53 protein-coding genes, 1 pseudogene and 2 riboswitches (1 of these 56 running past the window's edge) are annotated in these 57,671 nt (G+C 47.6%); of the genes and pseudogenes, 43 read left to right on the top strand and 11 right to left on the bottom strand.

Annotated features, from left to right (window positions below; all coding sequences use genetic code 11):
• Positions 1–116 precede the first annotated feature (116 nt).
• The 6 genes from scfB (at position 117) to rlmH (ending at position 7,036) form a co-directional block, all read left to right on the top strand.
• Positions 117–1,547, top strand: a complete 1,431-nt coding sequence (gene scfB / locus DHAF_RS24505; protein WP_011462310.1) for a thioether cross-link-forming SCIFF peptide maturase — start codon at positions 117–119, stop codon at positions 1,545–1,547.
• Positions 1,548–1,580: 33 nt separating this feature from the next.
• A complete protein-coding gene (locus tag DHAF_RS24500; RefSeq protein ID WP_015945534.1) occupies positions 1,581–3,587 on the top strand; it encodes a molybdopterin-containing oxidoreductase family protein in 2,007 nt (668 codons plus the stop codon).
• A gap of 112 nt (positions 3,588–3,699) precedes the next feature.
• Positions 3,700–4,344 carry a tetratricopeptide repeat protein gene (locus DHAF_RS24495; RefSeq protein ID WP_015945533.1) on the top strand — a complete coding sequence of 215 codons (645 nt, stop codon included), beginning with the start codon at positions 3,700–3,702 and terminating at the stop codon, positions 4,342–4,344.
• A 111-nt stretch (positions 4,345–4,455) separates the two neighbouring features.
• Positions 4,456–5,268: an MBL fold metallo-hydrolase gene (locus DHAF_RS24490; RefSeq protein WP_005815219.1), complete on the top strand. Its 813-nt coding sequence runs from the start codon at positions 4,456–4,458 to the stop codon at positions 5,266–5,268.
• 20 nt (positions 5,269–5,288) lie between these two features.
• On the top strand, positions 5,289–6,446 hold the full coding sequence (locus DHAF_RS24485) for a S1C family serine protease (protein ID WP_005815222.1): 1,158 nt from the start codon (positions 5,289–5,291) through the stop codon (positions 6,444–6,446).
• 107 nt (positions 6,447–6,553) lie between these two features.
• Positions 6,554–7,036, top strand: a complete 483-nt coding sequence (gene rlmH / locus DHAF_RS24480; RefSeq protein ID WP_015945532.1) for a 23S rRNA (pseudouridine(1915)-N(3))-methyltransferase RlmH — start codon at positions 6,554–6,556, stop codon at positions 7,034–7,036.
• 171 nt (positions 7,037–7,207) lie between these two features.
• Here the strand turns inward: rlmH and DHAF_RS24475 are convergent, their stop codons facing one another.
• Positions 7,208–8,398, bottom strand: a complete 1,191-nt coding sequence (locus DHAF_RS24475; RefSeq protein ID WP_015945531.1) for a coenzyme F420-0:L-glutamate ligase — start codon at positions 8,396–8,398, stop codon at positions 7,208–7,210.
• A gap of 131 nt (positions 8,399–8,529) precedes the next feature.
• Here DHAF_RS24475 and DHAF_RS24470 point away from each other — a divergent pair, with 131 nt between their 5' ends.
• Complete coding sequence (locus tag DHAF_RS24470; RefSeq protein ID WP_015945530.1) at positions 8,530–9,417, top strand: LysR family transcriptional regulator; 888 nt, start codon at positions 8,530–8,532, stop codon at positions 9,415–9,417.
• Positions 9,418–9,554: 137 nt separating this feature from the next.
• On the opposite strand, the gene DHAF_RS24465 is transcribed toward DHAF_RS24470, so the two are convergent.
• Positions 9,555–10,466 carry a LysR family transcriptional regulator gene (locus tag DHAF_RS24465; RefSeq protein WP_005815230.1) on the bottom strand — a complete coding sequence of 304 codons (912 nt, stop codon included), beginning with the start codon at positions 10,464–10,466 and terminating at the stop codon, positions 9,555–9,557.
• 492 nt (positions 10,467–10,958) lie between these two features.
• Between DHAF_RS24465 and DHAF_RS24460 the strand changes: the two genes are divergently transcribed.
• From DHAF_RS24460 to DHAF_RS24345, 24 genes are all read left to right on the top strand, one after another.
• Positions 10,959–13,007, top strand: coding sequence for an alkaline phosphatase family protein (locus tag DHAF_RS24460; RefSeq protein ID WP_015945529.1), 2,049 nt, complete (start codon positions 10,959–10,961; stop codon positions 13,005–13,007).
• 351 nt (positions 13,008–13,358) lie between these two features.
• On the top strand, positions 13,359–14,942 hold the full coding sequence (locus tag DHAF_RS24455; RefSeq protein ID WP_011462305.1) for a BCCT family transporter: 1,584 nt from the start codon (positions 13,359–13,361) through the stop codon (positions 14,940–14,942).
• A gap of 253 nt (positions 14,943–15,195) precedes the next feature.
• Positions 15,196–15,492, top strand: a complete 297-nt coding sequence (locus DHAF_RS24450) for a BMC domain-containing protein (protein WP_005815246.1) — start codon at positions 15,196–15,198, stop codon at positions 15,490–15,492.
• 26 nt (positions 15,493–15,518) lie between these two features.
• Complete coding sequence (locus DHAF_RS24445) at positions 15,519–15,809, top strand: BMC domain-containing protein (protein WP_011462304.1); 291 nt, start codon at positions 15,519–15,521, stop codon at positions 15,807–15,809.
• 54 nt (positions 15,810–15,863) lie between these two features.
• Positions 15,864–17,405, top strand: a complete 1,542-nt coding sequence (locus DHAF_RS24440; protein ID WP_011462303.1) for an acetaldehyde dehydrogenase (acetylating) — start codon at positions 15,864–15,866, stop codon at positions 17,403–17,405.
• A gap of 46 nt (positions 17,406–17,451) precedes the next feature.
• A complete protein-coding gene (gene cutC, locus DHAF_RS24435) occupies positions 17,452–19,998 on the top strand; it encodes a choline trimethylamine-lyase (RefSeq protein WP_015945528.1) in 2,547 nt (848 codons plus the stop codon).
• A gap of 76 nt (positions 19,999–20,074) precedes the next feature.
• Entirely contained in the window at positions 20,075–21,058 is a 984-nt protein-coding gene (gene cutD / locus DHAF_RS24430) for a choline TMA-lyase-activating enzyme (RefSeq protein WP_015945527.1), read from the top strand.
• Between the two features lie 572 nt (positions 21,059–21,630).
• Complete coding sequence (locus DHAF_RS26245; protein ID WP_015945526.1) at positions 21,631–21,801, top strand: hypothetical protein; 171 nt, start codon at positions 21,631–21,633, stop codon at positions 21,799–21,801.
• A gap of 72 nt (positions 21,802–21,873) precedes the next feature.
• The gene (gene eutS / locus DHAF_RS24420) at positions 21,874–22,227 is read left to right on the top strand and encodes an ethanolamine utilization microcompartment protein EutS (RefSeq protein ID WP_005815259.1); all 354 of its coding nucleotides are present in this window, start codon (positions 21,874–21,876) and stop codon (positions 22,225–22,227) included.
• Positions 22,224–22,682: a EutP/PduV family microcompartment system protein gene (locus DHAF_RS24415; RefSeq protein ID WP_005815261.1), complete on the top strand. Its 459-nt coding sequence runs from the start codon at positions 22,224–22,226 to the stop codon at positions 22,680–22,682. Before eutS ends, DHAF_RS24415 begins: the two co-directional genes overlap by 4 nt.
• A 40-nt stretch (positions 22,683–22,722) precedes the next feature.
• Positions 22,723–23,388, top strand: coding sequence for a hypothetical protein (locus tag DHAF_RS24410; protein ID WP_005815262.1), 666 nt, complete (start codon positions 22,723–22,725; stop codon positions 23,386–23,388).
• Positions 23,376–24,218, top strand: a complete 843-nt coding sequence (gene eutJ, locus DHAF_RS24405; RefSeq protein ID WP_005815263.1) for an ethanolamine utilization protein EutJ — start codon at positions 23,376–23,378, stop codon at positions 24,216–24,218. The genes DHAF_RS24410 and eutJ overlap by 13 nt, the downstream gene beginning before the upstream one ends.
• A gap of 15 nt (positions 24,219–24,233) precedes the next feature.
• The gene (locus DHAF_RS24400; RefSeq protein ID WP_005815265.1) at positions 24,234–24,545 is read left to right on the top strand and encodes a BMC domain-containing protein; all 312 of its coding nucleotides are present in this window, start codon (positions 24,234–24,236) and stop codon (positions 24,543–24,545) included.
• Positions 24,542–24,802, top strand: coding sequence for a EutN/CcmL family microcompartment protein (locus DHAF_RS24395; RefSeq protein WP_005815267.1), 261 nt, complete (start codon positions 24,542–24,544; stop codon positions 24,800–24,802). Before DHAF_RS24400 ends, DHAF_RS24395 begins: the two co-directional genes overlap by 4 nt.
• Before the next feature lie 20 nt (positions 24,803–24,822).
• Positions 24,823–26,151, top strand: a complete 1,329-nt coding sequence (locus DHAF_RS24390) for a 4Fe-4S dicluster domain-containing protein (protein ID WP_015945525.1) — start codon at positions 24,823–24,825, stop codon at positions 26,149–26,151.
• Position 26,152: 1 nt separating this feature from the next.
• Positions 26,153–26,701: a BMC domain-containing protein gene (locus DHAF_RS24385; protein WP_015945524.1), complete on the top strand. Its 549-nt coding sequence runs from the start codon at positions 26,153–26,155 to the stop codon at positions 26,699–26,701.
• A gap of 77 nt (positions 26,702–26,778) precedes the next feature.
• Positions 26,779–27,441 carry a cupin domain-containing protein gene (locus tag DHAF_RS24380; RefSeq protein ID WP_015945523.1) on the top strand — a complete coding sequence of 221 codons (663 nt, stop codon included), beginning with the start codon at positions 26,779–26,781 and terminating at the stop codon, positions 27,439–27,441.
• Positions 27,442–27,470: 29 nt separating this feature from the next.
• Positions 27,471–28,022, top strand: coding sequence for a BMC domain-containing protein (locus DHAF_RS24375; protein ID WP_015945522.1), 552 nt, complete (start codon positions 27,471–27,473; stop codon positions 28,020–28,022).
• A gap of 20 nt (positions 28,023–28,042) precedes the next feature.
• Positions 28,043–29,530, top strand: a complete 1,488-nt coding sequence (locus tag DHAF_RS24370; protein WP_015945521.1) for an acetaldehyde dehydrogenase (acetylating) — start codon at positions 28,043–28,045, stop codon at positions 29,528–29,530.
• 1 nt (position 29,531) lies between these two features.
• Entirely contained in the window at positions 29,532–30,173 is a 642-nt protein-coding gene (locus tag DHAF_RS24365) for a phosphate propanoyltransferase (protein ID WP_015945520.1), read from the top strand.
• Positions 30,174–30,193: 20 nt separating this feature from the next.
• A complete protein-coding gene (eutM, locus tag DHAF_RS24360; RefSeq protein ID WP_005815281.1) occupies positions 30,194–30,481 on the top strand; it encodes an ethanolamine utilization microcompartment protein EutM in 288 nt (95 codons plus the stop codon).
• 112 nt (positions 30,482–30,593) lie between these two features.
• Positions 30,594–30,920 (top strand): thioredoxin family protein, encoded by a 327-nt coding sequence (locus DHAF_RS24355; protein ID WP_005815283.1) that lies wholly within the window; start codon positions 30,594–30,596, stop codon positions 30,918–30,920.
• Positions 30,921–31,301: 381 nt separating this feature from the next.
• Positions 31,302–33,368 (top strand): methyl-accepting chemotaxis protein, encoded by a 2,067-nt coding sequence (locus tag DHAF_RS24350; RefSeq protein ID WP_015945519.1) that lies wholly within the window; start codon positions 31,302–31,304, stop codon positions 33,366–33,368.
• 136 nt (positions 33,369–33,504) lie between these two features.
• Positions 33,505–34,053: a 2'-5' RNA ligase family protein gene (locus DHAF_RS24345; protein WP_015945518.1), complete on the top strand. Its 549-nt coding sequence runs from the start codon at positions 33,505–33,507 to the stop codon at positions 34,051–34,053.
• On the opposite strand, the gene DHAF_RS24340 is transcribed toward DHAF_RS24345, so the two are convergent.
• On the bottom strand, positions 34,050–34,772 hold the full coding sequence (locus tag DHAF_RS24340; protein ID WP_005815292.1) for an MBL fold metallo-hydrolase: 723 nt from the start codon (positions 34,770–34,772) through the stop codon (positions 34,050–34,052). The two genes, DHAF_RS24345 and DHAF_RS24340, sit on opposite strands and share 4 nt — an antisense overlap.
• A gap of 143 nt (positions 34,773–34,915) precedes the next feature.
• Here DHAF_RS24340 and DHAF_RS24335 point away from each other — a divergent pair, with 143 nt between their 5' ends.
• On the top strand, positions 34,916–35,299 hold the full coding sequence (locus DHAF_RS24335; protein WP_011462292.1) for a VOC family protein: 384 nt from the start codon (positions 34,916–34,918) through the stop codon (positions 35,297–35,299).
• A gap of 100 nt (positions 35,300–35,399) precedes the next feature.
• Here the strand turns inward: DHAF_RS24335 and DHAF_RS24330 are convergent, their stop codons facing one another.
• On the bottom strand, positions 35,400–36,782 hold the full coding sequence (locus tag DHAF_RS24330) for an alanine/glycine:cation symporter family protein (protein WP_015945516.1): 1,383 nt from the start codon (positions 36,780–36,782) through the stop codon (positions 35,400–35,402).
• Positions 36,783–36,953: 171 nt separating this feature from the next.
• Positions 36,954–37,047: riboswitch (glycine riboswitch) on the bottom strand.
• Positions 37,048–37,397: 350 nt separating this feature from the next.
• Between DHAF_RS24330 and rnk the strand changes: the two genes are divergently transcribed.
• On the top strand, positions 37,398–37,814 hold the full coding sequence (rnk, locus tag DHAF_RS24325; RefSeq protein ID WP_005815299.1) for a nucleoside diphosphate kinase regulator: 417 nt from the start codon (positions 37,398–37,400) through the stop codon (positions 37,812–37,814).
• A 95-nt stretch (positions 37,815–37,909) separates the two neighbouring features.
• Positions 37,910–39,532, top strand: a complete 1,623-nt coding sequence (locus DHAF_RS24320) for a glutamine--tRNA ligase/YqeY domain fusion protein (RefSeq protein ID WP_015945515.1) — start codon at positions 37,910–37,912, stop codon at positions 39,530–39,532.
• A 37-nt stretch (positions 39,533–39,569) separates the two neighbouring features.
• On the opposite strand, the gene DHAF_RS26240 is transcribed toward DHAF_RS24320, so the two are convergent.
• The 3 genes from DHAF_RS26240 to ybaK all read right to left on the bottom strand — a co-directional run bounded on the left by DHAF_RS26240 (position 39,570) and on the right by ybaK (position 41,488).
• Positions 39,570–39,728 (bottom strand): hypothetical protein, encoded by a 159-nt coding sequence (locus DHAF_RS26240; RefSeq protein WP_015945514.1) that lies wholly within the window; start codon positions 39,726–39,728, stop codon positions 39,570–39,572.
• Between the two features lie 74 nt (positions 39,729–39,802).
• The gene (locus tag DHAF_RS24315) at positions 39,803–40,891 is read right to left on the bottom strand and encodes a putative NPN-dependent ornithine cyclodeaminase (RefSeq protein WP_011462288.1); all 1,089 of its coding nucleotides are present in this window, start codon (positions 40,889–40,891) and stop codon (positions 39,803–39,805) included.
• A 117-nt stretch (positions 40,892–41,008) separates the two neighbouring features.
• Positions 41,009–41,488 (bottom strand): Cys-tRNA(Pro) deacylase, encoded by a 480-nt coding sequence (ybaK, locus tag DHAF_RS24310; RefSeq protein WP_005815307.1) that lies wholly within the window; start codon positions 41,486–41,488, stop codon positions 41,009–41,011.
• A 132-nt stretch (positions 41,489–41,620) separates the two neighbouring features.
• Here ybaK and DHAF_RS24305 point away from each other — a divergent pair, with 132 nt between their 5' ends.
• The 3 genes from DHAF_RS24305 to lysA all read left to right on the top strand — a co-directional run bounded on the left by DHAF_RS24305 (position 41,621) and on the right by lysA (position 44,446).
• Positions 41,621–42,409: a sulfite exporter TauE/SafE family protein gene (locus DHAF_RS24305; RefSeq protein ID WP_015945512.1), complete on the top strand. Its 789-nt coding sequence runs from the start codon at positions 41,621–41,623 to the stop codon at positions 42,407–42,409.
• Between the two features lie 81 nt (positions 42,410–42,490).
• Positions 42,491–42,703 (top strand): hypothetical protein, encoded by a 213-nt coding sequence (locus tag DHAF_RS24300; RefSeq protein ID WP_015945511.1) that lies wholly within the window; start codon positions 42,491–42,493, stop codon positions 42,701–42,703.
• Positions 42,704–42,780: 77 nt separating this feature from the next.
• A riboswitch (Lysine riboswitch) is annotated at positions 42,781–42,955 on the top strand.
• 240 nt (positions 42,956–43,195) lie between these two features.
• Complete coding sequence (gene lysA / locus DHAF_RS24295) at positions 43,196–44,446, top strand: diaminopimelate decarboxylase (RefSeq protein WP_011462285.1); 1,251 nt, start codon at positions 43,196–43,198, stop codon at positions 44,444–44,446.
• Positions 44,447–44,584: 138 nt separating this feature from the next.
• Here lysA and DHAF_RS24290 read toward each other — a convergent pair whose 3' ends face one another.
• The 3 genes from DHAF_RS24290 to DHAF_RS24280 form a co-directional block, all read right to left on the bottom strand.
• Positions 44,585–45,253, bottom strand: coding sequence for a hypothetical protein (locus tag DHAF_RS24290; RefSeq protein ID WP_011462284.1), 669 nt, complete (start codon positions 45,251–45,253; stop codon positions 44,585–44,587).
• 267 nt (positions 45,254–45,520) lie between these two features.
• Entirely contained in the window at positions 45,521–46,720 is a 1,200-nt protein-coding gene (locus DHAF_RS24285) for an ATP-binding protein (protein WP_011462283.1), read from the bottom strand.
• Between the two features lie 255 nt (positions 46,721–46,975).
• Positions 46,976–48,427, bottom strand: coding sequence for a sigma-54 interaction domain-containing protein (locus DHAF_RS24280; RefSeq protein WP_011462282.1), 1,452 nt, complete (start codon positions 48,425–48,427; stop codon positions 46,976–46,978).
• Positions 48,428–48,685: 258 nt separating this feature from the next.
• On the opposite strand from DHAF_RS24280, the gene DHAF_RS24275 reads away from it, so the two are divergent.
• From DHAF_RS24275 to DHAF_RS24245, 6 genes and pseudogenes are all read left to right on the top strand, one after another.
• Positions 48,686–49,318 carry a corrinoid protein gene (locus DHAF_RS24275; protein WP_005815322.1) on the top strand — a complete coding sequence of 211 codons (633 nt, stop codon included), beginning with the start codon at positions 48,686–48,688 and terminating at the stop codon, positions 49,316–49,318.
• Positions 49,319–49,337: 19 nt separating this feature from the next.
• Positions 49,338–50,141 carry a methyltetrahydrofolate cobalamin methyltransferase gene (locus tag DHAF_RS24270; RefSeq protein WP_011462280.1) on the top strand — a complete coding sequence of 268 codons (804 nt, stop codon included), beginning with the start codon at positions 49,338–49,340 and terminating at the stop codon, positions 50,139–50,141.
• Between the two features lie 26 nt (positions 50,142–50,167).
• Positions 50,168–51,583: a trimethylamine methyltransferase family protein gene (locus DHAF_RS24265; protein ID WP_011462279.1), complete on the top strand. Its 1,416-nt coding sequence runs from the start codon at positions 50,168–50,170 to the stop codon at positions 51,581–51,583.
• A gap of 30 nt (positions 51,584–51,613) precedes the next feature.
• Positions 51,614–53,086 (top strand): annotated as a pseudogene (gene mttB, locus DHAF_RS26515) ([trimethylamine--corrinoid protein] Co-methyltransferase).
• A gap of 340 nt (positions 53,087–53,426) precedes the next feature.
• Entirely contained in the window at positions 53,427–54,779 is a 1,353-nt protein-coding gene (locus tag DHAF_RS24250; protein WP_005808317.1) for an IS4-like element ISDha5 family transposase, read from the top strand.
• Positions 54,780–54,935: 156 nt separating this feature from the next.
• Positions 54,936–56,918, top strand: a complete 1,983-nt coding sequence (locus DHAF_RS24245) for an alkaline phosphatase family protein (protein ID WP_015945510.1) — start codon at positions 54,936–54,938, stop codon at positions 56,916–56,918.
• Between the two features lie 72 nt (positions 56,919–56,990).
• Here the strand turns inward: DHAF_RS24245 and DHAF_RS24240 are convergent, their stop codons facing one another.
• Positions 56,991–57,671: the 3' portion of a LysR family transcriptional regulator gene (locus tag DHAF_RS24240; RefSeq protein WP_005815333.1), read on the bottom strand. It continues 234 nt past the right edge of the window; only the last 681 of its 915 coding nucleotides appear in the window; the start codon falls outside the window, past its right edge; it ends in the stop codon at positions 56,991–56,993.

The raw sequence follows: 57,671 nt of genomic DNA, 5'->3' as shown, positions 1-57,671 counted from the left end.
GACCAGAACATAGTGTGACGAAGTGAAAAGATTAAACATAGGTCGCGAGAACCCACCTGATTCAGGCGGGTTCTGTTTCTATGTTTATCTGTTTAAGAAAGAAGGGAAAACCGCCCATGTTCCTTGAAGGATATGATCTTAAAAAAAATGTCCATAGCTACCAACAGGGAGATCTGAAGATTGCCTATGATGTCAATTCCGGCTCCCTGCATATTTTAGATGACACGACCTTTTCAATCCTGAAAGTTCTGGAAAGACTACAGGAGGAGCATCAGCCTTTGGCCAGGGAAACGGTCACAGCCCTGTTACAGGCAGAGGGTATGCCTCTTCCTCAGGAAGTAGCCGAGGAAATCTTTGCCGAGATGGAAGAGCTGCAGCAGGAGGGTGTCCTGTTCTCAAAGGAAGCCGAAGAGAAAGGCCCTGCCTATCCGGCCAAGCCTATTGTCAAAGCCATCTGCCTTCACGTGGCCCACGACTGCAACCTGCGCTGCAATTACTGCTTTGCCGGAACCGGGGCCTTTGGCGGACAGCGGGGTCTTATGGACGTGGCAACCGGCAAGCAGGCTATCGACTTTGTCCTGGAGGCCTCCGCTCATCGTAAGCATTGTGAAGTGGACTTTTTCGGGGGTGAGCCCCTTTTGAACTATCAAATGGTCAAAGAGGTTGTCCGGTACGGGAAAGAGGCGGCCCAGGCTAAAGGCAAAACCATTAAGTTTACCATAACCACCAATGCGGTGCTGCTGAGCGAAGAAATACAAAACTTTCTGGAGCAGGAAGATATCAGTGTCGTCCTCAGCATTGACGGACGTCCGGAAGTCCATGATCGGATGCGCCCCTATGCCAATGGCCAGGGAAGCTATGCCCAAGTAGCTCCGCGCCTGCAGCAGTTTGCCGCGAAACGCCCCGAGAGCTCTCCCTATGCCGTAGGTACTTACTATTATGCCCGGGGAACTTATACCCATTACAACCTGGACTTTGATCAAGACGTCACCCATCTGCTGGATCTGGGGATGAAACAAATATCCCTGGAACCTGTGGTGGCTCAGCCCAGCGATCCCTATGCTTTCCAGGAAGGGGATCTTCCCGAAATTTTAAAGACCTATGATCGCCTGGGGGAAGAGCTGCTGGCTCGCCGGCGCAAAGGTGAAGATTTTAGTTTTTTCCATTTTAACGTAGCCCTGGACCAAGGTCCATGCCTGCCCAAGCGTCTCTCCGGCTGCGGAGCCGGCCATGAATATGTGGCGATTTCACCGGAAGGAGATCTCTATCCCTGCCATCAGTTTGTCGGCCAGGAGGAGTTCAAAATGGGTTCCCTGGGGCAAGAGGGTGTTCCTCTTAATCCGGAGATCATCGCAAAGTTCCGTTCCGCCCATGTCTATAGCAAAGCGGCCTGCCGTCAATGCTGGGCGCGTTTTTCCTGCAGCGGCGGCTGCCACTCGGCCAATCATGCTTTTAGCGGCCAACTTAACGAGGTCTATGCTTTAGGGTGTGAGTTTCAGAAGAAACGCCTTGAAGTAGCCCTCTATATGAAGATCAAAGAGGCATAAAAGATTCTATTATGGTTTGTGGAGGGGATAAACATGACCGTTCTGCGCTCGGCTTGTCCGTTGAACTGTCCAGACAGCTGCGGCTTTGTTGTGGAGTACAGCGAGGATAAAGGACTCCAGGTTCGTGGGGATAAGGAGCATCCTCTAACCAAGGGAATAGTATGTTCAAAAGCTCAGGCTCAGGCGCAACGGGTCTTCTCGGCCGAAAGGCTGCGTTTCCCCCTTCTCAGGGACCGGGGAGGATTGCGGCGGATTTCCTGGGCTGAAGCCAATACTCTCTTAACAGATAAAATCAAAGAGACCCTTGAAGAAGTGGGTTCCTGGGGGATTCTTCACCATTATGATTATGGTCACAATGGGAAGTTAAGAGAGCTGGACCGGCGCTTTTTCCAGGCCTTGGGCGGGGTCACGGAACCCAGAGGAAGTATGTGCTGGGGAGCAGGCTACCGGGCCCAGGAGATTGATTTCGGGGGAGTTCTGGCCGGGGATTGGACCCAGGTCAGCCAGGCGAGGGTCATTATCCTGTGGGGAAGGGATCCGGCCGTTACCAATCTGCATATGGTGCCCCTTTTGCTGGAGGCTAAGAAAGTCGGGGCCAAGATCGTCGTGATTAATCCGGTGCGGGTGAAAAGTGCTGATTTTGCTCAGGATTATGTTCAGGTTCATCCCGGCAGTGACGGCGTCCTGGCCATGGGAATCGCCCATATTATTTTACGGGAAGGCTGGCTGGACTGGGATTTTGTACGCAGGTCCGTCCATGGGCTGGAAGCCTTTGCCCTCAGGGCGAAGGAATACAACCCGGAACGAGTGGCCATGCTGACCGGGATACCGGTGGAAAAACAAGAAGAATTAGCCCAGACCATAAGCCGTACCCGGCCGGTCACGATCCTGGCCGGATACGGCTTACAGCGCTATAGCGGCGGCGGCAATACTCTCCGCGCTATCGATGCTCTTTTAGCCTTGACCGGCAATCTGGGCCAGCCCGGAGCAGGCATCCATTACGGCTATCAATACCATAGCCGTCATCTCAACAAAGTCACCATGGATCCTCAGGATTATCAGTCCCGGACTTTTCCTCATCCATTTCTGGCCGAAGAGATCAGCAAGGCGGATCCTCCGGTTCGTTTGGCTGTAGTGACCCGCTCCAATCCCTTGGTCCAACAGCCTAATTCCCTGCTTTGGCGGGAGGTCTGGCGGAAAATACCCTTTAAGGTGACCTTTGATATCACCCTGACGGAGACGGCCCGCCATTCCGATCTGGTTCTGCCTGTCACCACGGCTTTTGAAGATGAGGACCTGATCGCCACCTCCTGGAGTCCCATCCTTCAGCTTACCCGGAAGATCGTGGAGCCCCGGTATGAAGCGAGATCCGAAGCGGTGATTTTTACGGAGCTGGCCCAGCGTCTGGGTTTGGAAGAGGTTTTTCCTTATACCCCGGAGCAGTGGCTGGAATACGTCCTGGCACCCTTGGCCGAGTATGGAATAACTTTGGAGAGTTTAAGGAAAGGCCCTCTGCGGACCCCTTATATCCCTGAAGTGGCCTGGCAGGATTTGCAGTTTAAGACACCCAGCGGCAAGATTGAACTGGCTTCAGAGATCGCCCTGGCTGAATACGGGGATGCCGTGGCTGATCCCCTTCTCGAAGGTTCCCGGGATGCTCTGAACATGAATCTGGAATTTACCAAGACCCCAAGTCAAGGGGAGTATCCCTGGTATCTCATCACCCCTCATCCCCACCATGCCCTTCATTCCCAGTTTCAGGAGGCAGAAGGCTTTCGCCTTTATATCCACCCCCAACTGGCCGAGAAGTATTACCTCTCCACCGGGGATCGGGCCTTGGTAGAGACGGAGCATGGCCAGCTTTTGGCCTGGGTGTCTGTCTCCGAGGACATTCACCCGCAAACGGTGGTTCTGCCCGAGGGGGGCACCGAGGAGGGCTGGGGAGTGAACCAGCTGCTGGCGGGGAAAGCTTCCGATTTTGGCGAAAGCACACCCTACTACGAAGCACGGTGCCAGCTGCGCAAATGGCTGGTGGACTGAGCAGACAGGCCCCCTGTTCTCTTGTGCACAATCCTTTATAGACTAACTTTGGGCAAAATGTTAAAATAAGAGCATGTATAATTAAGATTGCTGGATAGGAAGGGGCGGTTCGGTGCAGAAAAGAACCCAAAAATTAACCGTGTATGTTATTGTGGGCTTATTGATTATCAGCTTGGTAGGAACTTCCTTTATGTTCCTGGGGGATATGCGCCCTACAGTTGGAAAAAACTATCAGGATCAAATTAATAGTTTAAAGCAAGCCCTGGAAGCAAATCCTCAGGATACCCAAACCCGCTTGGCTCTTGCTGACACCTATTATGATTGGGGTATGCAAACATTATCCCAGGATATGGCGGAAGAAAATCTGGCAACAACGACTTCGATACTTCAGCAGGCGGTGACGGAGTATCAGGAGGTTCTCAAGACCGAGAAGAATGTCAACATCCTGGTCGATATGGCTACTGCCGCTTTTTACACAAGCCAAAATGAGTTGGCTGATCAGACCTTCCAGGAAGCTTTGCAAGAGGATCCGAATTTTTATAACGGTCTTTACAATTACGGGGTTTTCCTGTATTCCCAGGGAGACTATGGCAAAGCTATTGAACAGTGGGAGAAGGCTCTCGCTTTGGAAAACATCTCCCCGGACAATAAAGAGAGACTGGAAAGAAATATTAAGCTGGCCCAGGATGGGATTGTCCAGCAATTTCAACAACCGGAAAACGGAGATTCGTCTGACGCAAACGCTGAGGCTAAATAAGCCTCAGTTTTTCATTTCTAAAGTATTTTGCCGCAAAATTATTTTGAAAATGTTTTTTATAGACAAAGGATTTGATATAATATCCTTGTTTAAACGGAAGAGGGGAATTATGTGCATTTAGCGACACTGGCCAGTGGGAGCTCCGGCAATTCCATTGTTGTGGGGCATGAAAAGAGGAACTTTCTTGTTGATTGCGGTATTAGCCTCAAGGCAACCCTACATAATCTAGCCATCCTCGATATAGCTCCTTCAGAAATCGAAGGAATTTTCATTACCCATGAACATAGTGACCATATTAAAGGGGTTGGGGCTGTCGCGCGCAAGCTTAAAATCCCCATTTATGCCTCGGCAAAGATCTGGGATGAGTTAAATCCCTCCATAGGAAAACTCAAGGATGAACAACGGGTGGTGGTCAGGGATGCTTTTACTTGCGCGGGCCTGCGGGTCCGTGTCTTTCCTACCTCCCACGACAGTCAGGAGAGCTTCGGTGTGCGGGTGGAGGTTGAGCAGCCGGTCAGGGGTCGAAGCAAGGCTATTGGGATTGCTACGGATACGGGAATCGTCACTGAAGAGATGCATCAAGCCTTAAAAGGTTGTGACGCTTTAGTGGTGGAGGCCAATCACGACCGGGAAATGCTTTGGCAAGGGGGATATCCCTGGTATCTCAAAAAGCGAATCAGCGGGAATTATGGCCATTTAGAGAACAGTCAGTTGGCCGAGGGCCTTCTGCAGTGGATCGAGGGAAACACCCAGCGCATTGTTTTAGCCCATTTAAGCGACGAAAACAATACACCGGAAACGGCCCTGTCCACCATTTTGCGTATACTCAAAGAATCCCGGGTGGCCAAGGAAAACCGGGATCTAAGATTGCGGGTGGCACCGCGCTATACACCGCATGAACTGATTGTTTTGGAAGAATACTAAGCCGACGAGGAGGTCATGGCATGGGTTATTATGATCAAAACGATTACTCAGACTATTCAGCAAAGAGGCGCAGACCCGGACTTTTCGCTACGATAGCCCTGGCTTTAATCAGTGCGCTCATCGGCGGCCTTATCTCCGTAGCCTTAGTGCCTTCTTTATATGGCAATCAGCCTGGGGGAGGAAAAGAGGTCATTCTCGGCCAAGGATCCTCTGCACCGCCGGTGACGATTACCCAGCCTACCGGATTTCCAACGGTAGAGGTTGCCAAAGCTGTGGGACCCGCTGTCGTAGGCATTGCCAACTTTCAATCCCGGGGCCGGATTTTTGGCGGCGCCGGTCTGACTGAAGCAGGCACAGGTTCCGGTTTTATCATCGACGCCCAATATGGTTATATTGTTACCAACTACCATGTCGTCGCCAATGCTTCAAAGTTGATGGTGAGTTTGGCCGACGGAAGAAATGCCGAGGCCACTTTAGTGGGTCAGGACCCTCGTACAGACCTGGCGGTGCTCAAAATCTCTGCGGACGGACTTACCGTGGCACAGCTGGGAAACTCGGAGCAAGTCCAAGTGGGGGAACCGGTAGTGGCTATTGGCAACCCCGGTGGGGAGGAATTTGCCCGTTCCGTGACTCAGGGTGTTGTGTCGGCCAAGAACCGGATTTTGTTAATCGAGGGAGAGTCCAGTTTTAACTTAATTCAGACCGATGCTGCCATCAACCCAGGCAATAGCGGTGGTCCTCTGGTCAACTACAACGGCCAGGTGGTGGGGATCAATTCAGCTAAGAATGCGGAAGCCGGTTTTGAGGGCATGGGCTTTGCCATCCCGATTACGGATGCCATACCCGTTATCGAACAGCTGATTGCCAAAGGTTACTTCAGTCATCCCGGATTTCTGGTCTCCATCGACACCCGCTACACACCCGAATGGGCGGCCCAAAGAGGTTGGCCTGCCGGTGCCTATATCTCCAATGTGGACCCCAGCGGCCCGGCGGCTCAAGCCGGTATCCAGGCCGGGGATGTTCTGGTGAAGATTGAGGGAGTCACGGTCAGGAGCTCCCTGGAGTTAACCCATGAGTTATTTAAGTTTAAACCGGGAGATACCGTTACGGTGACCTATTACCGTAATGGGCAAAATACCGATGTTCAGGTGAAATTGGTTGAGATCATCGCCAACTAAATAGATTCAGGGTAGCTATATAATTGGGGGGAGGATATGAGCAGTGATCACCCTCCCTTTGTTTTTTACATAATATAATGTAAATCAGTAAGGAGTATCATATCACAATGCTGCAGATTAAGATCGTGGCGGTAGGAAAGATCCGGGAAAGATTCCTTATGGAAGGGATTAAGGAATATGCTAAGCGTTTAAGTGCTTATATCCGCCTGGAGATGACGGAGATTGCCGATGAACCTTGTCCGGAGCGTCTTTCCGCCGCTGATGAAGAGCGGGTCAAAGATAGAGAAGGTGAACGGCTTCTGAAAGGGATCGGCCCTCAGGAGCATGTTATTCTCCTTGATTTGCAGGGAAAAGAATTCACTTCGCCGGACTTCTCTGAATATATGGATGAACTTGCCTTAATGGGAAAAAGCAGCGTAACTTTTATCATCGGCGGTTCCTTGGGGGTCTCTGGGGAAGTAAGGAAAAGAGCGGATTACCGCTGGTCTTTTTCCCGTCTGACTTTCCCCCACCCTCTGATGAGGCTGATGCTGCTGGAGCAGATCTATCGGGCCATGCGCATCAGCAAGGGGGAGCCTTATCATAAATAGAGAGGAGAATAGAGGAACTTATCCAAACTGAAATTTCCAAACGTTTGGAAATTTGAAAAACAGGACCTGTCCCCTTGATTCCCCCCGAAATTCCCAAGCGCTTGGGAATTTACCAGCGCAAAGAACCCTGGTCACTCCAAGGAGCGGCCAGGGTTTCTTTTTAGTGCTTTATTATTTTGTATAATTATCAAAATAGCCTTTGATATAGACAATAGGTGTCCCTTTATCGCCGCTGCCGGAGGTTAAATCCGATAAGGAACCGATGAGATCCGTCAGCCTGCGGGGAGTGGTCCCTTGAGCTTCCATGGACCCGACCAGATCCTCACATTTATTTTGAATATACTCTGAGATAGCCAGTTTCTGGTCCTCTCCGCAAAGATGGGAGAAATTATTGTCGGCCAGGTATTTTAATTTCACTTCGTTGGGCGTGCCGTCAAGCCCGGCAGTATAAGCGGGGGAAACCACCGGATCGGCCAGCTCCCAGATCTTCCCGACGGGATCTTTAAAGGCTCCGTCACCGTAAACCATGACCTCCACTGTTTTACCCGTTTGTGCTTTGATTTCCGCCTGAATGCCGTCAACGATAGGCTGACAGTTATTCGGGAATAGCTTGACCCGCTCTTCGGTTGCTTTATTGGACCCCAGGAGGCCGTACTTTTCGTTACAGCCGCTGCCATTGATGGATTCGGTCAAAATCTCATCGAGGCCATAGACTTTCTCAGCACCGCTGTTTTTCAGGATGCGTTTGGTCCGGAAGCGGGAGTGAATATCACAGGTTAAGACCTGGTCGGTGTAATTTAAAATAGTCTTGGGATGATTGGAAAAGATGATTTGGCAGGTTGCCCCTTCTGACTCAATCAAGTTTCGGTAGTATTCGATGTAGTCAATACCGGTGAAGGGATGCTTGATATAACCGAAATGCCGGCGGAATTCAGCTTCAGTCAGGACATCGGTCCAGGGATTGATGCCTTTTTCATCCAGTTTATCAAGGTCCACAAGGTGGTTGCCCACTTCATCTGAGGGATAGTTCAGCATTAAGACAACCTGTTTTATCCCTTTGGCGATTCCCCGTAAACAGACGGCAAACCGGTTGCGGCTGAGGATGGGAAAAATAACTCCTACCGTCTCCGCGTCGAATTTAGCCTTAATATCCGTGGCAATATGGTCAATGGTAGCATAGTTTCCCTGAGCACGGGCCACAATGGATTCTGTGATCGTGACAATATCACGATCCTCGATCAAAAAGCCTTCAACTTTTGCTGCATTGAGGACAGTATCCACAACGATCTGTTGAATATTACACCCTTGGTTAATGATCGGCCCGCGAAGTCCGCATACTGTAGTTCCAACGACTCTTTCCAATGCGCTCTCTCCTCTGATCAGAGTATAGTCTGCCTAAAGCAAGTAGAAATTTTCAATCAATTCTACTATACTCTTGAATAAGGGTATAAGTAAAATTAATATTCATAATATCTGATACAAGGAGAGCTAATATGATTGGCAAATTAGATTTATATCGCATCTTCAATGCAGTAAGCAGGAATAAAAGCTTTTCCAAAGCAGCCCAGGAACTCTATATGACCCAGTCGGCTGTCAGTCAAGCCATTGCCAAGCTGGAGAGTGAATTGGAAGTACAGCTTTTTTATCGGACCTCAAGGGGCGTCCTCTTGACCAATGAGGGAAATCTTTTAAATGAGCATGTGAACTCCGCCCTGGGCATGATCCATGCGGCAGAAGATAAAATCCTTGAATTTAAAGAATTAAAAGCCGGACAATTGCGGATCGGGGTTGGCGATACCATCACCCGTTACTTTTTGCTGCCTTACCTGGAGGAATTCCACAGTGCCTACCATAGCATCAAGCTCAATATACTCAATGGCACGACAACAGAGATCCAAGACTTTATCAAGTCCGGAAAAGCAGATGTAGGAATCTGCAATTTGCCGATTCAGGATGAAAGCCTGTACGTCATCCCCTGCAGAGAGATTCACGACATCTTTGTCGGCGGGGAAAAATATAAAGACATGACGGTAAAACCCATTCCCTTCAAGCAGCTTATGGAACTACCGCTGATCTTTTTGGAGGAGAAATCAAATTCCCGAAACTATGTGGAGAGTTTCCTGAAAAAGGAGGGCTTTCCCCTTTCCCCCGTATTTGAGCTGGGGTCCTATGATCTGATGCTGGAGTTTGCCAAAATAAACTTGGGAATTGCCTGTGTCATTAAAGAGTTTTCCGAAGACTATCTGGCTAATGGCAGCTTGTATGAGCTGAAGCTGGAAGAAGACATTCCGAAAAGAAGTATCGGCTTATGTTATCTAAAAAGTGTCCCATTGACACCTGCAGCTAAGAAATTTGTCGAGAGTATCATTTTACCCTCATGAGAAACATTTAACATGCTTCGGCGGGAAAAGTAAAATACATTGTAGATATGCCCCCCATAAGTGCAGCTTTCGTCATCGACATAAATAAGCTGAGATAAACAAAGTTATCTCAGCATTAAAAACCAGGCCTTGCCTTACTAGGACCTGACTTCTGCTTTCCGGGAACAGGTGGCCCTGATGACTCTGATAAATTCCTTTTCAATCATGCAAAGATGATGGCGATCCGACCAAATTAAGACTACGGATACATCCAAACGGGCATCACTGAGCGGGATTTTTTTTATTTTACTGGTTTTCATATACTCATCAGCCATAAACTTAGGGACAAAAGCAATAGCCTCTCCCTGTGTCAGGATCTTTTCCATCATCTCTAAATTATCGACCCGATACGAGACGTTGAAAGAGCCGTGTTTTTGCAGCAGACTTGATACACCACATTCAGTAATGTACTCGGTGTTGTACAGAAGAATGGGCAAGGATAAGGCTCTTTTCAGTGTTATAGTCGATTCAGAAGCCAATTTACGATTGCTCCCTGTAATCACGACAAATTCATCGGCAAAGAGTTCGATAGATTGCATATCCTTTGATTTGCGAAAGGCATCGGTACTTAAAATTATACCAAAATCCGCCTTCCCCTTTTCAATGTCCTGCAAGATATTATTGGATTCTCCCACTTTAAGCAAAACATTGACTTTCGGATGATTGTACTTGAAAGTAGTCAGTATATCTGGCATGATCGTAATGTTGACGCCAGGATCGGCGGCAATAGATATATTGCCATTGAGCACAAGGGAGTTACCGTGGGCAATGGCTTTAATATCGTCAATTCCGCTTAGCACTTCCTTAGCCTTGACGATAATGAGCTCCCCCACGTCCGTTAAATAAGCGCCAGAATTTGTCCTTTTTAACAGAACTACACCAAGTTCATCTTCGAGCTTACTGATAGCAGAACTAAGAGCAGGCTGCGAAATGTGGGAACGTTCCGCGGCAAGGGAAATGGACTTAGATTCGTTGACTGCAACTAAATACATTAATTGTTCTAGACGCATTTTAATTACCTTCTTCTAGTATTTACCTTTTATAGGGTATTTTTACTTTGAATAAACCCGCGGACTGAGCCTGACTAAATTATACGAATTTGAGATTAAAATAACAATACTCAATAAGCAGTATTAGCAAAAATTATAATTGTTTAATGTGTTGGTTATAGGGGGCATAATCATTAAGTATTTTACAGGAAAAAAAGGATTGCTTATAATGTGGGCAAGTAAAAGATATCACAAGAACAATCAAAGATCCAATTATTTGACCAAGGAGGGATAAAAAATCAGTAGGTATCAGGGGCTTCCTCATTGTGGGAAATTTCTGAGTTGGGGGAATTATGGAAAATTATGAGCAGGCAGATGCTCTTAACAAACTTCCTGAGCTCTTCCCTGGTGAACGATAACACGTTCACTATTAAATAAATGTGAGGACACCTTGCCGAAGATTCAGCAGATAGTTGGAGACGAAGCAAAATTTATAAAAGGAGTATGAAATCTATGAAGAGAGCGGCACTAACCGATAAACTATTGGTGCTAGGGGTCGACGGTATGGACCCAAGAATTAGTCGCAAATACTTGGCTGAAGGGAAAATGCCTAATTTAGAAAAATTTATTGCCAAGGGATCAGCCAGAAAGGATTTACAGCTTCTGGGAGCTATTCCAACCATTACACCACCTTGTTGGACGACTCTTGCTACAGGCGCTTATCCGGGAACTCACGGCATCACCTGTTATTGGAGACAATCGCCGGAAAGCCTGGACGCGGTGGTTTACAATATGGACTCCCGCAATTGCACTGCAGAACAAATCTGGAATATTACTTCTGAAGCCGGCCTGAAGACTCTGGTCTGGCATTGGCCGGGGAGCTCCTGGCCCCCAACCTCCCACAGTGAAAATTTAAGTGTGGTCGATGGTACCCAGCCCGGTTCTGTCAACATGGGTGTTGCCCAGCTTGACTGGGAAAAAGTCATTGTAGCCTCACCGGAGATTAAAGAAGTCCGCTATGCACCAAGAGTAGATAAGCCGGCAGGGGTAGGCTGCATTATTACGGATTTGGAAGATACTTTGGATGATGAAGTCGATGATGAAATGATGGAACTTTGGTGGGGTGATACTGCCCGCCAAGGCGGTGAAATCCGTACCTATGTCATGGATGATGAAGATACCGAAGTGGTGATCGGCAGTAAAGTAGCCTATGATATTGTCAACTCTCCTCTCAAGGAGGCGACAGGCTGGAGCAATGCCCCGGAAGGAGCTAAAGAATTCACGATTCTGACCTCCGGCGGTATCGTAAGACGCCCTGCTTTGATTCTCAAGAATGAAAACGGAGAATACGATCGAGTAGCTGTTTACAAGAACAAAAAAGCGGAACAGCCCATCGTTATTTTAGAGAAAGACAAAATGGTAACAGGCATTATTGATGATGTGACCAAAAAAGAAGTCACTAAACCTGCCTGCCGTTCCATGAAGATCTTAGAACTTGATCCGGCGGGTAATAACGTGAGAGTCTGGATCAGCAATGCTCTTGATATCAGCAATGATCAATTATGGCATACCAAAGACCTTTATCAGGATATTGTGAACAATGTCGGTCATGTCCCGCCGGTCAGCCTGATTGGCGGAGAAGATGCTGAATTGGTTCGGGAAATCTTTGAACCTTCCTGGGCAATCTACGATAAGTGGCAGGCAGATTGTCTCAATCATTGCATTAAAGAAAAAGGGTATGAAGTCGTATTCTCCCATCTTCATAATATCGATTGTGCCGGTCACCAGTTATGGCATCTGGGCAAGACCCTGCCGCCATGGGATCACACAGATGAAGTAGTTTACCAAGGGTTCATCGAAAAGTTCTATACCCAAACCGACGATTATTTCGGGGAATTCCTTCATCTGCTGGACGAGGGCTGGACAGTGCTGATCGTCAGTGATCATGGTCTGATTGTTGGGGAAAACGTACCTCCCATTCTGGGAGAATACGGCGGCCTTAACACCAAGGTCATGGAAGATCTGGGTTACACCGTCATGAAAAAAGATGAAAACGGCAACTCCCTCAGAGAAGTGGATTGGGAAAAAACCAGGGCTGTCCAGATCCGCAGCAACTACATTTATATCAATCTTAAGGGCCGGGATAAATACGGGATTGTGGATCCGAAAGATAAGTATGATTTAGAGGAGCAGCTCATCTCCGATTTGTATAACTACCGGGATGAGAGAACCGGCAAGCGTGTGGTCGGCATCTGCCTGAGAAATAAGGATGCTGTGCTGATCGGCACCAATGGCCCGGAGTGCGGTGATATTTTCTTCTCCATCGAAGAAGGATACAACCGATTGCATGGAGATAGCATCTCCACTTCCGAAGGATATTTCGAAACATCTGTTTCCCCCATTTTCGTGGCGGCCGGCAGTGGTATTAAATCAGGATTTACCACAGAGCGGGTCATCCGCCAAGTTGATGTAGCACCTTCAGTTTCCGTACTGCTCGGATTGCGGTTCCCTGCCCAATGCGAAGGGGCCCCAATTTATCAGATTTTCTCCGAAGATATTTAGATTGAATTGACCAGGGGCTGTTGCAATGTTAAAAGAACCTGTCGCCGTACACTTTTCTCTTAACGTTTTACAACAGCCCCCTATTTTTGCTATAAGTTATGTGTGAAAGATAGCAAATTTCTGTTTAATCTTTAAAAAGGAGGTAAGCATAGCGATACTAAAGCGGATAACCCAGGGCTCTTAGCGGGCATCGGCATAGGATTGTTTTTCACGGACCTGAAATACCAATAAGGTAATAACCAAGGATTTTGCTTTCATAACACATACTATAGATAGACACGTGGAATTTATCAGCTGACTTATCTTCTTAAACCCGGTTCTCAGATTAAATCACAAGAAAGGGTGAAAAACTTGTTACAAGAGAAGCTGGAGAAAATACCCAAATCCAAGAGTGTAGATGCTCGTATTAATCCTGTTGTTTTCTGGGGCAGCGCTATCTTATGTGTGGCGCTATATGCCCCGATGATGATTTTTGGCACAGAACTACAGCCCTTTGTTGCAGCCGCATTGAAAGCGATCACCTATAGAATGGACTGGTTATGGTTATTATTTGCTTTGGGTTGCGTCATATTTTCACTGTGGTTGGCTTTTGGCAGATATGGCAATGTCAAATTGGGTGGACCCGATGATAAACCTCAATTCTCAAACTTCAGCTGGATATCGATGATGTTCACAGGCGGTGTGGGAGCAGGGCTGGTTTATTGGACCATGGCTGAGCCTATCTTTTATCTTAAGTGGCCTCCTTACTGGGGTGAGGCATTTTCAGCGCAAGCTGCCCAATTCTCTCTTGCTTATGGAATATTTCACTGGGGTATTTCAGCCTGGGCTATCTTTGTCCCGGGAGCCATCGCCTTCGCTTACATGATTTATGTAAGGAAAAAGCCCTATTTTTACCCAAGCTATGCTTGCCGGGGAATATTGGGAGACCGGGTTGACGGCTGGCTGGGCAGAGTTATCGATATCTTTGTTATTATCGGTCTGGTAGGCGGATTAGGAACCACCTTAGGAACGGTTGTCCCCATGATATCAGCGGTAACCGCCAATATGCTGGGTGTCGAGGATTCTATGACGGTAAAAGTTGGGGTCACCCTGGTGATTTCGGCGGTATTTGGCTATAGTGCTTACTCAGGGTTAAATAGCGGCATTAAGAAATTATCGGAATTAAACAGTTGGCTCTGTATGGGATTACTGGCTTTTGTGATGCTTGTAGGCCCCACGCTGTTTATGTTATCCATGTATGTTGACAGCATAGGGGTTTGGGCGACTAACTTTTTACGGATGAGTTTGTATACAGATCCAATTACCAAATCAGGCTTTCCTCAGGACTGGACAGTATTTTATTGGGCCTGGTGGGCTGCATGGGCCATGTACTTCGGATTATTCGTGGCCAGAATCTCCAGGGGGAGAACGATCAGAAATGTTGTTGTCAATATGATGATCGTAACCACCATCGGCTGTTCACTGTTCTTCTTGGTATTTGGTGGCTATGCAGTCGATCTTCAGCTTAATCAAGGAGTGGCCCTTGATCAGACTTTGGCTGAGTTCGGTGGCGGGGCAATGATCACCCAAGTTCTAAATACCTTGCCCTTAACGGCCATAGTGATTCCCTATTTCTTATTTGTAATGCTTATTTTCCAGGCTACGACCATCGATTCCAATGCCTATATTATTTCCATGATCGCGTGCAAAGAGGTTAAGAATGATCAGGAATCCCCCCGCTGGACCAGACTTTTCTGGTGTTCAGCCTTGGCTGTGATCGGAGTGGCGATCATGACGGTGGGCGGATTACCGGTAGTGCAGCTCTCCTCTGTTGCCACCAGCGTACCTACTATAATTATTATCGTTATCTTAGGGATGTCCTTATGCAAGTGGCTTAAGGAGGATTTCGGCAAAGAAAAAGAAGTCCAGGTTATCGATTATCCGGAAGAAGACTAATCATAATTAATTCCTGCAACTTAACTAAGCGGCTATCAGGGCTTTCGTTTCTGATAGCCGCTTTTTTCACTCTCCGCCGGTGCTACACCTCCGATTATATCCCGTATAAGTGTTTAGTATATTACAGTTATCCCGGTAGGCACTATAATAAAAGTAACATGTGCAATCCTACACAACTTAATATTGAACAAAATTCGGGCAAATAAGCTGAAAAGTACCAACGGGTTTAACATTATAAAAAGAGGAGCAATTTATGGAGTACTTTGGCGAAGAAGCATTAGGACTTATTGAAACCCGGGGAATGGTACCGGCCATTGAAGCAGCGGATGTCATGTGCAAAACTGCAGATGTAGTGCTTGTTTCCTATGAAAATATCGGCTCAGGACTTGTTACCGTGATGGTGAAGGGCGATGTGGCCGCAGTGAGATCGGCGGTAGAAAAAGGTGCAGCGGCCGCCGCAGCAATTGGAGAACTGACGGCTGCTCATGTTATGCCGCGTCCTGTCAGCCGGGTGGGCAAGATTGTTTCACGGCATGATATCGATGCTTAACACTGAAGGTTTTGGAGGAATACCCCGTGGAGAGAAATGATGCATTAGGGTTTATAGAGACCTATGGTCTGGTTTCGGTGCTGGAAGCTGCGGATGCTATGTGCAAGGCTGCAGAAGTGGAATTGGTGGGTTATGAGAATGTGGCCTCAGGTCTGATCTCCGTGGTTGTCCGCGGCGATGTGGGGGCAGTGAGAACGGCGGTAGAGGCCGGCATCGCCGCAGCCAGCAAGGTGGGCCAAATTTATAGCACCAATGTGATTGCCAGACCCCATCCCGATGTGGAGAAAATTGTGGCCAAACACCTTATTGACTGGTAAACAGTGCAGTTTTGCTGGTGCTATTCAATCCTCAAGTGGAAAGGGGGATAAAGAATGAATCGAATGGACAATGATTTGCTTGCAATTCAAGAAGCACGGATTCTGATCGAAAACGCCCGTGAAGCGCAGAAAGCTTTGGCCACCTTTTCCCAGGAAAAGCTGGACCGGATTGTGGAGCGTATGGCTGGGGAAGTGGTGAAATACGCCCGGGAGCTGGCTATGATGTCCCACGAAGAAACGGGATTCGGAAAATGGCAGGACAAATATATCAAAAATATTTTTGCCAGTGATTTTCTCTGTAAGAAAATCAGGAAGATGAAAGTTGTCGGCATTATTGCCGAAGATAAAGAGAATCAGACCCTGGATGTGGGTGTACCCGTGGGAGTCATTGTCGCTTTGCTTCCTTCCACCAACCCTGTATCCACCGCCATCTATAAAACCTTAATTGCTATCAAATCAGGCAATGCCATTGTTTTTTCACCTCATCCCAAAGCGAAAAAGACCACCAGAAGAGTGCTGGAGATACTGGTGCGGACCGCTGAAGCCAGCGGACTGCCTTGCGGGGCCATTGGCTATCAGAGAACCCAGGCCCTTGAAGGGACACTGGGACTGATGAATCATAAGGATACAGCCCTGATCATCGTTACAGGAGTGCCCAAGCTGGTCAAAGCAGCTTATGCCGCCGGAAAACCGACTATTTATGGCGGACCTGGGAACGGCCCGGCCTTTATAGAGCGTTCAGCCGACATAAAACAGGCGGTAGCAGACATTATTACCAGCAGAACCTTTGATCACGGCATCGTGTCGGCCTCAGAACAATCCGTTGTAGCTGAGGAATGCATTGCCGACGAAGTAAGACAGGAACTCAGGGGGAATGGCGGCTACTTTCTGTCCGAAGAGGAAGCGGAGCAACTCGGCAAGCTCTTTCTGCGCCCTGACGGCAGCGTCAATCCGGACATCGTCGGTAAATCGGCTGTGGAGCTGGCCAGGAAAATCGGTATCACCGTTTCGGAAAATACCAAGGTTCTCATTTCTGAACAAAAATTTGTCTCACCAACTAACCCTTATGCTAAAGAAAAACTCTGTCCGGTATTGGCTTTTTATGTGGAGAAGGATTGGTTCAACGCCTGTGAAAAGTGTATCGAACTGCTCCTCAACGATGGCCGGGGGCATACCCTCGTCATTCATTCACGGAATGAGCAGGTAATCAGGGAATTCGCCCTGAAAAAACCCGTATCGAGAGTACTTGTGAATACCCCCGCCACTTTGGGAGGAATCGGAGGGACAACCAATCTCTTCCCGGCCTTGACCCTTGGCTGCGGTGCAGTGGGCGGCGGATTCACTTCAGATAATGTCTCACCGCTGAATTTGATTAACATCCGCAAGGTGGGCTATGGGGTAAGGAAATTGGAGGATATAACCTGTGGTGTGCAGGCTGAATCGGTAGGATCATCAGAATCAGCAGGATTAACGAGGCTAACGGGGCTGAACGGAAGTCTTTGCCCCGGCCCCGGTTACCCTAAGGAAAGAACCCAGGACCTCAACGAGCTGTTGGAAACATTGTTGGAACAGCTTTTACCTTATAGAAATGCTTAAAAGTCAATGAATAAAAGGGAGCCAATAACTAAAGGGAGGGCAAAGGATGGATAGCAAAGAATTTTCGGCAAAATTTGCCGATGTAACTAAGAACTTATCCCCAGAAGAAACAGCTATTGTTATGAAACTATTTCAGGAGATCTCCAAAGAACTGGCGGCAAATTCCCCATCCCCGGCGTACCAGGAGAGGAAGTCCCCCGTGTACGAAGGGGAAATCACCGGCCTTACACCGCGTTTAAACAATCTGCGCACAGTCTATTTGCAAGCCAAACCCAGTGTCAGCATCGATCGGGCCAGAGCATTCACAGAAGTAACCAGGGAAAATCCCGGTTTACCAAAGATTCTGCTCCGGGCCAAGTGTTTCAGGAGAGCCTGTGAGACAGCCCCCCTCCTTATTCAAAAAGACGAGCTTATTGTGGGGCATCCTTGCGGAAAACCGCGGGCCGGTGCTTTTTCACCGGATATTGCCTGGAGATGGGTAAGGGATGAATTGGATACCATGGCCACCCGGCCCCAGGATCCCTTCCAAATCAGTGAAGAAGATAAGCGCATCCTCCGGGAAGAAATCTTCCCTTTCTGGGAAGGGAAAAGCGTGGATGAGATTTGTCAGAAACAATACGAAGATGCCGGGATCTGGTCCTTTTCCGGGGAGTCCTTTGTCAGTGATCTTTCCTACCATCAGATCAACGGCGGCGGTGATACTGCTCCCGGATATGATGTGATCCTGATTAAAAAAGGGATCAAAGGAGTACGACAAGAAGCAGAGGACAGATTGAGCAGGTTGTCCATGGAAAACCCGGAGGATATCGACAAGATTTACTTCTATAAAGCGGAGATTGAGGCTTGCGACGGTATTCTGGCTTATGCTCGGCGGCTTTCCGATTATGCCCGGGAATCAGCCGACCGGGAAGTGGATTCTGTACGGAAGCAAGAATTGCACAAGATCGCTGATGTTTTGACCTGGGTTCCCGCTAATCCGCCCCGTACTTTCCATGAGGCTCTCCAATCGATTTGGACCCTGGAATCGCTGTTTGTCGTTGAAGAGAACCAGACAGGCATTTCTCTGGGACGTTTGGATCAATATATCTACCCCATGTTCAAGGCCGATATGGATGCCGGCCGGCTCAACAAGCTGGAAGCCTTCGAATTGATGAGTTGTTTCCTGATCAAATGCTCGGAAGTGATGTGGCTGTCCAGCGAACAGGGCGCCAAATATTTCGCCGGTTATCAACCCTTCATCAACTGTACTGTAGGGGGGCAGAAGCGAACCGGAGGGGATGCTACCAACGAGCTGACCTATCTGATCATGGATGCCGTTCGTTTTACCAAGATGTATCAGCCCTCCCTGGCCTGCCGGATTCATAATCAATCCCCCCAAAGGTATCTGAAAAAGATTGTGGAAGTGGTGAAAGCCGGATTGGGATTCCCCGCCTGCCACTTTGATGACAGTCATATCAAAATGATGCTGGCCAAAGGCTTCAGCATCGAAGATTCCCGGGATTATTGCCTGATGGGCTGTGTGGAACCTCAGAAATCCGGCGGTATCTATCAGTGGACTTCCACCGGCTATACTCAATGGCCTATCGCCATCGAATTTGTTCTGAACCGCGGGGTCATGAAATGGCGGGGCACGATGGAAGGTCTTGACACCGGCGATCTCGATAACTTCAAGACTTATGAAGAATTTGATGCCGCCTGCAAGCAACAAATAGAGAACATTATTCGCTTATCAGCCATTGGTACCATCATCAGTCAGCGTGTTCATAAAGAGCTTGTTCCCAAACCCCTGATGTCCCTGCTGGTGGAAGGCTGTATGGAAAAGGGGACGGATGTGACAAGCGGTGGAGCCCGGATCAATTTTGGTCCCGGATTGATCTTCTCCGGCCTGGGAACCTATGCAGACTCCATGGCGGCCATCAAAAAGCTGGTCTTTGAAGAAAAGAAGTACACTCTGAAACAAATCAGGGATGCTCTCAATGCCAATTTTGAAGGCTATGAAGCATTGCGGACCGATTGTCTGAATGCGCCGAAATACGGAAATGATGATGATTATGCCGATTTAATTGCTTCAGATCTGATCATTTGGACCGAACGGGTGCACAATTCCTTTAAAATGCTCTTCTCACATTTCACCCATGGCACCCTTTCCATCTCCAACAACACTCCCATCGGTGAAATCACGGGCGCTACCCCCAACGGCCGACTGGCCTGGACACCGCTGTCCGACGGAATCAGTCCCACCCAGGGTGCGGATAAGTTTGGACCCACCGCCATCATCAAATCCGTCAGTAAGCTGAGCGTCGAGTCCATGAATATCGGCATGGTTCATAATTTTAAACTATTGCGCGGTATTCTGGAAACCCCGGAAGGGGAAAACGGCCTGATCACCTTGCTCAGAACAGCCTCCATCCTCGGCAATGGCCAGATGCAATTCAGCTATGTGGATAATGAAGTCCTGAAACGGGCTCAAATCGAACCGGATAAATATCGGGATCTCATCATTCGGGTGGCTGGATACAGCGCCTACTTCGTGGAATTGTGCAAAGAGGTTCAGGATGAAATCATCAGCCGGACCGTTCTGGAACATTTTTAAAAAGTAGTTTCTTTAATCAGGTAGCATTTTTAAATAGGTAGGCTCTTTAAGATAGCTTCTATAAAATGGAGACATTATGAATACTGAAATTTGCAGCATTTTAGAACGGCAGGCGAGGATCTTCAATGTTCAGAAGTATTCTCTCTATGACGGACCGGGCATAAGAACACTGATTTTCTTCAAAGGCTGCCCCCTGAGATGCAAATGGTGTTCCAACCCTGAGGGACTTGAGCGAAAATATCAGGTCATGTATATGGAGGACTCATGTATTCATTGCGGCAATTGCATTCCCGTTTGTCCTGTCAACATCCATTCTTTTGCCAACCGTGACGGCGAGACGGTACCCACTCACTATGAACCGCCGAAGCATACCATCAACCGGAATATTGATTGTGTGGGCTGCCGCAAGTGTGAAACAATCTGTCCGAAAAAAGCACTCTCCATCGCCGGTAAGGATCTGAAAATCTCCGAGGTGCTGGAAATCATCCAGCAGGATGCACTCTTCTACCTGAGCTCAGGCGGAGGAGTCACCCTTGGGGGAGGGGAAGTAACGGCCCAGCCTGAATTTGCCACCAATCTGCTCATGGAATGCCAACGGATGGGAATCAATACCGCCATCGAAACCTGTGGGTATGCCAAGCTGGATACTTTGCTCATGATCGCTCAGTTCACCGATTTGTTTCTGTATGATCTTAAGCATATCGACCCGGAGCGGCATTACGAACTGACAGGGGTAAGGAATGAACGGATCCTGGATAATCTGACTGAGTTGATCCACCGGGGATTCAATATCAAAATCAGAATGCCCCTGATCAGAGGCATGAATGACAGCCAGGACACCATCCGCCGCACCATGGAGTTCCTTCAACCGTTCAGCAGCTGCAAGAACTTTCAGGGAATCGACCTGCTGCCCTACCATAAGTTAGGGATTAACAAATATAAGCAGTTGGATATGAATTACACCATTACTGAGGATTTGAGCTTTAAGGCCGAAGAGCTGGATGAGATCGCCCGCATTATTGGGGGGTATGACCTGCGGGCGGCGGTGATCAGGCATTAGTCGGGGCGGACTTCGCAGGTCATGCCGGAGGGGAACGGCGGGGTGAAAAGACGGTTCGGGTCGCGTAGCTTTACGCACAACGCGTACTCCATAGCTCCGGGGCTGGTTCACTCGCTTTCTTAACAGCTCCCGCCAAACCTCAGGGTAATACCTGATGTGAACCGTGGCTCCGCTCCGTTAAGAAAGCCTCGTTCACCTGACCGCCCCTCCGCTAAATCCATCCGCTTTTGTACGTAAAGCTACGTCTTGCGGGTCTCCTTCTCAGCACTGCTTCTAGGTCTTTTGCGGAACTTAACGGGGGTCATCTTTAGAGCCTTTCTCAGCAGCCGGTCAGGGATAGCCGGCCAAACCAGCCAGCCTGAGCAGCCAACTAAGGTAACCAACTTGAACAGCCGGCCATGCCGCAAGCGGCCCGGCCAAGACGGAAAAAGTAACCCAAGTAAGGAATCCCACCCTGCAACGCCCCGCTCGCTCACTCCCGAAAAACGGCCCAAGGATTTTGATTTACACAAGGGAAGCGACTTTAAGCGAGCGGAAACAAAACTTCGCGAAAAGCCTGCAGCGGAGAAAGGTTGGAAACAGGACGTTTCCAACCCGCCATTGAGCAGGAGCGATTTGGCGGGGGACCTTTCGGAGCGGAGGGCTTGAGCGGTAGTTTTGTCCGCGCAGCTTATGGAGCGACCGGTGTAAAGCAAAATCCTGGAGACCATTTCCGGGACCCACAGAGCCTGCCGGAACCTTAAGAAGCCCCGCTGAAATCTTACGAAGCCCCACCAAACCCGGCTGCAAAGCCATTATCCGAACGGAGGGATTGTATGAGCACTACCGACGACTTCGACAGAAAACGGATCATCCAGGAATACGTCCCCGGCAAGCAGGTCACCCTGGCTCATATCATCGCTTCACCGGTACAGGACCTATACGAACGCCTGGGCATTGAAGAACGGGGCGCGATTGGGATCCTAACTCTCACTCCCAGTGAGACGGCGATTATCGCCGCTGATATCGCCACCAAGGCCTCTGATGTGGAGATCGGATTCTTAGACCGCTTTACCGGTTCCTTGGTTATATCCGGGGATGTGGCAAGTGTGGGAGCCGCCATGGCAGCCATCAATGACACCCTGGAAAAACTGTTGAACTTTACTCCGGCCAGGATAACCAGCACATGAAAAAGCGCATCATGATCGTCGGACCCACCCAGGCCGGCAAATCCACCCTGGCGAATATCCTCAATGATACCTCCAGACCCTTGAAGAAAACCCAGGATGTCATTTATGGGAAGAATACCATTGACACTCCCGGCTCATATATTGAAAACCCTTCTATGTATAAATACCTGATTGCTACTGCTCAAACGGCATCCCATGTGCTCCTGCTCATCGACTCATCCAGGCCCGTCGAGGTCTATCCCCCCGGCTTTGCCAAAACCTTCACCTGTCCGGTGAGCGGTGTGATGACGAAGGTTGACCTGAAAACGGAGAACGTCCCCTTGTGTATCCATCAGCTGCAAAGCATCGGGGTTTCCGAACCCTATTTCCGGATCTCGTTAACAGACAACACAGGGGTGGAAGAGTTGAAGGAGTATCTCTTAGGTCTATCAAGTTTAGTAAGGCATTGGTTATAGGGTATTAATTAAGGAACATTCAGGAAGCGGAGGTGAAACCATGAGGTTTATTACCGAGACGGAATTGCGCGATTTATATAAAGCGGAGCCCTTTACAGCGTATACTTTAGAACCCCGGACAAAACTCACACCGGAAGCCCGCCAATTTCTTGTCGATAGGGGAATCAAGCTGGCGGAGGCCCAGGACTGCAAAAGCAAGAGCACCGGCAACGGCAAATCAGGAACGGAACAGGAAAGCTGGAATGTTCTGAGATTAAGACGCAGGATGGAAAGCCTGGAATCCCTGTTTTTGATGGTGGGAGCGAATCTTTTGAGCGGTGGCAGCACTGTTCTGGCCGAAGAAGTATTTGCCTTGGGAAGATGCTTCAGCGAGGTGAAAAAAACGGCATGGGAACAGACGTCGCCGGTTAATCTGCAATTTCAGGACTGGTCTGAGGCAGAGATGAAAAACTGTTCAACTTATCTGGGTAAACACTTTGATATTACCGAATTTCATGTGCGGACGGAAAATGGAGCAGCCATTGCCTCGTTAAATCATTTGCGGGCAACTCTTCGCGAGCTGGAATCCGCTGTTTTGGAAGCCTATTGGGATGAGGAGTTCAACGTTTGCTCACGGCAAGATCTCATTGAGAAAATCAATCTGATCATGAACATCCTCTGCGTCATGATCTGGAAGTGTCTGGGAGGTCAACAATGCAAAACGTAAATTCTGCTTTTGAATACTGTGATCAACTGGTTAAGGATTTCGAAAGAGTGATTGAGCATCCTATCGTGAGCAAATCCTCCGTTTATTATACGGGAATTGATCTGGGAACGGCCTATATCGTGCTGGCAGTTCTCGATGAGAATTATCAGCCGGTGGCCGGTGCCTATCGCTTTGCCAATGTAGTTAAAGATGGGATGGTAGTGGACTATATCGGCGCCATCCGTATCGTCAAGGAATTGAAGCAAGAGCTGGAAGAAAGGCTGGACACGGAACTCGTCTATGCCGCGGCCGCTCTGCCGCCGGGAACCATGGCTCTGGATTCAGGCGTGATCAAACATGTGGTCCAGGGAGCCGGATTTGAAATCACCAATCTTCTGGACGAACCCACGGCCGCTAATGCCGTACTCAAAATCAAAGACGGGGCCATCGTGGATATCGGCGGGGGAACCACAGGAATTACGATTCTCAAAGATGGAGAAGTGATTTATGTGGCTGATGAACCCACCGGAGGCACTCATTTTTCCCTGGTGATAGCGGGAGCTTATAAAATGAGCTTTGACGAGGCGGAAAACTATAAGCAGAACCCCAAAAACCATCGGGAATTGACCCCTGTGGTGGGGCCGGTAGTTGAAAAAGTGTCCTCCATCCTAAACCGCCACTTAAGGGACTATCAAGTCGAAACGATCTATCTGGTCGGCGGAACCTGCTGTCTGGAAGGAATCGAAACCATCATCGCCAGACAGACGGGTATTCCCACCTATAAACCGCAAAACCCCATGTTTGTGACACCCTTAGGTATCGCTCTGAACTGTACGCAGGAAATCCTTTAGAGAGGAGTCTTAGCCATGGAATACCGGATCATTAAATCTCCTTCCCAAGGGACGGTGGATCTCCTGTTTCGCCGTAAAGGTTCTGCGCCAAGTGTTCCCCTGGAGAACTACGACGCCGTCGGCTTAGTTCAGGGGCGGATGATCGATATGGTGGTGGCTGCCGATATCGCTGAAAAGGCAGCGGGAGTTTTTGTGGAAGATATTAAAGGTCATTGCCCGCAAAATCTGATTATGATCGCCATTTTTGGCGATACAGCCTCAGTGGAAGCTGCTATTAAAGATATCCAATGTAAAATGCGAGAAATCAAAGTAGGTGAGAACCCATGATAGCAGCAAAAGTAATTGATAATATCTGGGCAACACGGAAGGCCGATTCACTGAGAGGACTGAAATTCATGCTGGTGGAGGTCCTGGGTGGGATCGATAAAGGCCGTCTCATCATTGCCGCCGACACCATCAGCGCCGGGATCGGTGAACGGGTGTTGGTATGCACAGGCAGCTCCGCCCGCAAAATGCTGGGTCAGGACGATATACCCATTGATGCTGTCATTGTAGGAATCATCGATGAAGACTGTACGTTTTGAGAATCTGGAGGTGGGGAAAGTTGGATCTGCTGAATAGGGTTAAGGATGCCGGAGTCATCGGGGCAGGGGGAGCTGGGTTTCCAACCCATGCCAAACTGGCCGCGAAGGCAGAATATATATTGTTGAACGGGGCTGAATGTGAACCGCTGCTGCGGGTGGATCAGCAATTGATGGCGGAGTTCAGCGAAGAAATCATCAAAGGGCTGGAAGCGGCAGGGCAGTATATAGAAGCCCGTAAAGCGGTCATCGGCATCAAAGGAAAACACAAAGCCATCGTCAAACTTCTGCGCGAAAAAATCACAGCTTTAGGGCTGGAAGATTATATGGAAGTCATGGAATTACGGGATATCTACCCGGCCGGCGATGAGCAGGTTCTGGTCTATGAGCTGACCAAAAGGGTTGTTCCGGAAGCCTCCATCCCCCTCAAAGTAGGGTGCGTGGTGATCAACTCGGAAACGGCTTTAAATATTTTTAATGCCCTGTCAGGCAAGCCGGTCACCGAAACCTATCTCACCCTTGCCGGTGATATTCCCAACCGTTTAACGGTCAAGGTACCGGTGGGTATGCCCATCCGGGAGCTGCTCAGGCAATGCGGCCTGGAAAATGGGGATGACTATGCTGTGATCGACGGCGGCCCGATGATGGGTTCCCTCCTGGACGGGATCGATGGCTATGTCACCAAGAAAAGCAAAGGCTTTATTCTGCTTAAAAAGGATCATTTCCTCATCCGCAAAAAATCCGTTAACATCAACCAGGGACGGGTCATCAGCAAAACAGCCTGTGAACAATGCCGGATGTGTACGGATCTGTGTCCCCGCTATCTTTTGGGACACGATATGCAGCCCCATAAAGTCATGCGCGCTTTAAGCTATGACCTCCAGGATGTGAAGGAATTGCAGATCGCTCAGTTATGCTGTGAATGCAATGCCTGCGAACTCTTCTCCTGTCCGGCCAATCTCCATCCGAAAACGGTGAATATTTTTTACAAACAAAAACTGGCGGAACAAGGGATTCGTTACCAGCCCACCCAAGTGGAGTTCCAGCCCCGCTCGGCAAGGGACTATCGGCTGATACCAAGCAAACGCCTGGTGGCCAAAATCGGGTTAACCCTTTTTGATCAACCGGCACCCCTGACCACCATTCAGTTTAAGCCCGAGTATCTGGAAATCGGCTTGCGTCAGCATATCGGGGCACCGTCCCAGCCCATCGTTAACCTAGGCCAGCATGTAGAAGCAGGGCAGATGATCGGCAAAATACCGGAAAACAGTCTCGGGGCCCCGGTCCATGCCAGCATGGCCGGCACCGTTGTCGAGATTAAAGACAATTCTATTGTGGTAAAGGTGGGGTAGTATGTATAGAGCAATAGGTATGATTGAGCTTACCAGTGTGGCCAGAGGAATCTATGCCACCGATCAGATGCTTAAAATAGCTTACGTTGATGTGGTCAGTGCAACCCCCGTCTGTCCGGGCAAATATATTGCTATCGTGCAAGGGGATGTGGCGGCCGTCGAAAGTTCGATCAGCACAGGGATAGCCATTTCCGGGGAATATTTAGTGGACAGCTTCGTGCTGCCCAATGTTCATGAAGGAATTTTCCCGGCGATCACGGCCACGACCATGCCGGACGGAACCGGGGCCCTGGGAATTATGGAATCTTTCTCCATGGCCTCCATGATCACGGCTGCTGATGCGGCACTGAAAGCCGCCGATGTTCAGGCTCTGGAACTGCGCCTGGGCAGCGGACTGGGCGGCAAAGCGTACTTTACTTTTACCGGGGATGTGGCCGCTGTGGAAGCAGGTATTGAGGCAGGGAAGGCCATTGCTATGGAAAAAGGCCTCCTTGTGGATATTGAGGTCATTCCTTCCCCGTCCGATAGATTGTGGACATCCCTATATTAGCACTCAGTGAGTGTTACAGAGTACCAGGTCCCCAGGATTCACTTTGATCACCGTAAGGATTGAAAGGAGGTGGGATTTTGAAGAAACTCATTTGTGCTGACGATGTCAAATCAGCAGCAGAAAAAGGGCAAAAAGAATTCTGCGTGGCAGGGGGAACGATTGTTACTCCTTCAGCCAGAGACCTGGCTAAAGAATTGGGTGTGGAATTCGTTTTCGCCGCAGCTGCCGCCCAAAATCAAGAGTGCAAATTCAGTGATCTGCAGCAAACAGGGAAGCGGGAAGCAGAGTTTGACAGGGATATGATCTATCAAACCATCAAAATGGTCTTAACCAATCACCTTTTGACAGGTGTCGCGGCCCCCGCAGCTAAACTGCCCTTCATTACCGAGGGTGAGCCTCAAAGCGGGCTGAAAATTGTCCATGGCAGGACGGTAAATTATGAGGACTTGGACACCGGAAAACCGGGCACCAGGGCAGCCTATCGGGAGGTCATCGGCAAAGACGAGTCTCAAATGAGTGCAGGTTTTTTGACCATCGAAAAATCCAGCTTTGACCGCACATTGAGCTGTGAAGAAATTGGTATTGTTTTGGAAGGATGCTTAGGGCTCACCATCAATGGTGAAACCTTTGAAGCCTGCCAGGGAGACGTACTGCATGTGCCGAAAGGCGCACAGGTGACCTGGAGGGCCTCAGGATATGCCAAAATCTTCTCTATTACCTGCCCAGCAAACCGGGCCTGAATTCAGGTTCAACAATAGGAGGATAGGCTATGCAGGCTCTTGGCCTTATTGAGACACGAGGACTCCTTCCTGCTATCGAATGTGCAGATGTCATGCTTAAAACAGCGCAAGTTGAACTTGTGGGAAGGGATTTTGTCGGCGGCGGTCTGGTGACCATATCGGTAACCGGTGATGTGGGAGCTGTGAAAGCAGCCGTGGAAGCAGGCGCTGCTGCGGTGGAGAAGATTAGCCCTTTGCTGCTGGTTTCACAGCATGTCATTCCCAGACCCCATCAGGAAATCGAAGGAATGATCGGCCCCAGCCCCGCTGCAAAGCAGGCACCCCCTGTGCCGCAACCGGAAAAAGTCAAGGCCCTTCCGGGTTTTGATCAAACAACCAATAAACAGACAATAGATGATTTTGTGCAAGAATTTGGCCTTGAACCATGCGTGGATGCCCTGAAAACTCTCCCCGTCTTAAAACTCCGCAATCTGGCCAGAGAATACAAAGGACTTGCCATAGCAGGAAGAGCCATATCCAAAGCAAATAAAGAAGATCTTATCCAGCAACTCAAGGAGTATTACAACCAAAAACATGAATGACGGTGAAGGGAGGAACGTAAGTGCTAAACTTTGATTATGATTTACAATCTGTGCAGGAGACCAGAAATCTTGCCCGTCAGGCCAAACAAGCCCAGACTGAACTGGCACAATTCAATAGCGAGCAGATTGACAAAATCATTCGCAATATGGTAAAGGTAGCGGAGGAAAATGCTGTTGCTCTGGCAAAGTTAGCGGTGGAAGAAACAGGGTTTGGCAAAGTGGAGGATAAGGTTTTTAAGAATCGTTTTGCCTCTACAGAGCTCTATCAATTTATCAAGCCCATGCAGACCATCGGGGTTATTAAGGAAGACAAGATCAATAAGGTCATGGAGATTGCGGAACCGGTGGGATTGCTGATGGGGATTGTCCCCTCCACCAACCCTACCTCCACGACTATCTACAAATCGCTCATTGCCATTAAAGCACGTAACGGAATTGTGTTCTCACCCCATCCTTCGGCTTTGAAGTGCACTTTGGAAGCAGCTAAGTTGATGAACGATGCGGCAGTGGCGGCCGGTGCTCCGGCCAATATCATCGGCTGCATCTCCAAGCCATCCATGAATGCAACCAATGAACTCATGAAATGCGACGAAGTAGCCATGATCATTGCCACAGGCGGTTCGGCCATGGTCAAGGCGGCCTATAGCGCCGGAAAACCGGCTCTGGGGGTAGGCCCGGGCAATGTTCCCGCTTATATTGAAAGAACTGCCGATATTCCCAAAGCAGTCAGAAATATTATTGCCAGCAAAACCTTCGACAATGGCACTATCTGTGCTTCTGAGCAATCGGTGGTGGTAGAAGAGTGCATTCGCAACCAGGTTATGGAAGAGTTCAAACGTCAGGGCGGCTACTTCATGACCCCGGAGGAAACTGAGCAAGTGGGGCGGAAACTGTTTAACAGGGGCCATGCCATGAATGCTAAAATGGTGGGGAGATCCGCTGCAGATATCGCAGCCGGTGCCGGAATTTCCATTCCCCCGGGAACCAAAGTTCTGCTGGGAGAACAACAGGGAGTCGGCGAGCAATATCCCCTCTCCTATGAAAAGCTGACCACGGTGCTGGCCTTTTATACCGTCAAAGACTGGCATGAAGCCTGCGATCTATGCATGAAATTACTCAATAACGGCGGGGTAGGCCATAGCCTTTCCATTCATACGGAAAACCCGGAAATGGCTATCAAATTTGCAGAGAAACCCGTTTTCAGGATTTTGGTCAATACAGCATCCACCCATGGTGGTGTAGGAGTAAGTACAGGACTGGCGCCCGCCTTTACCTTAGGCTGCGGTACTTGGGGAGGAAGCGCAACCTCAGACAATGTAACCCCTATGCACTTGATCAATATTAAACGTGTAGCCTATGGAATCAAAGATGTCACAGAGAATGGGAATTCCTCCTATGCAACCGGGGATGCACAGCAGGGCGGCTCCGGCGGCACTGTCAGTGAAGACCGGATTCAGGCTCTGGTCAATGAAGTCATGTCCCTGTTGAAACAAAGGGGTGACTGCTAAAGTGGGAAAGTATGACGCTTTAGTGGAACTTCTGCTGGAAGCAGTCAAAGAGGGGGCGAATATCCACCAGGAGGATTGCTCCATACCTGTAGGGATATCCAACCGGCATATTCATCTCTCCCAAGCAGATGTGAACACCTTGTTTGGTGAGGGATACTCATTGACCAGGATCAAGGATTTGTCCCAGCCGGGGCAATATGCCTGCAAGGAAACCCTGACGATCTGCGGGCCTAAAGGGGCGATTGAAAATGTCCGCATCCTTGGACCGGAGCGCAGAGAATCCCAGGTGGAGATACTCAGAACAGACTGTTTCAAGCTTGGTCTCAAAGCCCCTGTAAAACTGTCCGGAGAGCTGCAGGGAACTCCGGGAATGACCCTTGTAGGCCCCAAAGGAAGTGTTCTTCTTTCCCAAGGTGTTATCGTTGCCCAGCGCCACATTCATATGTCCTTAGAGGATGCCCAACGCTTTGGGGTAAGGGATGGAGAGCTGGTAACGATTCAAATAAACGGGCTGCGTGGAGGAACTTACGCCAATGTAGCCATCAGAGCCAATAACACCTCCCAGCTTGAGTGTCATATCGACACAGATGAAGCCAATGGGATGGATCTCACACCCACTTCGAGAATAACCATCATAAAATGAAATTTTAGGAGGAAACAATCATGAGTAAAACAGAAGCTTTAGGATTAATCGAAACCAAAGGTTTGGTAGGTGCTATTGAAGCCGCAGATGCTATGGTTAAAGCCGCCAATGTATATCTGATCGGCCGCGAATTTGTCGGCGGCGGTTTGGTAACCGTAATGGTAAGAGGAGATGTAGGCGCTGTCAAGGCGGCTACCGATGCCGGTGCTGCTGCCGCTCAGCGGGTTGGCGAGCTCATTTCCGTCCATGTCATTCCCCGTCCCCACAGTGACGTGGAAATGATCCTCCCTGTTAAAAAAGAAGGTTAAGACAAGCAAGAAACCCGGCAGGACGAAGGTCTGCGCTCTCTTTTGGAGACCTTGACCTTCGTCTGTTTTGAATCAAGGTGACAGAAGAATTAAAAAATGAGGAGTGTAAAAAATGTCCCTGGAAAAGCTGGATACCAATACGTTTGAGCAACTTATTTACGATGAGGGAAAAGCTTGCTTAGTGATGTTTTCAAGGAAAAACTGTCATGTCTGTCAAAAGGTTACTCCGGTATTGGAAGAGTTGCGCCTAAATTATGAGGAAAGTTTTGGCTTTTATTATGTTGATGTGGAAGAGGAGAAAACACTGTTCCAAAGATTCTCATTAAAAGGCGTTCCCCAGATTCTTTACTTCAAAGATGGGGAATACAAGGGAAAAATGGCCGGCGATGTGGAAGATGATGAGGTTGAACAGATGATTGCCGATGTGCTTGAAGACTAAGCATAAGCTATAAGTGGAAGAAAAAAGCCTTTCCTGCAGTATTCATTAAAAATTCTTTAGGATCAGCCGAACTTAGGCACCTAGCCGCGCGAATAGACTCCAGTATAAACAGGCCCTGACCAATCAGTAGCGTGCCTCCCTCCTTTGAAGGATGTTGAGGCACATTTTTCCATGTCTTCGTTTATCCAGTGCAATCATTGTATAGATAGAAAAATCCGTACCATAATTTTTGAAAGTGTTCACATGGACTTGCAACCGGCATAAGTGTTGGCTGCTGCAATCCCAAGGGCCTGTGTGACGGTAACGGCTGTCAGAATAGTTCGCGCGTCGCCTTAACTTAGGCCAGCAACCGCTGGAATTTTTAATATGGAGGATTAAGTGATGCAATTCAAGAGTATTCGAACCCAATTTTTAACCATTTCGATCATAATTGTTTTACTCGCCTTAGCTATAGTTGGTGGGATTACTTGTTATGGGGTAACTCAGCAATCGAAAGAAGATTACATCAATTACTCAAATGAACAGATGAAAATAGCGGAGCAAGCCATTAAAGTGTTTTATGATCAGATTGATAGAGACATCAATATGATGGCCACTCATCCCCTGGTTATGGCAGCGGCGGAGAGCAATATTACGTCATACGTCAACAGTCTGGAAAAGGTGCAAATGACTCCTTCGCAAAATGGCGGCGTGGAGCAGGAAATTTACGAAATTTTTGAGCATTATGCCGCCACCCATCCGGGGACAATGTATGTTTATTTCGGAACGGAAGAGGGCTCTTACCTGCAGTGGCCGGAAGTCCCCATACCTGTGGAGAAGTTCTATCCTCCTGAGAAAGGCTGGTATAAAACCGGCTTAAACGGCAATGGAGCCATTGTCAGAACAGATCCCTATCTTGATCCCATGTCCAATACCATGATTACGAGCAATGTTCGCTCCTTTACAGATGCCGATGGTAAGTTGGTCGGAACCCTGGGAATTGATGTGCAGCAGTCTGTCATAAGCGATATGTTAAGCTCAATGAAGACTGGGGAAACCGGCTATTCTATGATTGTTCACACTTCAGGAATCATTTTGGCCGATGGAAATAACCCCGAAAATAATTTTAAACAATTAGAGGAAATTAATATTGCCGGACTGGACAAGCTGGGGTCTGATGATTTAACCCCCTTTGATGTCATGGTTGACGGAGCAAAATACATAGTTAATCCCCATAAAGTTGATGGAACAGATTGGATTTTAGCCTCCCTAATGTCCGAAAGTGAGTTAACCCAGGGGGCAAACAGCGTAGCCTTAATGATGCTCATAGTCTCAGTTGTCATGTTGTTGCTCACCACGGTTTTGATTACCATAACCGCCAATAAAATCACCACACCCATCAAAAAGTCGGCTCAGTATTTGGAGCTTGTGGCAAACGGGGACTTTTCCCAGGAAATCGACTCAAGGTTTCTGGCCAGAAAAGATGAGGTGGGGGCTATCACCAACGCCATTAATCATATGAAGAATTCGATTAAGCAGTTGGTCAACAGTATTAAGAGCGAATCGGTGGCTATCGAAGAAAAAGTGCATGCTGTCATGGATAATGTAGTGGATCTCAGCAAAAGCCTGGAAGAGATCTCTGTTACTACCGGAGATGTGGCGGCCAGTACGGAAGAAACATCGGCAGCATCGGAAGAAATGTCGGCAACGACCCAGGAAATTGAAAAAGCAGTGCAATTGATCGCCGGCAAATCCCAACAGGGGGCAGTCTCATCCCAGGAAATCACCCGGAGAGCGGAAGATACCAAGAAAAATGTCCATACAGCCCAGAAGAAAGCCGCCGATATCTTTGTCGAGACCCAGGCCAAGCTGGAAAAGGCGATTGTTGAGTCCAAGGTTGTCAGTCAAATCGATTTATTGACAGATGCCATCATGCAGATCACCGAGCAAACCAACCTGCTGGCCCTGAATGCCGCCATTGAAGCGGCCAGGGCGGGTGAAGCCGGCAGAGGATTCTCGGTGGTCTCAGAGGAAATCAGAAAACTTGCCGAACAATCCAAAGGAGCGGTTATGCAAATACAGGAGGTTACCACCAAGGTAACCAGTGCTGTCGATAACCTCTCCCAAAGCTCCAATGGGCTGCTGTCTTTCATGTCTGTGGATGTCAATAATGACTATCAAGTCATGCTGGATGTAGCAGAGCGATACAGCGAAGATGCCAATTTCGTCGATGAGCTGGTGGCCGATTTCAGTGCTACCACGGAGCAGCTTCTGGTGTCTATCCAAAATATTTCCGATGCCATCGGCGGGGTAGCCCAAGCTGCCAACAGTGGTGCCGTCGGCACGGCGGAAATTGCCAATCAGTCGGCAGAAGTAAGCATCAAATCCACTGAAGTTAAAGAGCAGATTCTCAGAGCTAAGGAAAGCGTCAGCAGATTACAAGAAGAAATCAAACGGTTCAAAGTGTAATTCAGAAGTCAGAACTAAAGAAGTTAAGCCAGATATTCCCGCGGGTGCGGAATATCTGGCTTTTTGTCCAGGGCTTGCAATTATCCTGCGGGGGTTTTAAAGTAGAAGGAAGCAATAATCTATGGGGAGGTATGGAATGAGCTATGCAATTAATCTCTACTTCAATGAAGAAGCGGAACAATCGATAATGAGGCTATGGGAGTCATTAGCTCTCCTGAATCTGGGCAAATGCATGTCCTGCACCAATGGCCGGCCCCATATCACTTTAGCTATCTATAATGATCTGGATTTGACCAAGGCTCAGGAAATATTGGGGACTCTGGCTCAAGCCGTTCCTTCCTTTGAGTTGGTATTTCTTCAAGTAGGGATTTTCCCTCTTCATAAAGGAACCATCTTTTTGACCCCTAACTTGACTCATGATCTGTTTCAAGTTCATGGAATGCTCCATGCCGCTTTGGCGGCTTGGCAGGAGCAGGGGTGGGACTATTACAAACCCCAGATCTGGCATCCCCATTGCACCCTTTCCATGGAAACGGCTGTGGAGGATATTCCTAAGGTGCTGGGAGAGATCTTAAAAGATTTTCGCTCTATTGAGGTGATGATTGAATCCATAGGGATAGTATCCTTGGATCCCATTGAGTATCTGGGTGAATTCCCTCTGAGCGGATCGCCATCCCCTGCTTAGAGGGCAAAGCACTGATTGGTTTGCTTGATGTCTAAGATTGCTGTAGGGGAAGCGGTCATTTTTTCGACAAAGGAGCCAATGGAGGGGTAATCATCCCAAAAATGCATGGGGACAAGGATTTGGGGATGGATCTCCTGAATAAAATACTCCGCTCCCAGGCAAGAAGACTGTTCAAGCCGGGGGTCCACAGGGAAGAAGGCAATATCGATCCGCTCTTCTTTGAGTTTGGCGATTTCTTCCTTGAACATTTTCTCTGCCCACAGAATATCTGCTTCGGGTTCTCCACGCCAGTGCCACCAGTTAAGGTCTCCGGCATGGAAGAGATGGAGCCTTTCCTTTGCGCCCAGTTCCACAAGGAAGGAAACACCCGCATCGGTAGACCCATAGGTTCTAATGGTCAGGTCATGCTGATGAACTTCTTCATAAGGGGATAAGAAAGTAAGGTTCTCCTGGCCTGGAGGCAGTTGAGGATGGCCCTGGATATCCGAGCTGAGGATATAGTGAGTATTAGGATAGTGGGTTTGCCACTGGAAGATTTCAGGATTGTAATGATCCGGATGGACATGGGAGGAAAAAACAGTGATCTGCTTATGGCTGGGCAACTGGACTTGACCTTGATAATAGTCAAAGACAAGGAACTCCCTATCGGTTTCCACGATGAAACCACTGTGCTGAATATACTCAATACGAAGTCCTAGCTTTTCGAGGGGAGCTTTCATAAAAATCACCTCATCTAAAATGATCGGAAGATTGTGTTCTCTATAAAAAATTACTATAATATGGATGAATATGCAAGACAATAGAGAGTTTCGTCGATAATTAATTCTCGGAAAAGAAAGCGTGTCTAAAATAAACGAAGGGGATGATGGCCATGAAATTTAAATTTACACACAATAATATCAATGTGCTGAACCTGGAGAAAAGTCTTAAATTTTACGAAGAGGCATTAGGGTTAAAGGAAGTCAGGCGTATAGCTCCGGAGAGCGGGGAATTCATTATTATTTATCTGGGGGATGGGGTAACCGCTCATGCCTTGGAACTTACCTGGTTAAGGGATAGAACAGAACCGTATAATCTGGGCGATAATGAGTTTCATCTGGCCTTAACGGTGGATGATTTCCAGGGAGCTCATGAACACCATCAAAAAATGGGCTGCATCTGTTATGAAAATGAAGCCATGGGGATCTATTTTATCAATGATCCGGATAACTACTGGCTAGAAATTCTCCCCAGTTCTATGGGATAGGATAAGGCACAGAGAGACACCTCTCCGCAAGGGAGAGGTGTCTCGTAGTTTGTCATCTATGCGAAAACTATCATTGAGCAGACTGAGCTCCACCGAGAGCTTATTTATTCTGAATGACGGGGATGGGCTCATCAGAGGCTTCATCCAGACGATCTTCCCATAGATACTTCCTGGTTTCCGAGACAATAACTCCGCTTAAAAGAAGGAGTGCCACAAGGTTGGGAATAGCCATCATAGCGTTCATTGCATCCGCCAAATCCCAGACGAATTGCAGAGTGACCAAAGAACCGGCTAAAACAGCGAGAACCCAGAGGAGGCGGTAAGGGAGGATGCCTTTTTTGCCAAAGAGGTATTCCACAGCTCTTTCACCATAGTAAGACCAGCCCAGGATGGTAGAGAAAACAAAGGTCAAAAGCCCGAAGGTTAAAACGATAGGGCCAATTACTGGAATCTGGCTAAAAGCCATAGAAGTTAAATCACCGCCTTTTAACCCTTCGGCGGCGGTCGGGTTGCTAAGGACACTGCTGACCACGACCAGACCGGTCATTAAGCAGACGACAACGGTATCCCAGAAGGTACCGGTGGCCGAGACGAGAGCCTGACGGACAGGATTCCTGGTCTGAGCGGCGGCAGCGACGATGGGGGCGGAACCCAAACCGGATTCATTGGAGAAAAGACCCCTGGCAATCCCGTAACGGGCGGCCATGATGATACTGGCACCGACGAATCCGCCGCCGGCTGCAGTGGGGGTGAAAGCCGATTCACAGATCAAGACAATGGCGGGCCAGACATAGGAGGCGTTTATAATCAGGATAATGATACAACCAAGGACATAGGCAATCGCCATAAAGGGGACAAATTTTTCACAGACCCGGGCGATCCACTTCACTCCGCCGATGATTACAATTCCAGTGAGGGAAGCTAAGAGAAGACCGGTAATGATAGGGTTGACGTTAAATTGAGAATTCAGCATGCCGGAAATAGAATTAGCCTGAGTCATATTGCCAATACCAAAGGCGGCAATAGAAGTAAAGATGCAGAAGAGTACAGCCAGCCACTTCTGGCCCAGGCCTCTTTCCAAAGCATACATAGGGCCGCCCAGCATGGTGCCGTCAGCGGTTTTAACCCGGTATTTCACCGCCAATAAGGCCTCCCCATATTTGGTGGCAATTCCGAATACCCCGGTGAGCCAGCACCAAAGTACGGCACCGGGGCCGCCTAAAGCCACGGCCGTAGCTACCCCGACGATATTACCGGTTCCGATGGTAGCGGCGAGAGCGGTGGTCAGAGCTCCGAATTGGCTCACATCGCCGCTGGCATCAGGATCCTTCGTAAGAGATAATTTGATCCCCTTAAAAATATGCCTTTGAATACCACGAGTACGAAACGTAAGGAATAAGTGCGTGCCAAAAAGCAAAGCAAGCATCGGTGGGCCCCAGAGATAGTCGTTCAGCCAGACGATAAAATTATGCAAGGCATCCATTGAGTGTTCCTCCTTTAATCTCTCTTTTCGCATCTCTCTGCACATCTCCGTTGCGGCAGCCTCCCGCAAAAAGGATGGCAATTTATATATAAAAAGAGTCAATCCTTAGCGATTGACTCTGAATATTCGGACGATAGGTACAAAAGTAAGAGATTGCTCTGTAGCAGTCCCTGTTCCTTCTCTGTCCTTTTGCCTGAGAGATTTAACAACACGTCATTGTATTGCCCCTTCGGCGCTCTAATCGAGTCTCTCCAGAGTGCTGTCAATTTACGGTCCCTGACTTATTCCAGTCACCTGAAAGTTTCAACTTCTTCGGCGGGCCGTGCCCTTCTCCCGTAAATCTCATCCAGCATTCCTATGCAGTTTTTCGTAAATTCCAGATTGCCACCGCATTTTCTGGAATTGTATCTATAATTATAATTACCGCTCCCATTTTATTCAAGAATTATTTTTGGGAATATGCCTAACATTTACTTATTATAGAAAATAGTATATAATTAAAATGGTTTAGTGATTTTCCCTTTTTTGAAGTACATAAACTTTTGACAGCGGCTATCTGGCGATAGTCGCTCTATATTTAGCTATTCATCATTAGAAAAGGAAGGTTCAGGAGAAATGAGTAGAAAGATCAGTATTACAGCTGTGGACCGTGAGCGTCTGCTCAAACTTATCAATAAGGAAAGAGAGTTTGGCAGCGCTAAAAACAAGGATTACTTAAAAGATCTTGAGCATGAGTTAAATGGGGCGGATGTGGTGCCTTCTGAAAAGATCCCAGGGAATGCCATCACCATGAATTCCAGAATCTTGCTGAAGGATCTGGAGACAGGCGAAGAAACCGTCTATACTTTAGTGTATCCTGAGGATGCCGATCTTCTGGAGGATAAGATTTCAATTCTTGCTCCCGTAGGGACGGCTATTCTGGGCTATCTGGAAGGAGATATCATCGACTGGAAGGTTCCCGGTGGTGTCGTCCGCTTTAAGGTGGAAAAAATTCTTTATCAGCCGGAGGCTGCGGGAGACTATCATTTATAAGCAGCAATGGGTGAAGGACGAGAATTCGGGTAACACTACTGGAGAGGTCTTCCGTTACAGTAGGAGATAAGATTCCCTAGGAAAGGTTGGTATTCGTGGATAACGAGAATAAATCCTCTAATTTTTTACGCAGCATTATCCTTGAGGATTTACGGGAGGGAAAGGTAGAAGAAATCACGACACGGTTTCCCCCCGAGCCCAATGGTTACCTGCATATTGGGCATGCTAAATCCATCTGTTTGAACTTTGGTTTGGCCGACGAATTCAAAGGAAAAACCAATTTGCGGTTTGATGATACGAATCCGGTCAAAGAAGATACTGAATATGTAGAATCCATCAAAGAAGATGTCAAGTGGTTGGGGTTTGACTGGGACAACCTCTTTTTCGCTTCCGATTATTTTGCGGAGATGCATAAGCGAGCCGTTCTGCTGATCGAAAAGGGCAAAGCGTATGTTTGTGATTTATCCGCTGAGGAGATTAGAAAAAGCCGCGGCACCCTGACTGAGGCCGGTAAGGAAAGCCCTTACCGCAACCGCAGCGTGGCCGAGAACCTGGAGCTCTTTGAGAGAATGCGTCAAGGTGAATTTAAGGACGGAGAAAAGGTTCTCCGGGCTAAGATCGATATGGGCTCACCTAACATCAATATGCGGGATCCTGTCCTTTATCGGATTGCCCATGCCACCCACCATAATACAGGGGACACATGGTGCATCTACCCCATGTATGATTATGCCCATCCTTTAGAGGATGCTATCGAAGGGATAACTCACTCTATCTGTACTTTAGAATTTGAAGATCACCGTCCCCTCTATGATTGGGTCGTTCGGGAATGTGAGATGGAACATGTCCCACATCAATATGAATTTGCCCGCTTAAATATGACCAATACGGTGATGAGCAAGCGCAAGCTGAAGCAGCTGGTGGACGAAAAAGTGGTGGATGGTTGGGATGATCCCAGAATGCCCACCATCTCCGGGCTGCGCCGCCGGGGATATACCCCTGAAGCCATCCGCAATTTTGCCCAAGCCATTGGTGTGGCCAGAGCGGACAGTGTGGTGGATTCCAAAATGCTGGAGCACTTTATTCGGGAAGATCTGAAGCTCAAAGTGTCCCGGCCCATGGCGGTCATCCGTCCCTTGAAGGTGGTCATTACCAATTACCCGGAAGGCCAAGTGGAAAGGCTGGATGCCGATCACAATAAAGAGAACCCTGAGATGGGGAAACGCAAGATTCCTTTTTCCAGGGAGATTTACATCGAGCAGGAAGATTTCATGGAGGTCCCGCCGCCGAAGTACCACCGCCTTTACCCGGGCAATGAAGTTCGTTTGATGGATGCCTACTTTATTAAGTGTGAAGAGGTCATCAAGGATGATGAGGGCAAGATCATCGAGATTCGTTGCACCTATGATCCGGAAACAAAAAGCGGCACAGGATTTACCGGCCGCAAGGTCAAGGGGACGATTCATTGGGTGGAAGCCACTCAGGCAGTGCCGGCAGAGTTTCGCCTCTATGAGCCGTTAATTCAGGATGATTATATCAATCCCAATTCTCTGGAAATAAGGCAAGGGTTTGTGGAACCTTATATGAAAGAGGCCAAACCCCAGGATAAATTCCAGTTTCCCCGTCACGGCTACTTTAATGTAGATCCGAACTATACCACCCCGGAAAGCTTAGTGTTGAATTTAATTGTTTCCTTAAAAAGCTCTTTCGTTATATAATTAGTGTATAAAAATAGTCACGATGGTTTATTCGTGACTATTTTTTCTCGTTATAGAGGATCATTACATAATGCTCTAAAAAAGCTTTCCATTGGATTTCAATGATTTCGATGTTCCCTTCATGCTCTTGAAAGAAGGCATTCATTTTCTGCTCCAGCCCTTCCTGACGAAGGGATTGGATAATCTTCACTTTCATGCTTTTTTCCTCCTCTAGGCCAGGGGCCTTTTTCTGTTTTAACTTATGCAATTGGCTTCATTCGCATAGGGTTGTTATTCATTAAGATTATTATTGACATTGACGAGAAAGTCCTGGACATTGGCCACGATGGTGGTGACTTCGAGAGACCCCCGATCTCTCAGCTTATTTAAGGTGAACTCCGCCACATCCACAGCATAGATGTAGACAGGACGCAGCTGCCCATCCCTCTGGGTATAAGCAGGTGTCATATTGCCGGCAGCGATGGTATGGAGCTGGGTGGCCAGGCAGATGAGGGTGGTGGCCTGTTTGGTTTGCCGGCGCATTTCATCCTGAGCTGCGTAGACATTGGCCCATACAGAGGGCAGGGGACCGTCATCACGGATAGAGCCCGCCAGGATCAAAGGGATGTTCTTATTTAATGCGGCAGGGACCACACCTTCACTCAGGTTCTGAGCTTCAATGAGTTTTTCCAGTGACCCGGCTTTTCTGGCCATATTGATGATATCCAAATGATTGTAATGACCGTTAGGCTGAGACTCCTGAGTGTAGATATTTTGCCCTAAAGCAGTACCCAGGATGCCGGCCTCAAGATCATGGGTGGCCATGGCATTGCCGGCCAAAATGGCGTGAACATAGCCTTTTTCGATCAAGGCGGCCAGGGCCACCCGGGAGTCGTAATCAAAAACCACGGCAGGTCCCAGCACCCAGACCACATAACCGTTGTCTTTTTCGTGACGCAGCAGATCATAAAGATGGTTATAATCCTTTGAATAGGCCGTCTCCCGGGAACGGCCGGAGCGAAAGGCAAAAATATCTCTATTGCTGTCCTTGGAAGCAAAACCTTCGGCATAGACATAAATGCCTTCACTGGCATCTTCCGTCCGCCCGATCACCACTTTATGGCCTTTTTTCAGATTGCGGAATTCGATGATTTGCATCGTGCCGTTCTCCATGAGCACGGGAACACCGTCCATGCGGCTTTGGGAAGCAAGGAGCCATTGGCCGTTGATTTTAAAGTATTCGGGATAGATTGACATACCATGGAAATGGTCGGGGGCTACCCCATCCTGAAGGACTTCGACAAGGGTGGCATTGGGAGCACTTGCCAAAGGCTCACCGTCAAAATCAGGCGGATTGAACTGAGGAATCCGGAAGCTCATAGAATCTCTCCTTTACCCTGGTAATTCAAAGTGACATAAGGTTAGTATTTACCTCTTGTCCGTCTTCATACAAGGAGAGGAGGGAGTTCAGGGTGTGAGGAGAAGATTTATGTTGATTCAGGCAGGATGAGCGATGGGCCCAACCTTGCCCTGGGTGATCCTGAGCAGGTCCTGAGACAGAGCAAGGATCTGCAAGCCTCGCGTCCCGGCACTTACGGCAATTTTCTCGTGCTGGAGCATATCTTCCTGAAAATAGACGGGGTATTTTTTTTTAGTTCCTAAAGGAGAGACCCCTCCCCGTATATAACCGGTCAGGGGCTGAACTTCTTTGAGAGGAACCACTTCCATTTTCTTGTTGCCGCTCACTTGGGCGAGGGCTTTAAGGTTCAGCTCATAATGGGCAGGGATGCAGGCGATCAGAATGCCTGTTTTATCTCCTCGGGTTACCAGGGTTTTGTAGATCAATTCAGGAGGCATGTTTACCTTTTGGGCGACGGTAGTGGCGGAAAGATCCGCTTCATCCACCTCATAGGGGATTAATTCATAGGCTATACCGGCTTGATCGAGGATGCGGGCGGCGTTGGTTTTTTGAGCCATAAGAATCACCTTTCCTTCTTAACTCACTATAGGAAATACAGGGAATGCTGTCAAGATTCAGAGAAGAAAAGGGAATACTCATAAAGCAGAGGGTCATAAATAGATTAAGTTTAGATTAAAGAGGGTGTTTGTGTGGAGATGTTATCATGGGAATTATGGCTCGCCATGAGTGGAATTACGTTCTTTGCCACCTTTATTCAGGTTTTGACAGGGTTTGGGTTCGGGCTGGTGGCGGTACCTCTGCTCCTTTTTGTTTTGCCCAGCCAACAAGCTCTTTTGGCGGGAATGATTTTATCCATGATGGGTTCCTCGGTGCAGGGGTTCCAAATGCGGCGCTTAGTCCGCCGGGATTTAGTCCTCCGGCTTTTGCTTATAGGGATTCCCGGATTGGCCCTGGGTGTTGTCCTGAGTGGGTATATGAATGAACTGTACATAAAAGGGATGGTGGGAATTATCCTTATCGGCTATGTTGCCTATCAATGGGTGCAACTCAAAAGCAGTGCCCTTGAGAAGAAAGTTCCTGAGGAAGGGGATATCAATGCATCCTCCAAGGGATTTGTCATGGTTGCTTTTTCTTCAGGTTTGCTCAACGGCCTGGCGGCCATTCCCGGTCCCCCTGTTGTCGCGCTGCTCATCAAGCATCTGACCAAGGACGTCTTCCAGGCAACCACCGTTACCTTTTTCTTTTTTCAATACGCTATGACCAGCGCTTTAAAAATTCTTGTGTTTCGGGAAAGCTTCACCCTTCCCTTTGGCATCACCCTCGTCAGTATGATTTTGGCGGTTGTCCTTGGCTATGTGGCCGGTCAGCCTTTTAGAAAGAAAATCAACGAAGCTCAATTCAAGAAACTGGTCTATGGATTGCTTTTCATCATCGGCGTGACTTCCCTTACTGAGCCGCTGAAGGGACTGTTTTTTTGACATGATTTTGGTCGATTCCGGGTACTCTAAAGACAGAATAACAGGACCATGATTTGGTCAGGACAAAAGGAGGAATCCCGGATGAACGACCAGAAGAATACCGGCAAAGAGCTGAAACGGCAATTATGGGAGCCGGCAGGTGTGATCAGCCAGACCCAAGAGTCCGGCTCAAAGGCCATGGATTATGGCGGGCAGCCCAAAGACAGCAGCAAAGGCGGTCAGATTACTTTAGAGGTGGAGGATGTTTTTCATAATCGGGGGGTTATGGAAAATCTGCAGAATGAGAAAAAATAAAGGCAGGGCAATGTATACAGAAGCAATGTATTGACAAGGGTAACATCTTGTTCCATAATGTATAGATAATTCATAGAGTGAATGATAGAGGCGCAGTGTATTAAGAGTAATTATCCCGAGCGGGTCAGGCTAGGACGGATAAGGAAAGGAATCGCTGCCGAAGCAAAGGCCCAGGACAAAGGGTCTTAGCTGGTCTTCCATTGAAAAAATGTAAGACTGTCACCGGGACTCCGGTGGAGTGCTATCTCGTGAAGTTTGAGGCTTAAGCTGATTTTGCCTTAAAAAACGGTTGCGAGGGTACTCGCAGCCGTTTTTTTCACTGTCAGAAAGTATACCTTTGCTGCATACTTTCCTTCAGCATAAGTGCAACCAACGACTTCGCCTTTTTGGATGCGTGATTAAAAGGCACAGCGAAGCCGGGTTTTCTTTAGCAACCAAACTTTAAAATCTCTAGCGGTGGGTAGTCTATAGTATATAGGGGAGGATCAGAATATGGCAGTAAAAAACTTACCTTTTAATCAAGAGCAGTTGCAGAAGATCATGGAGGACTATGGTACCCCTTTTCATATTTATGATGAGGAAGCCATTCGCAAAAACGCCCAAAGACTGCAGGCAGCATTTGCCTGGGCGCCGGGGTTTAAGGAGTATTTTGCCGTCAAAGCTCTTCCTAATCCCTATATTCTGAAGATCCTGGGGGAAGAGGGTTTCGGAGCCGACTGCAGTTCTTTGGCGGAACTGATCCTGGCGGAAAAAGCGGGGATCACCGAGGAGAACATTATGCTTACCTCCAACAATACCCCTGCTGAGGAATTTCAAAAAGCAAAGGATTTATGGGCGATCATCAATTTAGATGATATTACCCATATTGATTATCTGGAAAAGCATACCGGCCTGCCGGAGGTGCTCTCCTTCCGCTATAATCCCGGTTCGCTGCGGGCGGGGAATGCCATTATCGGCAACCCCGAAGAATCCAAATATGGTTTGACCAAGGAACAGTTATTCCAGGCTTACGAGATCGTTCGTGACAAAGGGGTGAAGCGTTTCGGACTCCATACTATGATCATCTCCAATGAACTGAACCCGGATTTCTTCATCGAGACAGCAGAGATGATGTTTGATCTGGCCATAGAGCTGAAAGAAAAACTGGGAATCCGCCTGGAATTTGTGAATTTTGGCGGCGGAATCGGCATCCCCTACCGTCCGGAACAAGAGCCGGTCAATCTGGAAACTATCGGAGAAGGTGTCCGCAAAGTTTACGAAGAGAAGATCGTCGCCAAAGGCTTAGATCCCCTGCGCATCTGCCTGGAATGCGGCCGCATGATAACGGGACCTTACGGCTATTTGGTGACCAAAGTCCTTCATCGCAAGGATACGTATAAAAATTATATCGGTGTCGATGCCAGCATGTCCGATCTGATGCGCCCGGGAATCTACGGCGCCTATCACCATATCACCGTCATGGGTAAGGAAGACCTGCCTGAGGACCACATCTATGATGTGACCGGAAGCTTATGTGAGAACAACGATAAATTTGCCGTGGACCGGGAACTGCCCAGAATCGAGATCGGGGATACTCTGGTGATTCATGATACAGGTGCTCACGGGCATGCCATGGGCTTCAACTACAATGGCAAGCTGCGTCATGCTGAGTTATTGCTGCAGGCTGATGGCAGTGTGAAGCTGATCCGCCGGGCGGAAACACTGGAGGATTATTTTGCCACCTTGGATTTCAGTGAGCTATAGTTCTTAGGTGGGAAGGTAATAGTGCTCCAGCTGAAAGCAAAAAGTCTATTGTATTGAATTAATAGAGTAAGACCGGGGCTGGTGGTGCTCCGGTCTTTTTTAGCATGTGTGAAGGTATGAGTGCGGAGTAAAGATACCCTACTCCACTTTTTGAATGGATAGATATTGATAGCCTTCTTCAGTAAATCGAATAGTATAGGCTTTAGTATAGAAAACCTCTGTATATTGATCATCATAATAATCGACGGTCAGCTTCAGGGTATCATCACTGAGCTGTTCTTTGGCAGCTAATTTCGGGAAACGTTCCCCGCCGAATCCTCCCAGTCCACCGATGACAATCTCCTTGGTCTGCGGCTGGTAGACATCGTGCTGAGGAGGGGAGGCTTCGGCAAAATAGGGGATTAATTGAGCGGGGTCGAAATGGTAGCCGTCAAAATAGCGATCTAATACAGCTTCGATGTCGGCTATCGGCACATGGTATTTATCATCGGTTTTATTATACCATTGTTCCTGAATGTTCTCTTCGCTCGAATTGGTTATGTAGCAAAAAAAACTGTATAAGGTTTCTGAAGGAATATCTTTGGCCTGGGCAAACAGCAAATTATCGGCCAACACGAGGTCGATGCCGGCGCAGTAGTTGTCAACCAGTTCTTCATCAGACAGTTTTAAAGCCTGTTCCAGTGGTTGGGTCATGGACGGAGCACTGGGGAGATTAGCTTCGGCTTCGGGTAGAGCCTCTTTGGCGCACCCTGACATGAGGCTGGCTGCAACCAGCATGATGAAGAAAACATAGCTCATTTTTCTCATTTTCTTATCCCTCCAAAAATATTTTTAATGGGTTGAGGTTATAATTATGCTTATTCACTCAGTAGATGAAGTTGAGACAATGCCACTTATATCCATTATACTCTAACGCATTAACAAATATAAAAAGCATTAAGCTATATTTTACCACATTTAAAGATTAAGCCCTTTTAGCTGAATATTTCAACCTAAGTTGACCCAAAAGGTAATTTAAAAGACCTGTGCTCCAGGCGTTTATAACGCAAGAGCACAGGCCTTTTTAGCGGGGGCTTAATACTCGTTACTTAACAGGAAATCCGCCAGGTGAACAAATTTTACGCCATTGATATTGCCTGCGGCGAATTCGTCCAGTGTGACAACATACTTGGGATAATGATCCTTTATTTCGAGAAGATTTGCCAACTCTCTGTCCGACTCCTCCGGCAGCCGGCGGCACACCTGGATATAAATGCGCTCATCCCGCCGCACCGCAACGAAATCCACTTCTTTTGTTGCGTTTTTACCGATATAGACCTTGTAGCCTCTTCTTTGCAGTTCAAAGTAAACCATGTTTTCCAGCATTGCGGCTATGGATTTCGGGTTGAATCCCATGATGCAGTATTTGAGGGAGGTATCCGCAAGATAGAATTTTTCCTGGGTTTTTAATACAGACTTGCCCTGCAAATCATAGCGCTGGCAGCGATAGATGACAAAAGCCTTTTCCAGCCACTGCAGATAGTTATATACGGTTTCAACGGATAGAGCACGCCCCTCGCTTTTCAGGAACTTGACGATGGCATTTGCGGAAAAGGTTTTGCCGACATTCTCAAGGATATAGTTTACAACACGGCTGAACAAATCGAAGTTCGTGATGTTGTGCCGTTTGGTGATGTCGTTTGTGATCACGGAATGGTAGATGCCTTCCACGATCTGATAGGCGGAGGACTCATCAAAGCTGCCGGCAGCCACAATCGGAAAGCCCCCCAGGCGCAAGTACTCGTTCAAAAGCTCTTTTTTCGCTAACATGCTTTCTTTCTTGAATTCCAGATATTCGGCGAAGGAAAGGGTAAACACCGGGATAGAGATATATCTGCCTGTCAAATAGGTGGATATTTCGCTTGACATCAGTTTTGAATTTGAGCCGGTAACATAGATGTCCGTCTGGAAATCTTCAAGCAGGCTGTTGATGGCTTTTTCCCACCCTGCTATCTCCTGCACCTCATCAAGCAAAAGATAATAGCGCTCTTTGTCATTCATTTGTTCTTTTATATCGTTATACATCTGCTTATCGGTCAGGCCGTCATCAAAATCCTCCGATGTATAGCGCATGCTGATGATATGATCTGCAGGGACGCCGTTTTTCAAAAGGTCGTCCCGCAACATGGCCAGGATGGTGGATTTGCCGCAACGGCGAATTCCCGCAAGTATCTTGACAAGCGGAACGTCTCGGTATTCTTTCAGCGTGTTCATATAGAGCGGTCTAAGGATCATAACATCGCCTCCTCTATGAATAGTATAGCCAAAAACTCTGGAGTAATCGATAGTTTTTATTTTAATTACCTAAAAACTTTAATTTTATCCAGGCTTTTTCGGCAGTTATTTTTGAAAAGGCGTGCCTGTTCCGGCAGTATCGCGGGCTCAGAGGCTGTGGCGGCTCTTACCTGCCGGATGCAAGGGAAAAATCGCCACCTATCAGATAAGATGACGGTCATTACAGGTTTTAAGGTTTTTTTCGCCCGGTCTCAGTTAAGAATTTGACATGTTCTTTTCTGAATAAGTCCGCACAATCCGCGATACCTTGCTTTGGCTGATTTTTAAAATGCTGGCAACTTTATAGGAGCTCCTTAATTCTTCATATAACTCCAGAATGGTTTCTCTTTCTTTAATCTTGAAGGAATACTCAGTGAATTCATCCCTTAATTCTTTGTTAAGTGCCGTCTTCATTAGAGCGGAAGGACTTTTTTCAGTATCTTCAGGCATAGCAGCATGTTTGGGTAGCGGTAAATGCTTAGGGAGAATGCAATTTTCTGAAACGGTAATCACCAAGCGTTCAACCAAATGTTCAATTTCCCGAACATTTCCAGGCCATTGGTAATTTTGTAAAACAGCCAGGCATTCCTCGCTGAAATAATGGGATGTAGAATATTTGATGTCAAATTTATTTAGAAAATAGTGCAATAAAAGAACAATATCGTCACTTCGCTCGCGCACAGGAGGAATCTCAATTTCAATAACATTTAGCCGATAGTAGAGGTCTAATCTGAATCGGCCCTGTTCAATCAACTTCGGTAAATTACAGTTCGTCGCGCTGATAATGCGAATATCGACTTGCCTGGATTCCGTTCCTCCTATGGGTATAAAGGTATGGTCCTGGACAAGTTGTAAAAGCTTTGCTTGAAGGGATAGAGGAATTTCCCCGATTTCATCCAAAAAGAGAGTTCCTTTATGGGCGAGCTCGATCAGTCCTGGCTTTCCTGAACGTTCAGCTCCTGTAAAAGCCCCTTTTGTATAGCCGAATAGTTCAGACTCCAGCAGTTGTTCCGGAATAGCTGCGCAATTTATGCAGATATAGGGTTCGTGCCTGCGGTTGCTCATGGTGTGAATTTGTTTGGCGAGCAGATTCTTTCCTGTTCCTGATTCCCCTAAGATTAAAATAGTGGTGTCAAAGGGAGCTATTCTTTGGGCAGTGTGCATAAATTCTCTCATTTTTTCACTTTGGAAGACTAATCCATCCTGGTTCGAAAGCTCTTTTTGACGTAATTGTTGAATTTGAGTTTTGTAATACTCCTTTGTTTTTTCTAAATCCTGCCGCAATTGCTCTATTTCCGTAATATTGCGACTATTCATGACGATAAAATCCAGTTCATTTTTTTCATCAAATACCGGGATAGCGGTCACGAGCAGTTTCCTGCCGGATTTGGTTTCCTGCTCAAGGGTGACGGCTTTTCTGGTTTTAAAGACCAGCGGGGCAATGGCCGGGGTATAATACCCTTCACTGACTAAATAATGTACCGTTTTGCCAATGACGTCCGATGGCTTTAAGTCATAATTTTTCTGACAGGCTTCGTTAACATAGATCACAATACCGTGTTTATTGACGACAAAGATTTCATCAAAAGAATTTTCAAGAATTTTTATCAGTTTGCTTTTGTCTAAATCAAAATCGCTATGTACTCTATGTTCGATGATAAGGCTCATCCTCCTTTCCTTTGTGATTAAGTTCTCTTGACTTAATTTGAGTTTGAATGAATTGTTAAAATAAGTCAAGAAGTTATTATTACTGGCCAGTATACACAAAAGTTATGGCGAGAAATGGAAATGGGTACAGTGGCCGGAGCAATCCGGACAGGGAGTGGCGAATATCCCCGATTTGGCAAGTTGGCATGATTTTTGCTATATATAATCGATAGCGGAACATATTGAATTCCGGGAATATTTTGAAAGGGAGTTTTGAAAATGAGTGATTTTGCCCAATTGGCCCAACTTGTTTTCCAGGGAAATGCCGCTTCGGTGAAGGAGAAGACTCAGAGCATGCTCGATCATGGTGCCGATCCTTTTGCGATCATATCGGATGGCCTTTTAGCGGGTATGGATATTGTGTCTCCTAAATTCAAGGCGGGAGAGATGTATGTACCTGAAGTTATGATGTGTGCCCGCGCTCTGGGTGAAGGGATGAAGTTAGTAAAACCCTTGATCGCGGGGAAAGAAACGGCGGTATCTAAAACCATCGTTATCGGAACAGTAGCAGGAGACTTGCATGATATTGGCAAAAATTTGGTTGTCATGATTTTAGAAAGCGGCGGCTTTAATGTGGTCGATCTGGGTGTCGATGTATCACCTGCTAAATTTGTTGAAGCCATTCAAGAGCACAACGCTCAAGTAGTCGGTTTATCCGCCCTGCTGACAACGACTATGTTGAACATGAAAGGGACTATCGATCTGATTGCTGAAGCGGGACTTCGTGATCGGGTTAAGGTGATGATCGGCGGCGCACCTGTTTCACAAAATTTCGCGGATGAAATCGGAGCGGATGGGTACTGTGCAGATGCTATGGCCGCCAAAGATATGGCCAAAGGATTTTTGAATTAATAGAGAGAGGAGGTATGGTGTGTTAATTGTTGGTGAATTGATCAATACCAGCCGCAAGGCCATTAACGAAGCAGTAGAAAAAAGAGATAAGGCCTATATCCAAAAAATTGCTAAGGAACAGGCAGAATCCGGTGCCAATTACATTGATGTGAACTGCGGCACGATGGTCTATAACGAAGTTGAAATAATGGAGTGGCTTGTCAATGCAATCCAGGAGGTTGTGGAAGCGCCCCTTTGTATTGACAGTCCTGACCCGAAAGCTCTGGAGGCGGGCTTATCCCTTTGCAAGTTCGGACAGCCGATGATTAACTCGATTACAGATGAGAAGGAGCGGGTTGCAGCGGTTCTCCCTCTTGCCCAGAAATACAAAGCCAAATTAGTCGCTTTGTGTATGGATGATACAGGCATGCCGGAAACAACCGAGGATCGGATGCGGGTGGTGGAAAGCCTGTATGGGAAGTTGAAAGAAAGTGGGATACCGGATCAGGATATCTATTTCGATCCTTTGGTAAAACCCATCAGTACGGTAAATACCGCCGGAGAGGAAGTTCTGGGAACGATTAAAGCCATAAAAGCCCACTATCCTGATGTTCACTTTATGTGCGGCTTGAGCAATGTTTCTTTTGGTCTTCCTAACCGCAAAGTGCTTAATCGCCTGTTTGTCGTGCAAACCATGACCTTAGGTATGGATGGCTACATCCTGAATCCAACGGACAAGGGAATGATGGGGACGATTGCAGCAGCTCAGGCTTTATTGGGACAGGATGATTATTGCATGAACTACCTGACGGCCCATCGCAATGGGCTGTATGAAGGCAGTTAAGCTATAGCATCGAATGGAGGGAAGGAATGGCACTTAAATCAAAATTGGAAGTACTGTCTCAGGAAGATCTGGTGCGGGTCCATGAGGCCTCATTAAAGATCCTCAGAGAGACAGGGGTGGTTTTGCTTAATGAGGAAGCCTTAGATATTTTCCGAACCCACGGTGCCAAAATAGAAAACAAAACAGTATTCATTACCGAAGCAATGGTGGATAAGGCCCTGGAAACCGCACCAAAAAGCTTTAGAATGCAGGCCAGAAATGATCGCCATTCAGTTACAGTGGGCGAAGGGATGCTGGTGCAGCCTAATGTCGGGCCGGTTTATATTCAGGATTTGGATCAGGGACGGCGTAAGGCAACTTTGGAGGATTACGCTAATATTCAAAAACTCTGCCAGGCCAGCCCTGTGGTTGATCTTGTCGGCTCAATTCCGGTTGATCCCAGCGATGTGGCGCCCAAAGACAAGTATCATGCCATGATGTATGAAATTTTGAAAAACACGGATAAACCGAATATCGGGTTTTGTGCGAATGCTCAAGAGGTTCGTGAGCAATTGGATCTGATCGAAATAGCAGTAGGCGGTAATCTTGCTGATAAGCACTATACCTCTGTGCTGGTCAATCCCCTCAGTCCTTTGGGGTATGGGACGGAGACCCTGGAAACGATGATCGAGTATGTGAAGCGGAATCAGGTTTTGCTCTTAGCACCCTGTATTATCGCGGGGGTGAGCGGCCCCATAACCCTGCTGGGCACGGCTGTTCTGCAAAATGTCGAGATTCTCGCCGGTTTGGTATTGGCCCAGTTGATCAACCCCGGAGTGCCTGTCGTTTATTCCGTGGCCTCCACCACAGGCTATATGAAGGCGGCAACCTATGCTGCCGGGGCACCTGAAGCCATGCTGATCAATACGGCCAGTTTGCAGATGGGGCTGGACTATTACCATTTGCCGACCAGAACGATGGCGGGCATTACCCATGCCAAGGTATTGGATTGCCAGGCCGGTTATGAGACCATGCAAAGCTTGATGCTGGGGATGCTCAGCGGGGCCCATATGACAGTGCAAAGCCTGGGCGTCTTGGATGCCATCATGGCCACATCTTATGAAAAATTTGTCATTGATGAAGAGATGATCAGCCGGGTCAGGCGGGTCAAAGCTGGAATCGATACGTCGGATGCTGCTTTGGCAGTGGATATTATTCAAAGTGTCGGACATTCGGGAAATTATTTGGTTGAAATGAGTACATTTGAACATTTCCGCTCCCTTTGGACCCCGGCTTTGGCAGACTGGGAATCCTACGCGGATTGGGAAAATGCCGGGTCGGAGGATATTGGCATGAGAGCTAACCGCAAATTTAAAGAAATTTTGCGGAATGCTCCTGAGACGTTCCTCGATCCGGAAACGGATAAAATGCTTAAGTCCTATATTCAAAAAGTTAGACGTTAATAATTTAAGGAGGTGGCCAGGTTGAGATCAATGGTTCAGGCGGGCGTTGCCCGGGTGGAAGGCTTTGGGCTTGCCGGATTTTCCGATGAAGAACTCTATGCCATCCACACGAGTACCCTTGAAGTTTTGGAGTATACAGGACTAAAAATCGAAAGCCAGGAAGCCTTGGAGATTTTCTCTGAAGGCGGCGCCAGAGTTGATTTTAAAACGAAGGTAGTAAAGATTCCCCAATATTTAGTGGAGGATGCCATACAATCAGCCCCCAGCACCCTTGTGCTGGCGGGGAGAAATCCCAAAAATGATATTGTTTTGGGAGGCAAACGGGTTGGGTTTATCAACTTTGGTGAAGGTGTTTCCATCATTGATCCCTACACGAAAGAGTATAGGAAAACCACAAGGCGGGATGTGGCCAATATCACCCGTTTCTGTGATGCCATGGATCAGATGGATGCGGTGCTGAGACCGGTGGCGCCACAGGATATTCATCCCAGTGTGGCGGTTGTGCATAATGCAGAAGTCATTTTTAATAACACTTCCAAACATGTGTTTATAGGTGTTGAAGGCGGGCGCAATTTTAAGAAGGTTTTAAAGATGGCGGCGGCCGTCGCCGGTGGCGAGGATAAGCTGCGGGAACGGCCCCTTTTCTCCTGCAATATTTGTCCAACCAGTCCCCTGCAGATAGTTAATCATGCTTCTGAGGTCATTATCGAAGGCGCGCGGGCAGGTATTCCGGTCAATATGTTATCGATGGGAATGTCCGGAGCGACGTCTGCCATCACTTTGGCGGGAACCTTGGTTACTCATAATTGTGAGGTGCTGGGGGCCATCGTGCTCAGCCAGCTGACCAGCAAGGGGGCACCTGTTCTCTACGGCAGTTCCACAACGATTATGGATATGAAAAATATGACTGCGCCGGTGGGTTCCCCTGAACTGGGCATGATCAATGCCGGAGTGGCGAAACTGGCCCAATATTATAATTTGCCCAGCTGGGTTGCCGGTGGATAGGTAGACAGCAAGATTCCCGATGCCCAGGCAAGTCATGAATTTACTCTGACTGGGTTCTTAACCGCCTTAGCCGGTGCCAATCTGATTTATGGCGCCGGTATGCTGGAACTCGGCATCACCTTTGATTATGCTCAAATGCTGATGGATAATGAGATGGCCAGGATGATTAAAAAGGCGGTCGGTGGGATCAGTGTTACGGACGAGACCCTCGCAGTGGATGTTATCAAGTCGGTAGGTACCGCTGGCAACTTCATTAGCGAAGATCATACCTATGCCCATATGAGAACACAGTCCCAGAGCAAGCTCGTAGACCGGTCGATGAGGGAGAATTGGCTGGCTGCCGGGGCCAAAGACTTCACCCAAAGGGCCTATGAGGAGGCCATCTCCATACTGGAGAATTATACCCCTGAGCCTCTGCCGGAAAAGATAGCGGCCACGCTGCGCTCGATCGTGGAGGAGACTGAGGATGAATATGGAGTTGCCAGATCATTGATATAATGATTGCTTAACAATGAACCACTAAAGGAACAGGGCTTCCTTTAGTGGTTCATTAGGAAAACTTTTAATAAGTATTCGGTATTTATAGGCCATATAAATATGAGTAATTTTACAACGGATCGGCCATGGGATATACTTTGCTCATAGAATAATTATATTTAAACATAGGATATTTTGATTATATACTCAACTTTCGCAGCGCGAAAATCTGTTCAAACTCAGTCTACTACTGGATTAGGCTAAAAATATTTTGTTCATTGACAGAAAAACACCTTTCGAATTGGTAAAATGGAAGTGACCAAACAACCATAATTTCCAAAACAGAAAGGTGCGTATCTCCATGTTACAACACAACTCTCTGCCTGAACAGCATCAAAATCAGCTTTCTTTAATTTTTTCTTCCCTTAAGCTTAGTCAGCTGCTTCGAGCCGCTGGGATCCGCAAGTCCTATGGGGTTTCAAGCTTCGTTGTCTTCCAAATCATTTTCCAACTCGTTTTTCAAGGTCGAAATCTGTTTCGGCTGTTAGAAGGAAGCCGGGCAGAATCTCTTCCAGGTAAAGATGTTGTTTATCGGTTTCTCAATGACTCTCGGTATAACTGGAGGCGTTTTTACCAGTTACTCAGCCTCAAGATGGTCGGACGCTTTGAAAAGCTCACCTCTGCGCAGCGTATCCGTGTTTTTATCGTAGATGATTCTGTAATGGAGCGCGAACGAAGCAAGAAAGTTGAACTCTTAGCCCGAGTGTTTGACCATGTTTCGGGCCGCTTTGTTCGCGGTTACACCTTACTAACCTTGGGCTGGTCTGACGGGTTCAGCTTCGCACCCCTTGATTTTACATTGATGAGTTCTGCAAAAGCTAAAAATCGTCTTTGTGAAATGAGAGAGGACTTAGACAAACGCTCCGTAGGCTATAAGCGTCGCCTGGAAGCGATGAGCCCTAAACCGGACACCGTGGTTCAAATGCTTGAACGAGCTCTCAAAGCCGGATTCTCAGCGGATTACGTCCTAATGGATAGTTGGTTTACCCATGCTCCACTTTTGCAAAAGCTAAGGGATAAGGAGCTTCACGTTATTGGAATGGTTAAAGAACTTAAGCAGCGTTATCTCTTTGAAGGAAAATCACTCAGTTTACGAGAGCTCTACGCGAGAGTCCCAAAGAACCCGAAAGCAGAAATACTGGGTTCAGTGCGTGTTCATACCCCTTCAGGCTTAGCTTTAAAAGTTGTTTTCGTCCAGAATCGAAACAACCGAAGAGAGTGGTTAGCGATCTTAACCACCGATCTTTCCTTAGAAACTACTGAAGTCGTAAGAATTTACGGGATGCGTTGGAGTATCGAAACGTTTTTCAAAATGGCCAAATCGCATTTGAAGCTAGGAACTGAATTTCAGGGCCGATCCTTCGATATGATGGTTAGTCACACAACCATAGTCTTTACCCGTTACCTCATCCTGGAGTGGGAACGAAGAGAAAACAATGATGAACGCTCTCTTGGGGGACTCTTTTATCTTTTTGCTGATGAGGTTATGGATTTAGACTTGAAAACAGCACTACGTCAGTTAATGACGTTTGTTCTTAATCTACTACCCAATAAACCAGAGAATAACGAATCACTCAGTCAATTACAAAAGTGGATTGCTGCATTACCCAGTTATATCAAGGCTCTATTCCCTCAACTGGGGTGCGAAAGTTGAGTTATATATTTAAGAAGGGAAGGGATAAAGGAAACAAAGTTATTTAACTGAGGTGCCCCCCCAAAGTGATTAGTGAAAATAATAACATGAAACTCGATTTCCCGATATATTAAATATTTCTAAAATGGACAATCGATGAAACAGGAGGAAAAGAAAATGAAATGCTACGGAAAAGCTAAAAAAATTGCGTTGCTTGGTTTAGATGGCGCTGATCCGATGTTCATGAAGAAATTGATTGCGGAAGGTAAATTACCCAATTTCCAAAAGTTCATGGAATCGGGTGTTGTGACCGAGGATCTCGGTATGCAGGGGGCTTTGCCCACGATTACCCCCCCGAACTGGGCTTCCCTGGCAACGGGAGCCTGGCCAAATACCCATGGCATTACCTGCTTCTGGAACCATACGCTGGGAAATCCCCTGGACATCCTGGACTTTGGCTGGAATTCAGAGCTTTGTAAGGCGGAGTATATCTGGGATGCCTTCGATCGGGCCGGCAAAAAGAGTATTATCTTCAATTATCCCACCTCATGGCCTCCAACCAACCCTAATGCTATTGTTGTGGATGGCACCAGCATGTTCAGTAACCTTAGAGGTTATATCGACTACGAAAAGATTTTTGAATGCAGCGAAGGTGATTTTCCCATTCAGGTAATACCTCATGAAGCTGACCTTAGCGGTACGGATTGCCGCGTTGAGGGCGAGGTTTCGGAGCTGAAAGCAGAGATCAAGAATTTTGACGGCTTTGGGTATCAGCACCCCGGCTGCGTCACGGCAGAAGGGGGAAGTGAAGAGGAGGCTGATTCGGCAAAATGCGACCGCGTCATTGCCCCGATCAAGGCGGCCCAGGGGTGGGCCAAGGCACCGGCCGGGGCCAAGGAAGTCGTGCTCACTGTGAATGAGGGCCAGACAAGGCGCTATGGCTTAATCGTCGCCGATGATGAAAAGAACTACAATAAATTGCAGATATTTGTGAATAAGCAGGATGAAAAGCCCATCGGTGAGGTCGTGATCAATGGGTGGAGTGATTGGATCTATGACAGCTACCATTATAAAGGGGAAAACAAACCGGTTGCCTATAAAGTCAAGCTGGTAGAACTGGCTGCCGAGGGCAGGAGTATGAAGTTCTATTACTCTTTTGCTCTGGACCTGAAGCCGCAAAACTATTTCAGCCCCCTGGAAATCGGTGAGGAACTGTACAAAGCGGTGGGCCCGATGATGCAGCCCTCGAACTTTGATCGTCATAATGATATCGCGGATACCATCGTCCTGGAGACCATGGAAGAAATGTATCAATGGCAGGTCAAAGCTCAGGAATATCTCCTGAAACATAAGGAATGGGATCTCTTCTGCAGCCATATTCACGGTATTGATATGCTGAATCATTTCTATCTCGATTATACCATACCGGCCACAACACCGAATTATGAGCGCTATCAGGCGATTATACTCAAAATGTACCAGATAACGGATACTTATATTGGCAAAATGATGAAATTATTCGATGAGGAGACAACGGTGGTGATCGCTTCCGATCACGCGGCCATTGGCAGAGATCGTCATATCATTCATCCCTTGATCGGGGATATGTGGGGATTTAATGTGGGTGTACTGGGGGAATTGGGCTACACCAAGCTTAAAGAAGTCAAAGGTAAAGTGGAAATCGATTGGGAAAATACCCAGGCTGTTGCCCAGCGTGCCACCTATATTTACATCAATCTCAAAGGAAGAGACCCTCAGGGGATAGTGGATCCTAAAGATTATGATGACCTTGTTCGCAGGATCATTGACGATTTATACGCCTACAGAGATCCGCAAACGGGCAAGCGGGTGATCAGCTTAGCCTTGAATCGGTCGGATATGGAGTACTTAAATATGGGAGGCCCCCACTGCGGAGATATCTTCTATATGATGGAGCCCGAATTTAACAGAACCCATGGCAATGGGTTAAGCAATATGAGTCTGAATGGATACTCCTTAAAATGCCTCTTTATGATGGCGGGCGCGGGAGTGAAACAGGGTGAGGTTATCAATCGCCGGGTTCGCATCGTCGATGTTGTGCCAACACTCTGCCATTTAGCCGGCGCTCCGATGGCTCATGATGTGGAAGGCGGCGTAATTTATCAATCCCTTGCAGACTGAATAAAGCTAAAACTCCCCGGGAAATTGCCGATTTCCCGGGGAGTTCCCCGACCCATTTCTGAACAGGGTCTTTTAAGAACAGTCTTCAACGATGGTTTCTTCACAAAAGGATTTAAGAATGGCGATAAATTCCTTCTCAGCGGCAGAAAAGACGTGGCGCTTAGCCCATATTAAAGCAATCGTTATATCTAAAGTAACATCTTGAATAGCTATGGGAACAATTTCATGGGACAACTGATAGACATCGTTTTTCGACATAAACTTAGGGAAAAATGAGATAAAGGTTCCTTGGGAAACGGTTCGTTTGATCATTTCGAAGTTATCAAAACGAAATGAAATTTTAGGTGAAGAATATTTTTTTAAGAGACTGGTGATGCCTCCGTTATTTCTGGAAAATTCATCATTATAGGCTACAACCGGATATTCAAGGGCCTCTTGGAGAGTAACGGATTGCTTGTTGGCAAGAGGAGAGTTTTTTCCGACATAGATGAGAAATTCATCATGGAAGAGCTTTTCAAAATAAATGTTTTTTTCTTGAATTTCTTCAGTCATAATAACGATGCCTATGTCCGCCGTCCCGGACTGAATATGGTTTAATACCTGGATTGACTCGCCAACGTGCAGGGAAACACTGATGCCTGGATGAGCTTCTTTCAAAAAAGACAAGACATGGGGCATGATTTTATCACACATACTGGGGATGGTCGCAATGGTGACATTTCCAGCTAAGGCGGAGGTGTTGGCCAACTCTTT

Origin of the sequence: Desulfitobacterium hafniense DCB-2 (assembly GCF_000021925.1) — a bacterium.
GTDB classification, from domain to species: domain Bacteria; phylum Bacillota; class Desulfitobacteriia; order Desulfitobacteriales; family Desulfitobacteriaceae; genus Desulfitobacterium; species Desulfitobacterium hafniense.
Note: the sequence above shows the minus strand (reverse complement) of the source record. Positions and strands in the feature narration are given on the sequence as shown.

Bases quoted from the DNA above. Each gene is read 5' to 3' on its own strand.
- DHAF_RS24465 (WP_005815230.1), bottom strand. From the start codon at position 10,466: ATGCGTCTAGAACAATTAATGTATTTAGTTGCAGTCAACGAATCTAAG.
- DHAF_RS26240 (WP_015945514.1), bottom strand. From the start codon at position 39,728: ATGAAAGTGAAGATTATCCAATCCCTTCGTCAGGAAGGGCTGGAGCAG.
- DHAF_RS24330 (WP_015945516.1), bottom strand. From the start codon at position 36,782: ATGGATGCCTTGCATAATTTTATCGTCTGGCTGAACGACTATCTCTGG.
- DHAF_RS24250 (WP_005808317.1), top strand. From the start codon at position 53,427: ATGTTACAACACAACTCTCTGCCTGAACAGCATCAAAATCAGCTTTCT.
- DHAF_RS24395 (WP_005815267.1), top strand. From the start codon at position 24,542: ATGATAGCAGCAAAAGTAATTGATAATATCTGGGCAACACGGAAGGCC.
- lysA (WP_011462285.1), top strand. From the start codon at position 43,196: ATGGCAGTAAAAAACTTACCTTTTAATCAAGAGCAGTTGCAGAAGATC.
- DHAF_RS24450 (WP_005815246.1), top strand. From the start codon at position 15,196: ATGGAGTACTTTGGCGAAGAAGCATTAGGACTTATTGAAACCCGGGGA.
- DHAF_RS24280 (WP_011462282.1), bottom strand. From the start codon at position 48,427: ATGAGCCTTATCATCGAACATAGAGTACATAGCGATTTTGATTTAGAC.
- cutC (WP_015945528.1), top strand. From the start codon at position 17,452: ATGGATAGCAAAGAATTTTCGGCAAAATTTGCCGATGTAACTAAGAAC.
- DHAF_RS24350 (WP_015945519.1), top strand. From the start codon at position 31,302: ATGCAATTCAAGAGTATTCGAACCCAATTTTTAACCATTTCGATCATA.
- DHAF_RS24315 (WP_011462288.1), bottom strand. From the start codon at position 40,891: ATGAGCTTCCGGATTCCTCAGTTCAATCCGCCTGATTTTGACGGTGAG.
- scfB (WP_011462310.1), top strand. From the start codon at position 117: ATGTTCCTTGAAGGATATGATCTTAAAAAAAATGTCCATAGCTACCAA.
- DHAF_RS24290 (WP_011462284.1), bottom strand. From the start codon at position 45,253: ATGAGAAAAATGAGCTATGTTTTCTTCATCATGCTGGTTGCAGCCAGC.
- DHAF_RS24275 (WP_005815322.1), top strand. From the start codon at position 48,686: ATGAGTGATTTTGCCCAATTGGCCCAACTTGTTTTCCAGGGAAATGCC.
- eutJ (WP_005815263.1), top strand. From the start codon at position 23,376: ATGCAAAACGTAAATTCTGCTTTTGAATACTGTGATCAACTGGTTAAG.
- DHAF_RS24245 (WP_015945510.1), top strand. From the start codon at position 54,936: ATGAAATGCTACGGAAAAGCTAAAAAAATTGCGTTGCTTGGTTTAGAT.
- DHAF_RS24385 (WP_015945524.1), top strand. From the start codon at position 26,153: ATGTATAGAGCAATAGGTATGATTGAGCTTACCAGTGTGGCCAGAGGA.
- eutS (WP_005815259.1), top strand. From the start codon at position 21,874: ATGAGCACTACCGACGACTTCGACAGAAAACGGATCATCCAGGAATAC.
- DHAF_RS24345 (WP_015945518.1), top strand. From the start codon at position 33,505: ATGAGCTATGCAATTAATCTCTACTTCAATGAAGAAGCGGAACAATCG.
- DHAF_RS24300 (WP_015945511.1), top strand. From the start codon at position 42,491: ATGAACGACCAGAAGAATACCGGCAAAGAGCTGAAACGGCAATTATGG.
- DHAF_RS24500 (WP_015945534.1), top strand. From the start codon at position 1,581: ATGACCGTTCTGCGCTCGGCTTGTCCGTTGAACTGTCCAGACAGCTGC.
- DHAF_RS24355 (WP_005815283.1), top strand. From the start codon at position 30,594: ATGTCCCTGGAAAAGCTGGATACCAATACGTTTGAGCAACTTATTTAC.
- DHAF_RS24460 (WP_015945529.1), top strand. From the start codon at position 10,959: ATGAAGAGAGCGGCACTAACCGATAAACTATTGGTGCTAGGGGTCGAC.
- DHAF_RS24485 (WP_005815222.1), top strand. From the start codon at position 5,289: ATGGGTTATTATGATCAAAACGATTACTCAGACTATTCAGCAAAGAGG.
- DHAF_RS24335 (WP_011462292.1), top strand. From the start codon at position 34,916: ATGATGGCCATGAAATTTAAATTTACACACAATAATATCAATGTGCTG.
- rlmH (WP_015945532.1), top strand. From the start codon at position 6,554: ATGCTGCAGATTAAGATCGTGGCGGTAGGAAAGATCCGGGAAAGATTC.
- DHAF_RS24285 (WP_011462283.1), bottom strand. From the start codon at position 46,720: ATGATCCTTAGACCGCTCTATATGAACACGCTGAAAGAATACCGAGAC.
- DHAF_RS24400 (WP_005815265.1), top strand. From the start codon at position 24,234: ATGGAATACCGGATCATTAAATCTCCTTCCCAAGGGACGGTGGATCTC.
- DHAF_RS24415 (WP_005815261.1), top strand. From the start codon at position 22,224: ATGAAAAAGCGCATCATGATCGTCGGACCCACCCAGGCCGGCAAATCC.
- DHAF_RS24375 (WP_015945522.1), top strand. From the start codon at position 27,471: ATGCAGGCTCTTGGCCTTATTGAGACACGAGGACTCCTTCCTGCTATC.
- DHAF_RS24340 (WP_005815292.1), bottom strand. From the start codon at position 34,772: ATGAAAGCTCCCCTCGAAAAGCTAGGACTTCGTATTGAGTATATTCAG.
- DHAF_RS24470 (WP_015945530.1), top strand. From the start codon at position 8,530: ATGATTGGCAAATTAGATTTATATCGCATCTTCAATGCAGTAAGCAGG.
- eutM (WP_005815281.1), top strand. From the start codon at position 30,194: ATGAGTAAAACAGAAGCTTTAGGATTAATCGAAACCAAAGGTTTGGTA.
- rnk (WP_005815299.1), top strand. From the start codon at position 37,398: ATGAGTAGAAAGATCAGTATTACAGCTGTGGACCGTGAGCGTCTGCTC.
- DHAF_RS24265 (WP_011462279.1), top strand. From the start codon at position 50,168: ATGGCACTTAAATCAAAATTGGAAGTACTGTCTCAGGAAGATCTGGTG.
- ybaK (WP_005815307.1), bottom strand. From the start codon at position 41,488: ATGGCTCAAAAAACCAACGCCGCCCGCATCCTCGATCAAGCCGGTATA.
- cutD (WP_015945527.1), top strand. From the start codon at position 20,075: ATGAATACTGAAATTTGCAGCATTTTAGAACGGCAGGCGAGGATCTTC.
- DHAF_RS24410 (WP_005815262.1), top strand. From the start codon at position 22,723: ATGAGGTTTATTACCGAGACGGAATTGCGCGATTTATATAAAGCGGAG.
- DHAF_RS24440 (WP_011462303.1), top strand. From the start codon at position 15,864: ATGAATCGAATGGACAATGATTTGCTTGCAATTCAAGAAGCACGGATT.